Genomic DNA, 57,671 nt, shown 5'->3' on the forward strand with positions numbered 1-57,671 from the left:
CGGATACTTCTTCAGTGCTGGCATGGCCATCATCCTCTCGGGGAATCAGACCCTCCACGAAACCCGGGGCGATTCATAGTGACGAGCGCACTGGATCGGATGGCGGCACAGGCGAATCGTCGACTTGGTACCGTTCTTCGATGGAGTTCCGGTTCGATGTCTGACGTATTGCCTCCCTGCCCTCAGTGCAAGGAGACCTTCACCTATGAGCAAGGCGCGCTTCTCGTGTGCCCGATGTGCGGTCACGAGTGGTCGGCGGATGCCTCCGCTGACGGGGAAGCGGAGGCATCTCGGGTCGTGCGCGACTCGGTCGGCAACGTGCTTGTCGACGGTGACGCCGTGACCATCTCGAAGGACCTCAAGGTCAAGGGCGCCGGCGGCGGCGTCGTCAAAGTCGGCACGAAGGTGCGCGGCATCCGGCTGATCGACGACGGCGTCGGCGATCACGACATCGACGCGACCGTTCCGGGATTCGGCCGCATGCAACTCAAGTCGAGCGTGGTGAAGAAGGTTCTCTGACGGCCGTGCCGGTGACCGCATCTTCGAGACGGACGGGTGCGAAGGCATCGGCGAAGGGGCCCCACTCGATGACCGGGCATCCGGGCGCTGTGCGATCGGGCAGAGAGGTCTAGCGTTGTAGCGAACGTCCTTCAGAGCCGAGGAGCGCCAATGCCGTATGTCGTCGACTTCGAGAACGTCAGCACGGTCGGCCTCGAATCGTCGCCGTTCGCTGACGCGCTGGCCGGTGTTCGCGCGAACGAGGCGCGGTACTACAGGAACAAGTTCGACCACACGTTCACGACCGAACCTGCGAGCGAATCGCCCCAGATCGTCGAGCGCGTCGCGCACGTTCTCAAGCAGGAGCGGGGCATCGAGATCGGGTCGCCGGCGCTGGAGACCTCCGATTTCGAGGTGGACGGCACGAGGATGTCGTACGTCTTCTATGAGTCCGGCCTCTCGATCAATGTCATGTACGGGCTCGAAGATGGGCAGAAGCGCGCCGTTGGGTTCAAGCTCGCCGAGGGCATGGAGGTTCCGGAGGAGCTTGCAGCGTTCAAGTTCGCACGCCAGAAGTCGAAGCTCGCCGGAGTGATTCGCGGGTCGTACTTCGTGATCAAGGGCGAGTACTGACTGTCGAAGCGGGGCGGCATGCGACCGAGAAGGGACGGGTCGCGGGCGGTCAGGAAGGGAGTGAACAGTGGCGAATGGTGATCCTGTGCAGGGCCAACCACTGATGGTCGACTTCATCACTACGCTCGACGGCTACGCGTCGGGGGAGGGATGGCCGGGGTTCTGGGGGCTCGAAGGCCCCGAGTACCTCGAGTGGCTCGCGGGGCAGGACGACGACGAATACATCACGCTCATGGGCGCCAACACCTATCGGCTGATGCTGAACCTGGGCGAGGATGCCGAGGCATCCCCCGATGCGTACTCGGCCGATGAGGCAGCCAGCCTCACCGGGCTCGCTGCGATGCCGAAGGTCGTGTTCTCGTCGACCCTCCAGCCGCCGCTTGCCTGGCCGAACACCCAGCTCGTGAGTCGGGATGCTGTCGAGGCGGTGGCCGAGATGAAGCGCACCGGCGAGAAGCCTCTGCGAACGCTCGGCAGCCTCACGCTCTGCCGCTCGCTCATGGAAGCGGGACTCGTCGACCGGTTCCGCGTGGTCATGTTCCCGGTGATCACGGGCCGCACCGGCGAAGAGCGGATCTACGACGGCTACTCCGACTTTCTGCTCGACATGGTCGAGAGCCGGACGTTCGATGGCCGCCTGCAGCTGGTCGAGTACATTCCGACTCGTCTCGACGGGCCGCTGAAGCGCTAGGCAGAGGGCTCACAAGCCGATCGCGGCCGGATAACTGGCGTCGCGGCAGGTACCGCGCGCGCATACGATGCGGGTATGGCTGATCTGGCGGCGCATCGGCAGGCGCGGGTGCGCATGTCGACCTGCGTCGCACTCGGCCTCATCGCCGCAGCGCTCCTCTGGTGGGCGTTCGGGCCTGCCGTGGCTGTCGTGGGTGGTTGGGGCACCCTCGCGCTCACGAACTCGACCTGGGTGCTCCTCGTGGTCTGGCCGATGGATGCCGCGTCGACGAGCGCGCACGCGACCGCCGAAGACCCGGGACGGCGAGTCGCGCGGCTCATCGCGATCATCGGCAGCCTGGTCAGCCTCGTGGCAGTCGGGGTCGTCGTGCTGCAGGCGCGCGTCGCGGCGCCGATGGAGGGGTACCTGCTCGCGGGGATCGCGGCACTCGGCGTCGCGGCATCCTGGGTGCTCATCCAGGTCGACTACATGCTGCGCTACGCCCGCGAGTACTACACCGAGCCCATCGGAGGGATCTCGTTCAACCAACGTGAAAGCCCTGAGTACACCGACTTCGCCTACTTCGCGGTCGGACTCGGCATGACCTACCAGGTGGCCGACACGAACGTGACGGCCAATCGCATCCGTCGCATCGTCATCGCGCAGACCCTCACCGCCTACCTCTTCGGCGCTGTGATTCTCGCCACCGTCATCAATCTGGTCACCAGTCTGGGGCGCTGATCGAGGCGCTACCGGCCATACGAGCGAGTGATGCTTGAACACTCCGGCCGCTGGCAGAGGTGGCTGGGGAGTCGTCTCCGCCGGACTGCCTTTTTACCGAATTTCGATATATGTTTATTGAATACCGACAAGCTCAGCAGGAGCCCAGTGGAAAAATGACGAACCTCGCAATCGTGCTGGCCAAGGTGTTCATCGCGGTGCTGTTCGTGATCGCGGTGGCAGCTCAAGTCGTCGTCGTGCCGATCGCGGCCGCAGAGGCCGCTGAGGCGGGCGATGGCATCGAGTGGATGCACATGCCCTTCCTGGTGCTCGGCATCCTGTTCGTCGCCTGTGCTGAGGTCGTGCTCTGGTGCATCTGGCGATTGCTGTCGATGGTGCGACGCGATGCGATCTTCAGTGCGCGGGCGTTCAAGTTCGTGGACGCGATCATCGTCGCCCTGCTGCTGGCCGGTGCGCTCATCGCGACGGTGCTGCTGGTGCGCAGATTCACCGGCAACGCCGGCCCTCCCGGGCTCTTCCTGCTCGCGTTCGGGGCTGGGATCGCGTGCGCCGCGCTCGCGCTCGTCGTGTTCGTGCTGCGCGGCCTCCTGCTCAAGGCGGCCGATCAGGCGCAGTACCTAATCGAGGTCGTCTGATGGCGATCGTCGTCGACCTCGACGTCGAGCTCGCGAAACGCAAGATGTCGGTCACAGAACTCGCGGATGCCGTCGGCATCACGATCGCGAACATCTCGGTGCTCAAGAACTCCCGAGCCAAAGCCGTACGCTTCACGACATTGGACGCCATCTGTCGCGTACTCGGGTGCCAGCCGGGCGACATCCTCCGCTGGGTGCCCGACGACGAGCCGGCCGGCTGAGGCGCTGCTCCTGGTGCGCCGTCGATCTCCCGACGTACCGTGGAGCGGTGGACATCGAGGTGCACGCAGCCACCCACGACCGGTTCGACGATCTCGCGTTGATGCTCGGCCCGAAGAAGAACGCCGATGCGTCGGTGTGCTGGTGCTTGAGCCACCGCATCCCCGCGAAACTGAATCACGAGCTTCGCGGCAGTGAGCGCGGCGACTTCGTTCGGCAGCTCACGCGTCAGCCAGTGGCGCCGGGGGTGCTCGCCTACGTCGACGGTGAAGTCGCGGGCTGGGCGGCGGTCGCACCTCGTGCCGACCTGCCCTTTGCACGCTCTACGAAGATCCCTCGCATCGACGACCTTCCCGTCTGGTCGGTGTGGTGCATCCGAGTGCGCCCGGGATTTCGCGGCAGGGACGTCTCTCACGCCGCGCTCGCTGGAGCCGTCGAGTACGCGCGGTCGAATGCAGCGCCGGCCGTCGAGGGCTATCCAGTCGACAATCGCGGCGAGAGGGTCGACTTGACCATGGCCTTCGTCGGCACACGAGCCACGTTCGAGCGGGCGGGCTTCGTCGAAGCGGCGAAGACGGATGCCGTCGCCGGCGGGTTCCCGCGAGTGCTCATGCGCCGCGCGTTCTCGTAGAGCGGGCCCCGAGAAGCAGCTTTGCGCATCGACTAGCCTGGTTGACCGTCCTTCGGCGTACCGAGAGGAGACCATGCCGTTCTCAGGCCTCGACCCGTGGCTCAACACCCTCATCGTGATGTTGATCGCGGTCGTCATCGCTGTCGCAGCAGCCGTCGCGGCGAGAATCGTCGTCGCAGGCGTTGCCAGGCGGCATCCCGCACTGCGCGCCGCCTACCAGCGCGTGAGACCGCGACTGGACCTCTTGCTGCTGCTCATCGCGGTCTGGATCGCGGGCGGCATGACGGCACCGGCGAAGCAGAGTTGGTGGCCGGCGATCTCCCACGCCTTCCTGATCGCGTGCGTGATCACTGGCGCCTGGCTGCTCGCCGGGCTCGTATCGATCGGCCTCGAGCGCCTCACGCATCGCTACACCGCTGTTGTCGGCGCTCAGGGGCGGCGCATGCGCACGCAGCTCACGGTGATCAAGCGGCTCGTCATCGTCATCATCGCTGTGCTCGCGATGGGGGCAGTGCTGTTCAGCTTCCCAGAGGTGCGGGCGATCGGCACGAGCGTGCTCGCATCGGCGGGCATTGTGAGCATCATCGCGGGCCTCGCAGCGCAATCGACCCTCGGCAACCTGATCGCCGGCATCCAACTCGCATTCAGCGACGCAATCCGAGTCGGCGACGTGGTCGTCGTCGAAGACGAATGGGGCACGATCGGCGAGATCACGCTCAGCTATGTCGTCGTGCACGTGTGGGACGAGCGCAGGCTCGTGCTGCCGTGCACCTACTTCACGACCCAACCGTTCGAGTCATGGACGCGACGCTCCGACCTCATCCTCGGCACGATCGAGTTCGACCTCGACTGGCGCGTGCCACTGGAAGCGTTCCGCGAGGAGTTCAACCGCGTGATCGACGCGAGCGAGCTCTGGGATCGCCGCGCCTCGAGCCTCGTGATCACAGACGCGACCGGCGGCCATGTGCGGGTGCGCGCCCTGATCTCGGCCAGGAACTCCGACGAGCAGTGGAGCCTGCGCTGCCTTGTGCGCGAGGCGATGGTCGAATGGGTGCGGCGTGAGCACCCCGAAGCCCTGCCGGTCAGCAGGGTGGAACTCACGGCGACGCCAGCGGTGCGCGCGGAGGAGGCCTCCGCCTGAGAGAGCCCCGACGGTCGGCGGCCGTCGGGTTGCGGTGCTCGCGGCATCCTTCACTCTGGAACCATGACTCGCATCGGGTTCCATGCCTCGCACGAGCAGATCTCCCCGCGCCAGTTGCTGACTGATGTGCAATCAGCAGAACGGGCCGGGTTCGACGCAGCGATGTGCTCCGACCACTTCGCGCCGTGGAGCGAGCGCCAAGGGCACTCGGGCAACGCCTGGGTATGGCTGGCGGCAGCCTTGGCGACGACGTCGTTTCGCATCGGCACGCTCGCGATTCCGGGGGAGCGCTACCACCCCGCGGTGCTCGCGCATCAACTCGCGACCCTCGCTCAGATGTTCCCGGGGCGCACTTGGGCGGCGCTCGGGAGCGGCGAAGCGATGAATGAGCACATCACCGGCAACGGCTGGCCGCCGAAGCAGCAGCGCGAACGGCGCCTTGAGCAATCGGTCGATGTGATCAAGCGCTTGCTCGCGGGCGAGGAGGTCACCCGCGAGGGGACGGATGTCGGCGTGAAGGTCGACCGGGCAAAGCTCTGGGATCTGCCCGACGAGGTTCCCCCGCTCATCGCGCCGGCGATCTCTCCCGAATCAGCTGCCCGGGCCGCATCCTGGGCGGACGGGCTCATCACGGTCAGCCAGCCAGTGGACACGCTGCGGCGAGTCATCGACGCATACCGGGATGCCGGCGGGCGCGGGCCCGTGGCCCTGCAGGTGCATCTGTCGTGGGCGCCGACGCGGCATGAGGCCGAAGCGATCGCGTTCGATCAGTGGCGCAGCAACGTCTTCGCCGAACCGGTTCCGTCGGACACCGATTCGACGGCAGCCTTCGACGCGATGGCGCAGCACGTCGGCATGGGGGCGGTGCATGAAGTGGTGCGCATCTCGGAGTCGACCGGTGAGCATGTGCACTGGCTCGTCGAGTATGCGGAGCTCGGCTTCGACACCCTGTACCTGCATCACGTCGGTCAACAGCAGCAGGCGTTCATCGAGACGTTCGCCGAGCACGTGCTGCCTGCGTTGCAGAGCTGAAGCGGCGCGGCTTTGACTCTGGGCGCTCGCCGACGCCGAGCGCTGAAGTGACGACCCGAACGATCGCGACCCGAACGATCGCGAACCGGACGATTTCGAACCGAACAACGAGGAGACGAGCACCCGACATGCGCGTGACCCAGACCAGCGACCTGTGGTGGAAGAGCGCCATCATCTACTGCCTCGACATCGAGACGTACCTCGACACCAATGGCGATGGCGTCGGCGACCTCGGCGGCCTCGCCCGGCGCATCGACTATCTCGCGGAACTCGGCGTCAACTGCCTGTGGCTCATGCCCTTCTATCCGAGCCCAGATCGCGACGACGGGTACGACGTGATGGATTTCTATGGTGTCGACCAGCGCCTCGGCAACCACGGTGAGTTCGTGGAGGTCGTGCGCACCGCGCATGATCGCGGCATCCGAGTCATCATCGATCTGATCGTCAATCACACGTCTGACCAGCATCCGTGGTTCAAGGAGTCACGGAAGAGCCGCGACAACCCGTACCGCGACTTCTACGTCTGGCGGGCCACTGAGCCGCCTGACACGAGCGAACAGGTCGTCTTCCCAGATCAGGAGGATTCGATCTGGACGAAGGACGATCGCACAGGCGAGTGGTACCTGCACCACTTCTACAGCCACCAGCCGGACCTCAACGTCGCGAACCCAGCTGTTCGAGACGAGATACTCCGCACCATCGGGTTCTGGCTCGAGCTCGGGGTCGACGGGTTCCGCGTCGACGCAGTGCCGTTCTTCACTCACGACATCGAGACCGAGTCAGGCGACACGGTGCCCGCGAACCCGCACGAGTTGCTGAAGGAGGTGCGCTCCTTCCTCGGCCGCCGCAAGGGAGGCGCGATGCTGCTCGGCGAGGTGAATCTGCCGCACGATCAGCAGTACGAGTACTTCGGCAAGGATGCGGGCGACGAGCTCACGATGATGTTCGACTTCATCGGCATGCAGGCCACGTATCTCTCGCTCGCGCGAGGTGAGGCAGCGCCGCTGGTGAACGCGCTGCTCGCCCGCCCCGAGGTGCACCCGACGTGTCAGTGGGCGAACTTCTTGCGGAACCACGACGAGCTGACGCTCGACAAGCTCACCGACGAAGAGCGGCAAGAGGTGTTCGACGCGTTCGGCCCTGATCCCGCGATGCAGGTGTTCGGGCGGGGGCTGAAGCGGCGGCTGCCCACGATGCTCGGCGGCGACCCTCGCCGAATCCGCATGGCCTACAGCCTCATGTTCTCGCTGCCGGGCACCCCGACGATCTATTACGGCGAAGAGATCGGAATGGGAGAGGACCTCGAGGCGGAGGGGCGCATGGCTGTGCGCACTCCGATGCAATGGAGCGCCGGCCCGAACGGTGGCTTCTCGACGGCGCCCTCCCGGAAGCTGATCCAGCGCCCGGTGCCCGACGGCTACGGACCGCCCCACGTGAATGCCGCCGACCAGCGCCACGATCGCGACTCGCTCTGGACATTCATGCGCACGCTCATCGGCGCCCGACGCCGCTGCGCAGAACTCGGCTGGGGCGAGTTCTCGGTGATCGAGCAGCCGAATCCGGCTGTGCTCGCACATCGGTGCGACCTCGATGGGTCGAGCGTGATCGCGGTGCACAACTTCGCGGCCGAACCTGCGGTCGTCACGCTCGAACTCGACGGAGATCCTGAAGCCGAACTGGAGATCTCCGACCTGCTGGAACGCGACGGTCTGACACCGGCAGAGGGCCGACTCGAACTCGCGCTCGAGGGGTACGGCTACAAGTGGCTCCGCGTGCGCCGGGAAGGTGAGCTGGCCGTTCCGTGAGCGCAGCGAACGTCGGGCGAAAGAACGCCTGCGGTCCTCGCTCAGCGGTCAGCGCCAGGCGACCTCAGTCGACCCACTCGATGTCGATATCGGCGACGTCTTGGTTCTCGAGGTTGACCACGATGTTGTCGGGGGTGCGGGTGGTCATCCAGATGAGCTCTTCGCTGTGGCTGAGGTTGCCTTCGATGTGGGGCACGAACGGCGGCACATAGACGAAGTCGCCTTCGCTCATGTAGACGATGTTCTCGTAGCGGTCGCCGAAGCGGATGAACCCATTGCCTTTGAACACGTACCCGCCGGTCTCGGCCTCGCCGTGGTGGTGGGGGTCGGAGATCTCGCCGGGGCCGGTGTAGACCTTGCCGAACCAGAGGTTCTCGACCTCGGTGTTCTCGACGCTGACGCCGGAGATGCGGCGGGCGTTGAGGGTCTGGCCGGGTGCTTCGGGCAGTTGGTCCTTGCGCTGCACCGAGAGCTTCTTGAGTGCTTGCTGTTCAGGCATTGGTGACTCCATTTCTTGGGCGTCCGGGTGGGTTTGCAGGGGGCAGTCAGCGCTCGCCGACGACCGGGTTCGAGAGCACCCCGAGGCCATCGACTTCGACCTCGACGACATCGCCGTGCTTGAGGAACAACTTCGGCTCGCGACCGTCGCCCACACCGCCGGGGGTGCCCGTCGCGATCACGTCGCCGGCGTTCAGTTGCGTCCACTCCGAGCAGTAGGCGATCAGGGCTGCGACGTCGAACACCAGCTGATCGAGTGACGACTGCTGCACCGTCTCGCCATTCACCCGCGTGCTGATTCGGCGGTTGCCGAGTGGTCCTGTCTCGTCTGCGGTGACGATCGCGGGCCCGAGGCTTCCGCTTCGCGGAAAGTTCTTGCCCGGGCCGAACTGGTGAGTGTGGCGCTGATAGTCGCGCATCGAGCCGTCGTTCATCATCGTGTAGCCGAGCACGTGCTGCATTGCGTCTTCGGGCGCGATGTTGCGGCCGCCCTTGCCGATCACAACCGCGAGCTCGCCCTCGTAATCGAACTGGTCGCTGGCTCGGGGTGCGACGAGCGGCGCTCCGCCTCCCACGAGCGAGTCGTTGAATCGGGTGAACACCACGGGCTTCTCGGGCATTGGGCGGTTCATCTCCCGCACGTGGTCCGCGTAGTTCAAGCCGATGCAGATGATCTTCTCGGCATCCGTCACTGGTGGCAGGAAGAGGATCTCACCGACGGCGACGACCGACGCGCCGCGGGCGTCGTCCAGCACGCGCTCAAGGTCGCCCTCACGAAGCACCTGCCCGAGGGTGCGGTCGCGCGCGGCACTCGCGGAGCAGACGAGGCGCACCTCATCGCCCTCGAGCACGCCCCAGCAGGGGCGCCCGTCGTACTCGAACGAGGCGAGCTTCATCGCTTCTCCCTATTACGTGACCCGCCTGATGCGTGCTGGTCGGTGAACAAGACTGCGGGCAGACCCGGTTGAACGTCAGTCTCCAGCCGGTCTCCCGGAACCTGGAAGCACGGGCGGGTATTGTCCCGGTATGAGGGACAACGCGGATGCCGCCACCGCACATGCCTCACGCTTGACCGGCGTCGAGGTCGGTCTGCGGGTATTCGAACTACTCGTCGCCCGCGATCGCATCACCGTGGGAGAGGTGGCGCGCACCCTCGGGATCAGCAGGTCGTCGGCGCACCGCCACCTCGCCACATTGGAGAGCCGAGGCTACGCGTCGCTCTCGTCGACCGGGCGGGGGTACATCGCCGGGCCGGCGCTCTTCGAGCTCGCCGGCATCCGGGGTGTCGATCGCGCCACGAAGGCCCGGTACCGGCCGGTGCTGCAAGACGCGCATGACGCGACCGATGGCGAGGCCGTGCACATCGCAGTGCTCGTCGGCGACCAGGTGCTGGCTGTCGACGGCCGCCGTTCTCAGTTCGAAGACGACATCGGTCCGCGGGTGGGCATGACGGCCACGGCGCATGCGATGGCCGCAGGCAAGCTGCTGCTCGCCGCGTGCAACGATCAGCAAGTCGCCGCGATCCTTCCGAACGACCCATTGCCCACGCGAGCGCCGGCGACGATCCGTTCCAGGCGCGAGCTGTTCGCCGACCTCGAGCGCATCCGCAAGCGCGGCTTCGCGATCACGCATGGAGAGTCGGAGCCCGGCGTGAACTCGGTGGCAGTGCCGCTCGACGGCAGCTCGTGGCGCGATCGTTCGGCGCTGGTCGTCTCCGTACCGCTCACGCGCGGTTCCGAGGAACGCCTGCTCGCCTTGGCGCGAGCCGCGTCCGAAGTGGTGGCGCGACACCGAGACGCAGGCACCGTGCAGCCCTGGCAGTTCCACCGCCCCTGAGTTGGCGTCCCCTGGGCTCGAACTGCTCGCGTGAGAGCCGCGGCCCGTGCGGGCTGGACCGCCTTCGTCTCGGCACCGAGCGTCGATCAGAGCCGAACAAGATCGAGAGCCGCCCCGGCGATGTCTGCGGCGCCGATGCCATGCCATGCGTACACCGAATCGAGATCACCGGACTGTCCGAACTTCGACACCCCGAGATGCCTCGCCTCGCTCTTCGCCACCGAGCCGAGGAACGCAAGGGTGTGCGGATGCCCATCGAGCACCGTCACCAGCGGTGCCGGCACAGCAGCGGGGAACAGTTGCTCGATGATCCAGCTCGGCGCGTCGTCGAGCCCTGCTCGGGCCTGGGCCGCGCGGAACAGCTTGTCGGCGCTGGTCACGACGACGACCTCGGCTCGGATGCCGGACAGCAGCAGCATCGATGCGGCCTCCAGGGCTTCGGGCACCATCGCGCCCATCGCCGCAATGCGCACGTGCGGATCGGCCGCAGGGCGGAGCACATACCCCCCGGCAACCACGTGCTTTCGGCGCTGAGCCCGCCCGGCAGCATCAGTCGGCAGCTCTGCGAGCGCCTGGTCGACGGGGCGGGTCGACAATCTCAGATAGGTGGACGTCCCGTCCTGCCTGCCGAGACGACTGATCGCATCGAGCAGCAGCCATTCGACTTCGATCGCGAACGCCGGCTCGACGCTCACGCATTCCGGCTGCTCGAGCCCGATCGACGGGGTCTTGATCGACTGGTGCGCGCCGCCCTCTGGCGCGAGTGTGACACCTGACGGCGTACCGACGAGGATCGACTGGCCCCCCGCGTAGATGCCGTATGACCAGGGCTCGAGAGCGCGCTCGACGAACGGGTCGTAGATCGTTCCGATCGGAATCAGCGGCTGGCCGTCGCGACTCCATGTCGCGCCGAGCTCTCCGAGCAGGCTCACGAGATTGACTTCAGCGATACCCAGTTCGATGTGCTGCCCCTCCGGCGCCTCGCGCCAGTGCAGCATCGTCTGGCCATCGCCGTCGAACCAGTCCTTCCGAGGGGCGGGGGCCCACACGCCGACCTTGTTGATCCAGCCCGCGAGGTTCGTGCTCGAGCTCACGTCGGGGCTCACGGTCACCACACGACGCGCGAGTTCGGGCGCGCTACGCGACAGGTCGAGCAGCGCGCGCCCGAGCGCCGCCTGGGTCGCGGCGGTGCCTCGTGGAGTGTGGCCGAAGTCGACCGGCGGCTCGAACGGTGTGGCCGCCGCTTCCGGGTCGGTGCGGTGCAACCGGGTCGCGACTTCAGCGCTGAGTCGGCCTGCAGCGCTCGACGTGTCGAATCTCGACCACGGAGAGTCGGCATCCTCGCCGACTTCAACCGCGAACTGCCGGTACTCCTCCTCGGTGAGCAGCGCTGAGTGATTCTGGGGATGACCCGCCGTCGGAAGCAGATAGCCCTTCACGGTGTACGCGAGGATCACCGTCGGAACTGTGTCATCGATCCGCTCGAAGGCTCGGCGGAGTGCGACGAAGTCGTGACCCCCGAGATTGCCGATCGCGCTCGTGAGGGCTGCATCATCGAGACCGTCGATGAGGGCGTGGATAGCCTCAGCATGCGGCCCCATGCCGGGCAGTTTGGCTCGTAGCTCGGTCGCGGGCAGGCGAAGCATCCGCTGGTATTCGGCATTCGACATGGCGATGATCCGTTCGCGCAGGCGCTCGCCGCCCGGTCGTGCGAACAATGCCTCGAGCTCCTTGCCGAACTTCACGGTCAGCACTTGCCAGCCGGCGGCTGCGAACACGCGCTCGAAGCGCTCTGCCGCGCTCTGCGGAACGATGCGGTCGAGCGACTGGCGATTGATGTCGACGATCCAGACCACTTCGCCGAGTTCGCGCACCATCGGATCGAAGACCGCCTCCCACACGGCGCCCTCGTCGAGTTCAGCGTCACCGACGAGCGAGTAATGGCGCACGCGGGCGTGCGAGCCAGTGAAGCGCTCCGTCTGTCGCTTGGCGATCGCTGCCCAGATGGGGGCTGTCGCCCCGATGCCGACCGAGCCGGTTGAGAAGTCGGCCGGCACGGGATCCTTCCGACGGCTGGGGTAGCTCTGCAAGCCACCGAACTGCCGCAGGGTCTCGAGCTGAGGCGCCTCGAGCTGGCCGAGGAGGTAGCTGATGGCGTGCATCACAGGGCTCGCGTGCGGCTTCACAGATACGCGATCGCCGCGTCGGAGGTGCTCGAACCAGAGGGCGGCCATGATCGTCGCGATCGAGGCAGAGGACGCCTGATGGCCACCCACCTTGAGCCCTGAAGGATTGGGACGGCGACGATTGGCGTGGTGGACGATCGAGGTAGCCAGCCAGATCACGCGACGCTCAATGCAGCGCAGGGTCGAGGTGAGTTCGTCGTTCGCCGTCATGGCGGCGGGCGACGCCAGTGTCGCGTGGTCGATCACGGTAGCTCCTTCATTGCAGATTGCGTTGATTGCACTCCAGCGATCAGTCAAAGCGCAAGCTAGGCTCCGATGACTGATCATTTTGCTCATTTCGCTCAGGTGAGGTCGTCCAAGGAGGTAGCAGAATGGTGAGTCCCGACAGCGGGATGAGCGACCGTGCGGATCGGATAGACCGTCGGCTGCTGGCGGCGATGCTCCGTCATCCCTTGGCCTCGCAATCCGGGCTCGCGGATGCCGTCGGCGTCTCGCGGAACACTGTGCGCGCCCGCTTGGAGCGTTACTGGCGAGGCCGCGGTCTTCGTGGTCTCGACCGGGCGGTCGACCCGGCGTTCCTCGGCTTCCCGCTGCGCGCGTTCGTCTTCACCACCGTCGAGCAGCGACGGCTCGCCAGCGTGTCCACGGCGCTCGCCGACATTCCTGAAGTGCTCGAGGTCAACGGCATCTCCGGCGATGTCGACCTCATCGTCGACGTGGTGGCGCGTGATGCCGACGACCTGTATCGGGTCGCCGGTGCGATCCTCGGCATCCCGGGCGTCGAACGCACGAGCACTGCGCTGGTCATGCGCCCGCTGGTGCCGTACCGGGTGAAGCAGTTGCTCGACTAGGGAACTGCCGCGGCATCCCGCACTCCGGGAAGATCAGCACTCAATCCCGATAGGCGGGAGGGCGCATGTAACCTGCTTGCACTCGAACACCCGGCGCTGACGCCGGACCGCGCTATGGAGGCGAAGCTTGACTGAGATCCGAGATGCACTGGTCGTCGGCGTGAGCGGCATCGCGGGAAGCGCGGTGGCGAACCACCTGCACCGCGAGGGGGTACCGGTCGTGGGTCTTTCGCGAGGGCGAGTGCACGGCCTCACGGATGTCGACCAGCGTCGCGCCGATCTCGAAGACCGCGCCTCGATCGCCGAGGCGCTCGGCGATAGGTCGCCCTCGCACGTGTACATCACGGTATGGAAGCGGCACAATACCGAGGCCGAGAACATCCGCGTCAATGGGCTCATGATCCGGAACCTCATGGACGTGCTCGGAGAGCGCGGGGGAGTGGAGCACGTTTCGCTGCTGACCGGTCTCAAGCACTACATCGGGTCGCCGAATCAGCAGGGCGAGATCGCTCCGTCATCCGACACCCCGTTCGACGAGCGCGCGCCGCGCCTGCCAGTCGAGAACTTCTACTATGCGCAAGAGGATGCCGTCTTCGACGCTGCCGAGCGCCAGGGCTTCACCTGGAGCGTCCACCGCTCCCACACCATCGTCGGGGCCTCCGTCGGGAACGCGATGAATATGTTCCTCACCATCGCCGTCTACGCCGCGATCTGCCGGGAGTTGGGCAAGCCCTTCATCTTCCCCGGTTCGGAAGTCCGCTGGAACGCACTCGGCGACGTGACGGACTCGCGGATCCTTGCTGCCCAGATGATCTGGGCGAGCACCACGCCAGCGGCGCGCAACGAGGCCTTCAATACCGTGAACGGCGACTTCTTCCGCTGGCGTACTATGTGGCCGCGCATCGCAGAGATGCTCGGCGTCGAGCCGGAGGGGTTCAACGGTGAAGTCCGGCCGATGCAGACGCTCCTCGCCGACGCGGCCCCGATCTGGAAGCGCATCGCCGAGAAGCACAACCTGATCGAAGACGACCTCGATCGCGTCGCCTCTCCGTGGCACACCGACGGCGACCTCGGGCGCAAGATCGAGATCCACGCCGACTCGGGCAAAGCCCGCGAACTCGGCTTCACAGATTTCGTGCGCAGTGAACGGAGCTTTCGCGATCTGTTCGCGCACTACTCGGCAGCCGGGGTCATCCCCCCGGTTCCGGTGACCGGTAGCCCACTGTGGAGGGAATTCTGATGGCAGCAACTCATGACGCGCCCAGCGGCGGCATCGAGCGGAGGTTCCCCGTCGAGCGGGGGCAGCGGCGAGTGGTCGTCCTCGACTCCTCGACGCATGCCCCGTTCCACGCGAAGGAAGCCGACGCACGGCCCGGCGATGAGATCATCGTGAACGCCTCGTACGCAGGCGTCTATTGCGCGGTGCTCGTGAATGAGGCGAAGCCGCTCGGCGCGATCGGCGTCGACTGCGCCATCGGCAAGGATGGTGCCGGCATCCAAGGCCTGTGGTACTTCGAGGCGCTCGGAGTCCCGGCGGCCGCGGCCGACATCATGACGGTCGAACTCGGCAATGGCGACACGCTCTGGAACGACGGAGTGATCTCGCGCGTCAACGGAGTGGCGACGCAGTTGGGCATCGAGCCCGGTATGACGGTGAAGCGTGCAGCCGAGCTCATGCTCGACAAGCCTGCTGAACTGCCGGCCCCCGACTACATCGCGCGCAAGGTGCACTTCGAGACGCCCGAGGGCAGGCAGATCGTCTCGATGAACTCGATCATCGATGCCCTTCCGGAAGACACCGACCGCAACGTGCTGTGCACGGCCGGTCACACGGGCCGCAGTGTGATCGACTACATCTGCGATCACCGTCCCTACGGCTTCATCTGCTCCGACGGCGGATTCGGTCGGAACGAGTCGGGCACGGCGGCGCTTGAGCCGACCGCCGCTGCTGGCATACCCGGGGCCTCAGTCTCGGTGCAGACCGCCCGCATGGGCGATGGACTGTCGACCTACCAGGATGGCGTCATCAGCGCCGCGAACAAGCTCGCGCTCGAACTCGGTGTGGAGATCGGGATGCCGGCGAAAGAGGCCGCACGCATCCTGGTGGAGCGCTGATGGAGATCGTCTCGGTCGAGCTCGAGGAAGACGTCATCCTCCCACCGGTGACGGGTGTGCGCGCCGACTCGGATGACCTGGCGATCGGCACGCAGGAGTTCGCGCCCGGCCAGACCATGCAGCACCACTATCACCGCACGTACCGTGAAGTCGTGGTGGTGCAGTCAGGTCGCATCACCTTGGAGATCGACGACCAGGCCCTGGTGCTGGGCCCCGGCGACAAGTGCGTGATCGCGATCGGCTCGGTGCACGGCGTGCGCAACGACACCGATGAGCCGGCGGTGCTCACGTACCTCAAGGTGCCCTTCGATCCCTACGACACCATTCCGGTGGAACGATGAGCGGGCAGGCGCGTCGTGTCGCGCTCATCGCGGGCGGCACAGCGGGCATCGGACTCGGCGCTGCTCGTGCGCTCGCGGCGCAGGGCGTCGAGGTCGTCGTCGGCGGACGGGACGCTGAGCGGGCGAACGCCGCGGCTCGAAGCCTTGACGGGCCGGGCGAGGTGGTCGGCACAGTGCTCGACTCGACCGACCAGGCCAGCATCGATGCTGCGGTCCGCCTCGCCGTCGAGCGATTCGGCCGGCTCGACGTGATCGTCCACTCTGTCGGCGCCGCGCCCTCGGGCACGTTCGATGAGTGGGACGACGCGCCTTGGCGAGACGCGTTCGAGCAGAAGGTGCTCGGAGCGAAGCGGCTGATGAGCGCTGCGCTGCCAGAGCTTCGCAAGAGCGACTCGGGCCGCATCGTGCTCGTGGCCGGTTCAGCGGGCAAGGAGCCGGGAGCCTCGATGGCGGTCGCCGGCACCATGAACGGGGCGCTCATCTCGCTCACCCGCGCCGCTGCGACGCAGCTCGCTCCCGAAGGCATCACCGTCAACGCGGTGTCGCCGGGTCCCACCGCGACCGGACGGTGGGAGCGGCTGGTCGAGATGAACGCCGAGCGCACGGCGACGGATGCCGATACCGCGCGCGCCGCGATGTCCGAGGCATTTCCGCAGGGCCGCCCGGCCGACGTCGCGGAGGTGGCCGCCGCGATCGCGTTCCTCGCCTCGCCTGAGGCGTCCTTCGTCACTGGCACGAACATGACGGTCGACGGCGGTCAATCTCGCAGCATCTGACATTTCAGCTCGCAGCAAGGAACGGCGGCTCCATGTGGAGCCGCCGTTCGCGTATGAGCGACCGGACTGCCGGGGTCGTCAAGTCGGCAGCCCGGTCGAGTCTCAGCTGGAGGTGATCGACTTGCCCGCGCGGTACGCCATAGTCATGCCGGGGCCGAGCGTGGCGCCGGCACCCGGGTAGCCGCCGCTCGCGGGATGCGCGCTGGTGTTGCCGACCGCGTACAGGCCCTCGATGACCTGGTTGTTCCAATCGAGCACGCGGGCATCGGCATCCGTCGCCAGGCCGCCGCATGTGCCGAATCCGCCGGGGATCGCCGCGAACGCGAACAACGGGTATTCCGCAAGGGGCGCGAGCGCCGGGTTGGGAAGGCCCCGCGTGCTGTCGCCCCAGTAGCGGTCATAGGCGCTGGCGCCGCGCGAGTAGTCGAGGTCCTCGCCCGTGGCGGCGAACCCGTTGAACCGGTCGAGCGTTGCCTGCAGGGCGTCCGCGGGCATCTCGAGCCGCTCTGCCAGTTCGGCCGCTGAGTCTCCGCTCACAAGCCACTCGGGGAGCGGCTGGTCGAGCCGGTAGTCGAAGAGGCCGTAGCGACGCACGTAGTCGGCGTCGACGATCACCCACGCGGGCAGGTGCGCGGGCGCGTGGTCGCGCGGCTCATAGGCGTGCATGGCGCGCGTGAGGTCGTTGTAGTTCTGCGACTCGTTCACGAACCGGTTGCCCTGCCGGTCGACGATGATCGATCCCGGGCCCTGTCGCTCGAAGCGCAGCAGCGTCGCGTTCGGCGCGCCGTCCATCTTCTCGTGCGGCAGTTGGGCGTAGGGTGCCCACCAGGCCTCATGCATGTTCCGTAGCGTCGCTCCGATGGCGGCACCCGCGCGGATGCCGTCGCCGGTGTTGTGCGGGGGGCTGCACCTCGCGATGAACGGCGCGCCGATGAACTGCTTCAGCATGTCGTCGTTCCACTCGAAACCGCCGGTGGCGAGCACGACCCCATCACGCGCCGAGACTTCGAAGTTTCCCACACGCACGCCGCTCACGCGTTCGCCTTCCCGAAGCAGCGACGAGAACGGCGCTTCCGACACGAGCGTCACCCCGAGGCGGGCGAGAGCGGCCACCAGGGACGAGACCACGGCGAGGCCGCGAGACGTGAGCCCGCGCTCCTTGCGTGCTTTCAACTCGTCCCACGGGAACCGGGTGAACGCGCCCCAGGCCTCGTACTCCTCCATGGTGAAGGGCAACCGGGGGTCGGGGCGCACTGCGGCTCGCAGTTCGCCGAGCGCGGTGCTGTCGAACAGTTGCGGGTCGAGCGAGCGCCCGCCCTTGCTCGAACCGGCGAGATCCTGTCGGTAATCGGGGTAGTTGAGCACCGAGTTGAACTTGAGCCCGTGCTCGGCGACGAACTCGATCATGTCCGGGCCGGTGTCGACCACAGCCTCCAGCAGTTCCTCCGGATGCCTGCCCTTTGTGAGCGCCCGCAGGTACTGCAGTGCGTCGTCACGCGAGTCGGTGCCACCACCGCGCAGCATCGGACCGTTCACAGCGACCCAGAGGGTGCCGCCGGAGATGGCCGATGTCCCTCCGAGGTATTGCGACTTCTCCAGCACGCACACCGACTTGCCGGCCGCCGCAGCGGTCAGGGCCGCGGTCAGGCCGATCGCGCCGGAACCCGCGACGACGACGTCGTATCCTTCGAGCAGTTCTCCGTTCCAGACCCGCACGGCGTCAGGCCCCGGTCACGCGGTCGCTGATGCGGTTGTAGACGATGCTCCATTTCTCGGCCTCGAGATATTCGCTGAGCGCCATACCGCTGCGGGCGTCTGCGAGCTGCATGGCAGCGACGTTCGGGTCGCCTTCGATCTCATACACCGCGACGTAGCCGAACTTCGCGTCCGGTGCCGGCTGATCCCGGTGCAGGGGCACCTCGCCGTTGCGGTGCAGCGTTGCAGCGGTGAAGGCGGGCAGCGCGGTCACATCGCGCAGGTGCGTCTCGATGTACCAGCGCTCGAACTCCTCTTCGTGCCCGGGAGTGCAATTGGTCTGGACCAGCAGGATGGCGTCGTACACGGTGGTTCTCCTTCGAATTTGGCGTGGTCGTGCGAATCGGCGATCGGTGGGGCCGGCTTCAGGCGAGCTCATCGAGCCAGCGGTCGCCGGGCAGCCACTCTTCCCGCACCGGGGGCATGAAGTTGGTGTGCACGGGCTCGCGCTCGCCGACCAGAGGGTCGATGCGCAAACGCGTCATGCGCAGATGGCTGATGCGCCAGCCGGTCTCTGTGAGGGTGTATTCCTCCGAGTAGTGGCCGTAGCCGCGGATGCCGCGCTGGCCCGGCACAGAGACGCCGCGATACGCCAGTGCGTCGGGCTCCCACTCGAGGTAGTCGGTCATCGACCAGATGCCGCGGGCGGTGCTCTCGTCGATCACCTCGATCTCGGGCATGTACCCCGCGTGCACCGTGGGCACCTCGGCGAGGTTCGTGCGGATGCTGGTGATGAACGCGTCGGCACCATCGCCGCCCGCCCAGAGACCCTCGAACGTGCAGTCGGCCGTGAAGCACGAGCGGAGTTTCTCCCACTGCTTCGTATCGATCAGGCGGAAGTACCGCGCTTTGAGGCGCTTGATGTCCTCGACGGCGCGCAGTTCGGCGATCGCGCGGGCGACTTCGTCCATAGGTTCCCCTCCTTGGAAATCCGACGGGATGAGTGTGCCCGCACCATGGGAAGCGAACAACCGATTCCCGTCTTGCGGGATGGCGAGATCAGCGCTGCGGCGGACATCGATCGAGCGCTCGACGCGTCAGTGCAAGAGGGCGCGTTCGATGCTCCGAGCAGACCGGCGCAGCTCCTCGAGCCACGACCGTTCCACCGGAGTCATCTTCGAGTGCGAGAGCGGCGGCATGCGAGTTGTGGGGGCCGTGATGGTGAGGGAGCACAGCACCGGGCCGACCGGTCGGCGAATGGGTACGGCGAGCGCGTAGATGCCGTCTTCGGTCTCATTGATGTTCCGCGCGAACCCCAGGCTGCGCGTCTGGGCGATCACCGACTGCAGCGAGGCCTGAAGCGGGTGCGCCGCGCTCCCAAGTGCTTCGGCGACCGTCGGCTCGAGCGCGTCGAACTCGTGCTGCGGCAACGAGGCGAGCAGCATCTTGCCCGCTGCGGCTGCGCCGGCTGGAACCTGCAAGCCGACACGACTCGACACGCGCACGAGCTTCGTCGACTCCACCGCGGCGACGAACTCCACGAGGCTTCCGCGCAGCGTTGCGATGTGCACCGTCTCAGCCGTGACGCTGCCCAATGCTCGAAGATGAGGTTGCGCGACTTCCACGCAGTGGGCGATGGAGTCGTCGATCGTGCGCTGCTGACCCACGGGCACGCCTGTGAACCCGCGGTCGTCGTCGCGGCTCACGAAGCCCGCCACTTCGAGCGTCGCGAGTATCCGATGCGCTGTGGATGTCGAAAGCTCGTTCGCGCGCGCAATGTCGGACATGGTCGACTGCGGGTGCTCGTAGACGTGACGAAGCACCCGGAGTGCCTGCTGGACTGACTTGATGGTTTCGATCGGCCCAGACTAGCTTCCCACGATGCGGGAAGCAATCGCGATGTTGTCCGTGCCGTGGGAATCTCTTCCGCACAGGATGGCGAGGTGGCCATCCGAAGGGAGCGACACAAGCACATGCAAGACATCGACATCGCCACGCTCGCACCGCTCGTGCGGCGCCCTGACCCGACCGGGAGCGATACCGAGCAGACCGAAGGGCTCCTTCGACTCGAAGGCGTCGGGCCGCGCACGACTCCCGCCAAGAAGCTGTTCTTCCAGACGGCCATCAACGAGCCCGGCACGCGTTCGCTTCCGCATCACCACGGCGAAGCCGAGACGGCGGGCTATGTCGCCGAAGGCCACGGCCGCATCTACTACGGCGAGGGCTACTCGCTCTACGTCGACATGCTCCCTGGCGACTTCGCGTGGATCCCGCCGTACATGCCGCACATCGAGGCGAACATGAGCCCGACCGAGCGCCTCGTATGGATGACCGCCCGAACCCCCGACAACATCGTCGTCAATCTTGACGACGTCGACGACAGCACGCTCGAGGGCTTCGAGCGGGCCTGATCTGCAATCACAAACCAACAAAGACTCGAGGAGGAGTTTTGAGAACACACCGCACTCTCGCCGCAATCGGGGGACTCGTGGCCGCAACGGCCATGCTCGCCGGCTGCACCAGTGGCGCCGGCAACGGCGACGCCAACGGCGACAATGGCTCGACGGGCGAGACCGTCAACCTGCAGCTCGCCACCTATCTCGGTCCTGCAGCTCCGCCCGCGGTCGCCATCCAATGGGCGGCTGACGAGCTGAAGGAGCGCAGCAATGGGGAGATCAATATCGAGATCTTCTTCGCCGAGGCTCTGCTGAAGGGGCCTGACGTCATTCCCGGCGTCGCGCAGAACCGCGCCGACATGGGCGTCGCCACCATGTCGTACAACCCGGGTGAGCTTCCGCTGACCCAGGCGATCTCGGTGCCGTTCCAGAACTCCGACCCCGCAGCCCTCACCGCGGCCATCGACGAGCTCTTCGAGAACAACGAGGACTTCAAGGCGGAGTGGGAGCGCACCCAGACCAAGCAGCTCTCCTTCATCGGCGGCCCCACCGGCATCGTCTCCTCCGACGAGGAGATCCCCGGCGTCGATTGGTTCAAGGGCAAGAACATTCGTGCGACGAGCTACACCGCCAACGCCCTTCAGGCGGTCGGCGCCAACCCGGTCGGCATCACCCTCGGCGAGATCTACGAGGGCATGGAACGCGGCACGATCGACGGCTACGCGTCGATGCTGATGGACACCGTCACCTCGGCGAGCCTTCAGGAGGTGTCGCCCTTCGTAGTCGACACCGGCATCGGCACCTACGCCGGCAACGTCGTCGTGATCAACCCGACCGTGTGGGACGGCCTCTCCGACGAGCACAAGGCGCTGTTCGAAGAGGTCTTCTCGGAGTTCCAGGATGAGTACCTGAGCATCTTCTCGGGAATCGAGGACGAGACCTGCGACGCGCTGATCGCCGAAGGCGGTGGAACGGCGATCTGGCCCGAATCGGAGACCGAGAAGTGGAAGAACGCCGTCGGCGACTCCGTGCTCAACGACTGGAAGCAGAAGAGCGCCGCGGCCGGTGTCGGCGCTGACGCCGTCGACGCCTTCTGGGACCAGTACCAGGACGCCCTCGAGGCGAACCAGAGCGCTGACTCCAAGAACGGCATGGAGCGCTGCGCCGAGCGCTGATCCGTCCTGAGTCGACTGCGGGAAGGCCGAACTGAGCCTTCCCGCAGTCGGCATTGACAAAGGAAAGAACATGCCATTCTTCACCAAGTACGTCACCAACGTGATGGGGTTCGCGGCGGGGATCGTCATCCTCGGGCTCACCTTCATCACCGTCGTGGACGTCACCCTTCGTAAGACCGGCGGCAGCCTGCCCGGTGCCGTCGAGTGGAGCGAGGTGCTCCTCGTCTTCGCAGTGTTCCTCGCGTTCGGCTCCGCCCAGGTGACCGGAGACCACGTCTCCACCTCGGTCCTGACGTCGCGGCTTGGACCGAAGGCACGACGGATGCTGCGCGGCGTGGCGGCCATCATCGGCATCGCCGCGGTGGTCGTCATGATCGTCGTGGCCACTCAATCGGCCATGAATTCGATCGCGGTCGGCGAGTACCGCTTCGGCATCGCGCAAGTGCCGATCTGGCCTGCACGCGTGATCATCGTGGTCGGGCTCGTGGTGTTTCTGTTCGAATACGTCCGCACTACAGTCCGCCAATTCCGCGATCCCATGGACGAGGGCGCGATGAACTCCGAACTGCGCATGGCGGAAGCTGCGCTTGAGGCCGAAGAGGTGAACCGCAATGAGTCCTGAGACCATCACCATCGCGCTGGTCGCGCTGGGCATCCTGCTGATCTTCATCCTCGCCGAGCAGCCGATCTGGATCGGCCTGGCCGCCTCCGGCGCCCTCGGCCTAGTGCTGCTGAACGGCATCGATGTCGCCTCGAACACCATCGGCCTCGCACCATTCACATCAACGGCCGTCTACACGCTCGTGATCATCCCGCTCTTCGTCGCGATGGGGGTGTTCGCGGCGAGAGCCGGGATAGCCGACGACATCTTCATCATCGCCGAGCGAGTCTCCAGACGCATTCCGGGCAACCTGGGTGTCGCGACCATCCTCGCCTGCGGTGGCTTCGCCGCCGTGACCGGCTCATCGGTGGCGACCGCCGCGACCTTCGGGCGCGTGGCGGTCAGCCGCATGGCTGCTCGTGGATACCGACCGGATGCCGCAGCGGCTCTCGTGGCGATGGGCGGCACGCTCGGCGTGCTCATCCCGCCGAGCGTCGTGCTCGTCGTCTACGCGTCGCTGACCGGGTCGTCGATCGGCAAGCTGCTGCTTGCAGCCGTGCTCCCAGGGCTTACCACGATGGCCGTCTACATCATCTTCGTGATCGTGCTCTACAAGCGGGGCTTCTTCGACCCGCAGCGGCTCTCGAAGAAGGTGGCGGCAGCCGAGCGGCGGGCCGTCGCAGTAGGCGCCACTGTCGGTGCAGGGGGAACCGGTGTCACCACTGCCACCCTCGACACGCCCCTGCGCAGCACAGTCCGTCCAGAGAAGCCCGTAGTCACCCGTAAGAACATCGTGGGCGCGTTCTATGTGGCGCTTCTGTTCGCCATCGTCATCGGCGGCATGTACCTCGGCTGGTTCACCGCTACCGAGGCCGGAGCGATCGCAGCCTTCGTCGCGCTGATCATCGTCGTCGTACGGCTCTCGCGCGGCGGATTCAAGGCGACCTTGGTCGGGCTGAAGGACTCCATCATCGAGTCCGCCAGCCTCGGCACGATGATCTTCGCCTTGCTTGCCGGTGGAGGGATCTTCTCGTTCTTCCTGCTCAAGACCGGAATACCGAGCGTGCTCGCCAGGCAGGTGGTCGACTGGGGGCTGCCGGCCTGGGCGATCGTCGTCATCGCGTTGATCGTGATGGTCATCCTCGGGATGTTCCTCGACGGCTTCTCGATCATGATCATCGTGATCCCGCTGCTCTGGCCAGTGCTCGACGCGGTCGGCGTCGATGCCATCTGGTTCGGCATCCTCACGGTCAAGGCGGTGGAGATCGGACTCGTGACCCCGCCGTTCGGACTCAACGTCTACGTGGTGAGTTCGGCTGCGCCCGGCGTGAAGCCCGAACGCGTGTTCGCCGCCATCATGCCCTTCGTTCTCGCGGAGTTCGTCGTGATCACACTGCTCATGCTGTTCCCGCAGATCGTGTCGTTCCTGCCGAGCCTGGCGGCGATCTGACGATGACCTCGACCCAAGCCGCCGCCCCGCCGCCATGGTCGCCTTCGAACCCGTGGGCCGATCTTCAGGGAGCGCTCTGCGTCATCACCGGCGCCGGCGGCGGCCTCGGCCGCGGCATTGTGCGAATGATGGTCGACGTCGGTGCGAGCGTGCTCGCCACCGACGTCGACCCCGCCGCGCTGCAGGAGTTGCGCAGCGAGATCGCGAGCGACCGACTGCACACACAACAAGTTGATGTGACGGATGCCGCGGACTTCGCCGCCTGCGAAGAGCGCGTACGCGCCATCGGCCTGCCGCTCGCGCTGTGGGTCAATAACGCCGGCGTGATACTGCGGAAGCCTGCCGAGGGCGTCACTGACGCCGACTGGGACCGGGTCTTCGACATCAACGCGCGCTCCGTGCTCGTTGGTTCGCAGGCCGCGTACCGTGTGTTCACCCAGCAGGGACGGGGCGGTTCGATCGTGAACCTGGCCTCGGTCGTGGCCTGGAAGACCATGGAGGGCCGGGTGCTCTACGGCACCTCGAAAGCGGCGGTGGTGCAGCTGACCCGTCAACTCGCCGTGGAGTGGGGGAGGCACGGCATCCGAGTGAATGCGATCGCTCCGGGCATCGTGTTGACGCCCATCTCGCACCTCTGGAACGCCAGCGACGACGAGCGTCAGGCGACCATCGATCAGACGCCGCTGCGGCGACTCGGCGAGATCGACGACATCGCCAGGGGAGTGCTGATGCTCGCCAGCGGGCTCACCGGCTACGTCACCGGGCAGACGCTCGTCATCGACGGCGGTCTTACCCTCGGATAGTGCGAGATCAAAGGGGAGTGCATTCGTGAATGGCAAGGCCGGAGGAAGCTTGACGCCCAGCGGCGAGAAGCTCAAAGGCTCGGTGGCCGTGGTCACCGGCGGTGAAGGCGGCATCGGCAGCGCCATAGTCGGTCTGTTCGCGGACTCGGGCGCAACGGTGGTGTCGGTGGACGCCCTGTCAGAACCTCGTGCCGATTCCCCGGTCAGGCGTCACGCCGGGGCGCATTACGAGAACGTCGACATCACCCACGAAGCAGCAGTCGCTCGCCTCTTCCAACAGGTCCGCAGCGCTCACGGTCCCGTCGACATCTTGGTCAATTGTGCGGGGATCGTCGGCCCCGCCAAGCAGGCCCATGAGCTGGACGAGGCGGAGTTCGACTTGCTGTTCCAGGTCAACGTCAAGGGCACGTGGCTCGTCACCAAGCATGCTCTGCCGCAGATGATGGCTCTCGGGCGGGGGAGCATCGTCAACTTCTCATCGATCGCCGGCGTCGTGGGCGGCACCTCGGCGCAAGCGCTCTACCACGCGAGCAAGGGCGCGATCCGAGCGATGAGCAAGGCCGACGCCGTCGCCTACGCACCGCACGGCATTCGAGTGAACGCCGTCTTCCCCGGTTCCATCGACACGCCCATGAGCCGTGAGACAGCGGCCAAGTTCCCAGGGGGCGCCGAAGCGCACTCGGCGGCGATCATCGGCAAGCATCCCCTGGGTCGCCGTGGGACGCCGGCAGAGATCGCGGCAGGGGTGCTGTACCTCGCATCCAGCGACGCGAGCTTCGTGACCGGGGCCGAACTCGCGATCGACGGCGGTTACACCGCGCAGTAGCCCGCCATGTTGCTCTGAGACCGTCCGAGGGTCGCCGCAACACCCCCTCAGTCGCGCGCCGCGAGCACTCCCTCGGCGAATGCGAACACACTCTCCGTGACGAGGTCTTCCACGCGCTCGGCGCTCCACCCCGACGACTTGCGGGTCGCGAACGAGTGGTCGCCGTCGGGAACTTCGATGACGCGGATGCCTTCGACTCCGCGAACCTCCGCAGCCACGAGCTCCGCGCCGCCGAACGTGTCGCGACCGCCCTGCAGCACGAGCACCGGCACCTCGGGCTCGAGCAGCTCGCTGAGGCGCGACTTCTCCGGCGCTCCGGGCGGGTGCAAGGGGAACGCCAGGCACACCACTCCGGCGGCGCCTGTCTGCGCGGCAGTCCGGCAGGCGACTCTTGCCCCTGCGCTGCGCCCGCCGCAGAGCAGCGGCATCCCGTCAGCGAGCTCGGAGACCACCGGCAATGTCTGCAGCCAGGCGGCATCGAGCGCCGCTGGGCGCGACGCGATGCGCTTCCCGGCCACCCTCCAAGGCTGCTCGTACCGCGCCACGGTCACACCTCGCTGAGGAAGGCGACTGGCGAGAGCGGCGAGGTCGCGGGCTTCGATGCCGCCGCCCGCGCCGTGACCGAGCCAGAGCACCGCTCGTTGCTCCGGGGCACTGTCGATCGTGAGGCGCGAGAGGCCATGCTCCGTGGGGATCTCGACGACTGTTCTCTCCCGCCCACCGATCGTTTCACGGGGGTGCGACTCGGCGGCGCGCCCTGCTCGGAGGTCGATGCCGGGCTCTTCGGCGGCTCGTGCCGTCACTTGGCGGTCTCGTCGCGCTGATGGATGCCGAACACATTGCCTTCCGTGTCGAGGTAGTACCCCTGCCAGGCCATGCCGGTGATCGCCTGCTTCGGCAGCGCCACTTCGCCGCCCGCGTCCATGATCCGGCGCTCAGCCGAGTCGTAGTCGTCAACGCCCATGGTCAAGACTGCGCCGTTCACGGCAGCGCCGGGGCCTGCACCAGGAACTCCGCGCTGCAAGATCGCACCGTTGATGCCCGGGCTGCCCTCCTCGCCGGTGATCGCGCCGAGATATGGCACGCCCGCGACGGGGGTCCAGTCCTCGAACGTCCACCCGAACGCCGCTTCATAGAACGCTCGCGCGCGTTGCACGTCGTCGGCATGGATCTCGAAGTGAATCGGTCGGTTCACGCTGCTCTCCTCCGTCGCACTGGTTCACAGACATCCTTCTCACCGACATCCTTCCCACGGACGGCTCCCTCTGCATCCCTCTGGTTGCGCGAATCGCCTGGGAATCCGGCCAGGGGCCCTTGCGGGCGGCCTGCGCGGACCTAGCCTGCAGGTGAGTCCGGTCCCGAAGCCGGGCGCTTTCTCTGGGAGGAGTTCTCATGGCTCGCAACATCGTGAGGTACAACCCGTTCGCAGAGCTCGATGCGCTGCAGCGGCAGTTCTTCGGCGATGACTTCTTCACCGCCGTCCGGGGGAGCAATATTCCGACGACCGACGTCTATATGGAGGGCGATCGACGCCTGGTCGTCGAAGCGCACCTGCCGAACTTCGGCCCCGACGACATCAACATCGATCTCGACGAGGGTGCACTGGTGATCCAGGCCGAGAAGCGGGAGCACGAGGAGGACAAGTCGAAGAAATACATGGTGCGGGAGAGCAGCAGCAGCTTCTACCGCCGCATCATGCTTCCGGAACGCGCCGATCAAGGGTCGATTGACGCGCACTTCGAGAACGGCGTGCTGAAGGTCACCGTGCCATTCAAAGAACTGCCGACGACTCGCAAGATCAGCATCACCACAGGGGGGTCAGCGGGGTCGAGCGGCTCGACGGACGCCGGACAAGGCACTGGCGGATCGTCCGGTGCCAACGCCGGGTCCATGCCGGCCGGTGCGCCGGGCGACGCCGACGAACCGCAGTCCAACATGGGAGGCGCATGAAGTCGTATGCCGCAGCAGACCCCTGAGTAGCCGAGCGGATGCCGCAGCCCGAGAGCGGCGTCCGCTCGCAGTTCCAGCGCCAGGCAGGATCAGCCCGAGTAGTGAACGCGCCTGCCAACACGAGAGCCTGTTCGTCAACAGGCCCAGAGAGCAAGTCCGACATGACAGTCAGCACCGGCATCCTCGCGCCGGGGTCGATGAGCCTCGTGACGACCATCGACGAGCGATTCCAGTCATTCGACATCGCCCTGCCCGAAACGGATGCCGCGGCATCCGCTCCGGGCGCCCCGGCCTCGCGCCCGGCGCCCGCATCCAGAACGGGTGCTCGGAGGCCTCCCCGCGCATCGAGCCGACGTCCGCCATCCGCGAGCGCCGGGATCGCGAACGAACTCGCGGATCGGCGGTTCCGATCGCTCGTGCGGGCGCTCTCGCCGATGGTGCTGCAGGTGAGCGGCCCCTCGGCCGCCCGCGTCTACGTGCCCCGGCACGATGAGTTCCCGCCGAGGCCACCGCAAGGGTTCGATGCCGTCCTGCCTCGGGAGCTGCAGCCTCCAGTGCTCGATTTCGCCGAGTCGATCGGCGCTGACCTCGAGACCATGCAGACACCGCCGATCGGCGATGCCGGGCTGGAATCCGCCGAAGAACTGCTCGATCCGATCGCGTACGTCGATCGCCTCGGAGCGCTCGCGCGAAGCGGTGTGAGCATCGCCGCGCACCACGCGCTCGCGACCCACGACGCGCCGATGCAGGCCAGCCTCATCGACGAGCGCGATCACTCTCCTCGTCCCGCCTATTGGGCGGCGCTCCTCTGGCGCAGGCTCATGGGCACCGCTGTGCTCGATTCGGGCTTGCACACCATCGACCGCCTGCACATCTACGCCCACGCGCTCCGCGGGCTACCCGAAGGCGTGGCCGCGCTCATCGTCAACACCAGCCCGACCATCACACGCCGGCTCGCAGTGCCGATCGATTGCGTGCGGTACACGCTCCGTGCGGATGCCTCCGAGGGAGGAGCTCTGCGCCTCAACGGCCGGTTGCTCAGCGTGAGCAGCGAGGGCTCGCTGCCGAGGCTCACTGGCCTGCCCACTCGCCGGGGTCCACTGACCTTCACGCCGCGCTCGATCACCTTCCTCGCCTGCCCCGATGCCAGACAGGCGCCATCATCGACATGAGCCGACCGCGCGGGACCCCGTGCCGAGCGAGTTCTCGTGTGTGATGCTGAGAGCACGGGGGAGAGTGAATGAAGCCGATCGCGAGGTTTCCCGGCAACCGCAGGGTCATGCGCCTGTTCGTGGCGTTCTTCCGCGCGGGTCTCGGATTCCTCTTCTGCGGGCGTCTGGCGATGGTCGAGCATCGGAGCATGCGGAACGACGAGCTTGTTCATCGCACCGTGCTCGAAGTGATCGGTTCCGACGCCCCGGGCTCCGTTCTGGTGGTCGTCGGCTCGGGAACTGATTCCCGGTGGTGCGAGCACCTCGCCGCTGAGCCGAGATGCCGCATCACTCTGGGCTTCCAGTACCGGCGCGCAGCACGGGCCGAGCTGCTCAGCCACCACGAGAGCCGAGCGCTGCTCGCCGGCCACGCGGCGCGCAGCGCGCACCTCCAGCAGGGCGACCTCGATGCCTCGACCGAGAGCCTTGGCGCCTTCGGCCCTGAACCGCGCGTGGTGCGACTGAGTTGGCAGGCAACGGTCCGAACAGGCGCCCCGGCCATTGCGCCTGTGCTCACACCTGGCGGGTGACCCGCGAGAGTAGTCACGTCGCCGTCGACCCTGGTGATCCCGGTCGATTCCCAGACCTCGCGGCCCCGACGGCGGCCGCGGCCCAAGATTTCTCGCGTTGCGGCTGTACCAGGGCGACAGTGTGCAATATCGTATTGGTACGCTCAGTGAACCAGCTATCCGCTCAGTGAAACAACTAGCGGTCGTTGCGGGGTTCCCGGAGCGCCCCATGCCGGCCCTGCGGGTCGCCGGCCGCGGCTGGTCGACCAGCCACGCAACGACGCGGATTGGAGCAACGGATGACGCGACTGCTGCTGCGCGGAGGCGAAGTGATCACCTCCAACGAACGGTATCTCGCCGACCTGCTCATCGTCGACGGAACCATCGAGGCGATCGGCCGACCCGGCCAATGGGGTGTCGACGATGCCGACGAGACCGTCGACGCCGACGGCTGCCTCCTGCTCCCAGGCGGAGTCGACACGCACACGCACCTCGAGTACGTGGTCGCGAGCGGCAAGACCCGCACCGCCGACGACTTCGAGAGCGGCACGATCGCCGCCGCCTGCGGTGGCACGACCACCATCGTCGACTTCGTGCGTCCCCCGCAGGGCGTCGGGGTGTACGACGCCTTCCAACAGCGCCGAGCAGCGGCGGCGGCATCCTGTGTCGTCGATTTCGGGTTCCACCCGATCGTGCCCGCGAGCGCCGGCGATGACGACTCCTTCGACCAGCTGGTGCGACTCGCGCGCGAGGAAGGTGCGACCAGCTGGAAGTTCTTCATGGCGTATCCCGGCTCGATGGTCGATGACGACGTGCTCATCCGCGGGTTCCGGCTCGCCCGCGAGCACGGTGTGCTGCCGATGGTGCACGCCGAGAACGGGCATATGGTCGCCGATGCGATCGCCTCGCTCATCGAGGACGAGCGCTTCGAAGAGCACAATCACCTGTTCGGGCACCCGGCCTCCGCCGAGCAGGAAGCGGTCAACCGCGCCATCATGCTCGCCGAGCACGCTGAGAGCCCGCTCTTCATCGTGCACGTCTCCGCGTCGGATGCCGCAGAGGAGATCGCGAGGCACCAGGCTCGTGGTGTCGAGGTCATGGCGGAGACCTGCCCCCAGTACCTGGTCACGGGGTACGAGGACTACCGCGATCTCGGCTTCGGGGCGGCGGGCTACATCTGCTCGCCTCCCATCCGCGAGCGCGCCAATCAGGAGCGGCTCTGGCGCGCCGTCGAACAGGGCACGATCGCGACGATCGGCACCGACCACGCGGCGTTCACGCTCGCTCAGCCTGAGGGCCTGCCGCCGCAGAAGGCGGTCGGGCGCGGCCACTTCCCGTCGGTGCCGAACGGCGTGCCAGGCGTCGAGGAACGCCTCATGGTCATGTACGAGACGGGGGTGATGAGCGGTCGACTCTCCATCCACGAGTTCGTCGATCTCACCGCCACACGCCCGGCACAGCTCTTCGGCCTGGCACCGCGCAAGGGTTCGATCGCGCCCGGAGCGGATGCCGACATCGTGGTCTGGGATCCCAAGGCGTCACGCACCCTCGGCGTCGACACGCTGCACAGCCGCTCCGATTACTCGCTCTATGAGGGGATGACGGTCTCCGGCTCGCCGAGACTCGTCTTCTCACGGGGCGAGCTGATCGCTCGTGATGGCGAGCCGGTCGAGCCGCGCCCCGGCCGCGGGGAGTATCTGCCGCGGCAGCGGTTCGGCACTGCCGCAAGCGGATGGCGAGCCGCGCACGCCGCCGGCTGAAACCCCCGCAAGTCTCGCACTCGCAATGAGTGCTCCATCGAACCGCTTCATCGAACACTGCACCATCGCACACGACAAGTTAGGACGCTCCACTCATGCGCATGCCCCTCGGGATCCACCTCGGCGAACGCTTCACCCTCGATGAGACATGGGCGGCCGCCGACATCGCCGAAGAGTACGGTTTCGACTCCCTCTGGGTCGCCGAAGGCCGCCTCACCCGCGATGCGATCGGCATCATGGCGCTGCTCGCCGACCGCACGAAGAATGTGCGCATCGGTTCGGGCGTCGTGAACAACAAGACGCGCAACGCAGCGCTCATGGCAGTGACGTTCAAGACGCTCGACGAGATCGCGCCGGGCCGGATCATCCTCGGACTCGGCGCGTGGTGGGAGCCGCTCGCGACGAAGGTCGGTGAACCGCTGCGCAAGCCCGTCGCGTCGATGCGCGAGTACATCACGGTGCTGCAGTCGTTCTTCCGTAACGAGGAAGTCACGTTCGACGGCGAATTCGTGCACATGGATGGCGTGCGATTCGACCGCATGTACGCCGAGAACGTCGCCGTCGACATCCCGATCTACGCGGGGGCGGTCGGACCGCGGATGCTGGAGCTCGCCGGCGAGATCATGGACGGCGTCTACCTCGACTTCCTCCTGCCGGTGTCATACGTCGACTTCGCCAATGAGGCGATCGGCAAGGGTCTCGCGAAGCGCACCGACGGCAAGAACGCCATCGACATCACGCAGACCATCGCCGTTGCGGTCGACGACGACGACCCGCGCCAGGCCATCGACGCGTGCAAGAACTTCCTCACCATGTACCTCATGCAGCAGCCGCACATCGCGGAGCACGCGGGGGTCGACCCCGAGCTGGTCCAGCGGATCCAAGAGGTGGCGGGCTGGCCCGCGACGCCCGAAGACATCAAGCGCGCCATGGTCCTGCTGCCCGACGAAGCCGTGCACCGGGTGAGCGCGGCGGGTTCGAGCGCGCAGGTCGCGGCGAAGCTCGAGGAGTACCACGCCGCCGGTGTGCGTGTGCCCGTGCTGAACCCGCTCGGCGAGCGCAAGCTCGACACGATCGCGAGCTTGGCTCGCATCTTCAAGTAGTCTCGCCGAAGGAAAGGAGCAGCATCGTGGCAGGCGACCTCGGTCTCGTGCAGAAGACCGTGCACATCGTGCGCATCATCGCGTCGAATGCGCAGGGCATCGGTCTCTCGGATCTCTCGCGCGACTCGGGCATCTCGAAGGCGACCTGCCACCGCATCCTCTCCGCGCTCGAGCGAGAGGGGTGGCTGGTCTCCGACCCAGAGACCCGACGTGTGCGCCTCTCGCTCGACCTGGCCTTCATGATCGACGGGCTGCGCACCGACGGCTCTGTGCTCGAGTACACCAAAGAGGTGCTGCGGGAGCTCACGGAGGCGACTCGCGAGACCTCCGGGCTCGACCGGCTCTCGGGCGCCTCGGTCGTGGTGCTCGCGCAGGTGCCCGGTCCCCACATCATCGGTCACGCGCCGCGCCCGGTACCGCGAACGCTGAACGCCTGGCGCACCTCGACCGGCCGAGCGCTGCTCGCGTGGAACGACGCCGAGCCGCTCAAGGAGACCATCGAAGCCGATCTGAGCACACCGCCCGCGACCCGCTTCCACTCCTTCGACGAGGTGCGCGCCGAACTCGAGCAGGTGCGGATCCGCGGATACGCGTATACGCGCGACGAGCTCGAAGACGGATTGACCGCTGTGGCGGCGCCGGTGCGTGTGGGCGACCAAGTGCCGTACGCGGTCTGGATCAGCGGCCCGAGCTATCGGGTCACCGAGGATGTGCTCCCGGTGGTCGCGGAATCGGTGATGGATGCTGCGAACCGCCTCGGACGACTGTTGTCGACCGGAAGCGGCGTCTCGCTCGGCATGACGAATCCGGTGTTCGCCGGCTGATCGTCAGCCGCCACGCTGTACCGCGGACCACCCGGCGTTCGTGCGCCACGGCACGCCTGTGGGGAGCTCGACCGAGTCCGGCCGTTTCGCACGCTCTCCACAGCCGCTGCTCGGGCTTTCGCGCCAGGGTCTACGACGCCTTGGTGAACGCCTGACGGCACCTGCTGGAACGCGACGGAAATACAAGTTCGAAAAATTTCCGGCCTGCCGTAGACGTATCACTCAATGAACCGCTATTTTACTGAGTGAACCAACACCAATGAAGGATGAGGTTGCAGTGGCGTTGAGAGAATCACTCGCATACGCGGAGACGCCGACCCGCGCAGTCGCCACCAACGCGGCGAAGGCGAAGCAGCGGCAGCCGCGCCGTGTGAGCAGACAGGTCGCCCGCAGCGCTGCGGTCGTCGTCGGAATCCTCGTCGGAGCAGTGGCGCTCTGGGAGGGCTACAAGGCGATGGGCCAGCTCACGGGAGACGTGATCCCGTTCACGAGCATTCCGCTGCCCGTGTCGTCGTCGGACTACGCGATGCCGCACATCTGGGTCATCTTCGATGCGCTCATGCAGCCGGCGAACGCGGGCACCACCCAGTCGCTGCTGGTGTACTACCTCGACCAGACCAGCGTGACGCTCCGCGAAGCGGGCTATGGCCTCGTCATCGGAGCCCTCATCGGCGTGGTGCTCGCGGTCGCGCTGCGCGAGGTGCAGTTCCTCACTCGCGGCGTGCTGCCCTGGCTCGTGATCTCCCAGACCATCCCGCTCGTGGCGCTCGCACCGATCATCGTGGTCTGGGCGGGCAGCGCCGGGATGCCGAGCTGGATCGCCGTCACCGTCATCGCCGCGTACCTCGCGTTCTTCCCGGTGACCGTGAACATGCTCACCGGACTGAACGCCATCGACCCGATCCATGACGAGTTCATGCAGTCGATCAACGCTCCGCGGTGGTTCACGCTGCTGTTCGTCCGGTTCCCAACGGCGCTCCCGAACCTCTTCACCGGGTTGAGGCTCGCCGCGACCGCGTCGGTGATCGGCGCAATCGTCGGTGAGCTCTCCGCAGGCACCGGGCTCGGCATCGGCCGCGCGATCCTCACGGCCGCCTACTACTACTCCAACGCCCCAGAAAACCTATTCGCCGCGGTGCTGATCGCCTCGCTCGCCGGTGTCGTATTCGTGCAGGTGATCACGATCGTCGAGGCGATCGCGCTCAGGAAGAGGACCAACTGATGACTATCAACACCCCGGTCACCGATGCCCGGCCCGCGATCTCCCTGCGGAACGTCACGAAGACCTTCGACGCGGGCGGCGGGCTCGTGCACGCGCTGGACGACATCGATCTCGACATCGCGCCAGGAGCGTTCGTCTCGCTGCTCGGACCGTCGGGCTGCGGAAAGAGCACACTGCTTCGCGTCATCGGCGACCTGGTCAAGCCGACCGAGGGCGTCGTCGAGGTCAACGGGCGAAGCGCGGAAGCCGCGCGAAAGGCCCGCGAGTACGGCATGGCCTTCCAGGCGCCCGGACTCATGGACTGGCGCACCATCCGTCGCAACATCGAGTTGCCCCTGCAGGTGCAGGGCGTGCCGCGCAACGAGCGCCGCGCTCGCGCCGAGGAGATGCTCGAGCTCGTGCGACTCACCGGTTTCGAGAACCACCGGCCCCGTCAGCTCTCGGGCGGCATGCAGCAGCGCGTCGCGATCGCGCGTGCGCTCGCGTTCCAGCCGAAGCTGCTCCTCATGGATGAGCCGCTGGGCGCGCTCGACGAGATGAACCGCGAGTACCTGCAGCGCGAGCTGCTCCGCATCTGGCGCAGCACGGGAACGACCATCGTGTTCGTCACGCACAGCGTGTCGGAGGCGGTGTTCCTCTCGACCGAGGTCGTCGTCATGTCGCCGCGTCCGGGACGCATCGCCGACCGCATCCCGATCGACTTGCCCTACCCGCGCACCGACGAGACCCGCATGACTGAGGAGTTCTACCACGCGGAGTCCCGGGTTCGCACAGCGCTGCACTCCGTGCTCGAACCGGTGCAGGTGGGCTGATGACTCAGCTCAGCGTCGCCGCACCCGTGCGGCTCAGCATCCGCGGCAACGTCGTTCGGGCGGTGTACCCGGCGGTGCTCGTGGGCGCGGTCATCCTGATCGCGTGGGAGCTGGCCGTGCACTTGTTCAACATCCAGCCGTACCTGCTGCCCGCTCCCAGCGCGATCGTCGCGGAGTTCGGGAAGAGCTTCTCCACGATCGCATCCGCAGCGCAGATCACCACGATCGCCGTCATCGGTGGCGCCCTGCTCGGCGCGGCGACAGGGGTCATCGCGGCCTTCATCGTCGCGCTGTTCGAGAAGTTCGCGAACACAGTGCTCGTGCTCGTCGCGATCCTCAGCTGCGCGCCCGTGGTCGCGCTCGCCCCGATCTTCAACGCCTGGTTCGGCGCGACGAGCCTGATGTCGAAGATCGCGGTGGCCGCCATCATGGTGTTCTTCCCCGTCATGGTCGCCACCACCAAGGGCCTGCTCTCGGTGCACCCGCTGCACCGAGAGCTCATGGAATCGCTCTCCGCGAGCCGGTTCCAGCTCATGGTGTGGGTCCGCATTCCCGGCGCGGTGCCGTCGCTCTTCGATGGCATGCGCGTGGGCGCGACGCTCTCGGTGATCGGCATCATCGTCGCCGAGTACTTCGGCGGCACGGCGAACGCACTGGGCGTGCTGATCGCCAACAGCGCCGCGCTGTCGCAGTTCCCCCTCACGTGGGCCGCGGTCGCCGCCGCAAGCCTGCTCGGGCTCGTCGTCTACGGGGCCGTCATGCTCATCGAACGGCTCGTGGCGCCCTGGCGCTTCACGCCCGCCAGCCGATAGCACCGGCATCCGTCGCACGACGAACCCGCCGCAAGTCCCTTCACCCGCAAGTCCCTTCACCCGCAAGTCCCTTCACCCGCAAGTCCCTTCACCCCGCAATACCCTTCACCCCACCAATCAACCCAGGAGAACCAATGCGATTCACCACTCTTGCGAAGCGCGCCGCGGCACTCGCTGTCGGTACGGCGCTCTTCGCATCACTGGCCGCCTGCAGCGGCATGGACAGCAACAACTCGGCTGCACCGGTCAACGAAGACTGTGAGCAGACCGACAAGGTCACCGTTGTACTGCAGTGGGTGACCCAGGCCCAGTTCGCCGGCTATTTCGCGGCGCAGGATCAGGGCTTCTACGCCGACCAGTGCCTCGACGTGACGGTGCAGGAGGGCGGCACCAACGTCGTTCCCCAGCAGGTGCTGGCCTCGGGCAATGCGCAGTTCGCGGTGAGCCACGTCACCAAGAGCATGGCTTCCCGTCAGGAGGGCGCCGACGTCGTGAACATCGGCCAGGTCTTCCAGCGCGGCGCGTACCTGCAGGTCGCCTGGGCCGACTCGGGCATCGAGAGCCTCGAAGACCTCAAGGGCACCACGATGGGCAGCTGGGGCGGCGGCAACGACCTCACCCTGTTCTCGGCGCTTCGCGCATCCGGAGTCGAGCCCACGACCGACCTCAACATCGTGCAGCAGCCGTTCGACATGGCCATGCTGCTGAACCGCGAGGCCGACAGCGTGCAGGCGAAGACCTACAACGAGTTCGCGCAGCTGCTCGAGACGGTCAACCCGGCCACCGGCGAGCTCTACCAGCCTGAGGACTTCAGCGTGCTCAACCTTCAGGACCTGGGCTTCCAGAGCCTCGAAGACGGCATCTACGCCCGTGGCGAGTGGCTCGGCGAAGACGGCAACGAAGACATCGCCACGCGGTTCCTCGCGGCGAGCTACGAGGGCTGGATCTACTGCCGCGACAACGCCGATGCCTGTGTCGACCTGGTCGTGTCGAAGGGATCCGCCCTTGGCAAGAGCCACCAGGCCTGGATGATGAACGAGGTCAACGCGCTCATCTGGCCGAGCCCAGAGGGAATCGGGCACCTCGACGCGGCCGAGTGGGACAAGACCATCGAGATCGCCATGGCCGGCGAGGTGCTGAACTCGGCACCGGATGCCGACGCCTACCGCACCGACCTCAGTGAGGCCGCGCTCGAGATCCTCAACGACAAGGGCCTCGACGTGACCGGTGAGAACTGGAAGCCCGCCAAGGTCGAGCTCAACGAGGGCGGCAAGTAAGCCGCCCTCGGGTGCCCGCCGGTCACGCGGCCGGCGGGCACCCGCCCCAGCCACCCCCTGCGAATCGGAGAGAGACATGACAACGAGCACCGCGTTCACCATCGCGTGTGCCCAGACCGACCCTGTGATCGGCGACCTGGACGCCAATCGCGAAATGACGGTCGCAGCGATTCACGAGGCCGCCGATGGCGGTGCGAAGCTCGTGGTGCTCCCCGAGTGCGCGACGGGCGGCTGGGCCTTCACCGGCATGGACGAGTCGCTCGCGGCCGCCGAGAGCGTCGTCGACGGGCCGACCATCGCCGCATGGAAGGCCGCTGCGCGCGAGCGCGACATCTGGGTCTGCGGCGGCTTCGGGGAGCTGGCCGACGACACGGTCTACAACAGCGCCGTGCTCATCAGCCCCGACGGCGTCGAATCGGTCTACCGCAAGGTGCACCTCTGGAACACCGAGAACAACGCTTTCACCCCCGGCAACCTCGGGTTCCCAGTCGTCGACACCCCGCTCGGCCGAATCGGCATGATCATCTGCTACGACGCCTGGTTCCCCGAGAGCATGCGAAGCTGCGCACTGCAGGGCGCCGATCTCGTGCTGGCGCCGAGCGACTGGGTGCCGAACCCCGGCCAGCAGGACATGCCCTCGCTCGCCAACATGATGACGATCGCCGGCGCCCACTCGAACCAGGTCTACGTCGCCGCCGCGAGCAGGGTCGGCGTCGAGCGCGGCCAGCGCTTCATCGGCGAGAGCGTCATCGCGGGACACGACGGCTGGCTGCTCGCCGGGCCCGCACCGGCGCACGAGGCGATCATCTTTGCGGAGATCGACCCGATCGGGTCGCGCCAGGAGCGCCGCGACAACATCTTCAACCGTCCTCTCGGCGATCGTCGCCCCGAGGCATACGCGCAAGGCTAGTAAGGAGCAGTGCAGTGAGCATCACAGTGCGCAAGATCGTGCGGCATAGGGAAGAGACTGTGCGGGAGATGGGCCAGGACCTCACCTCGACGCACGTCGTGGCGTGGGTGGCCGCCGTCATCGAGAACCCGTACCCGGAGGGGTACGTGCAAGACCTCGTGACCACGGCCGACGAGATCGGTCAGGAGATCGGTGCGCTGCTCGGACCCCCCGTCGTCGAACTGCTCGGCGAGCCCGTAGAGGCATTCGGCAAGGCGGCGCTCGTGGGTCTTGACGGTGAGGTCGAGCACGGCTCGGCGCTCATCCACAACCTCCGCTTCGGCAACGAGTTCCGCAACGCAGCCGAAGGCACTGAACTGCTGCCGGCCGCCGAGAAGGTCGGCCCGACCGGGAGCGCCATCGATGTCCCGCTGAAGCACAAGCTCGACGCGAAGACCCGTTCGCACCACCAGACGATCACCATCGTGATCCCCGACGCGCCCCGTCCGCGCGAGATCGTCGTCGCCTGCGTCGCGAGCAACGCCGGCCGCCCGCTGGCGCGCCTCGCAACGTTCGGCGCCGAGGTCGCAGAGGTCTCGGCATGACCCTCATCGGCGAGCCGGCCACCGCTTCCAGCAACAGCACGTGGGGCACCGAGCGCATCATCGAATCGGATATGCGCTACGTCATCCGCTCGTGGTCGCAGCAGGGCAAGCCCGCTCAGGCCGCCATCGCTCGCGGCGAGGGCAGCTGGTTCTGGGACACGGACGGCAAGAAGTACCTCGACTTCCAGTCGCAGCTCGTGAACATGAACCTCGGCCACCAGCACCCCCGCCTGGTCGAGGCGATCGTGCGCCAGGTTCGTGAGATGGCCTACATGGGCCCCGGGTTCGCCGTTCAGGTGCGCGCCGAGTTGGGCGAGTTGATCGCCGAGATCGCCCCCGGCGACCTGAGCATGAGCTTCTTCACCACAGGCGGCGCCGAGGCGAACGAGAACGCGGTGCGCCTCGCGCAGCACGTCACCGGGCGCCCGAAGGTCATGGCGCGGTATCGCTCGTACCACGGTGCGACGGCCGGGGCGCTCAGCCTCACCGGCGACCCGAGGCACCACCACAACGGGCCCGGCGTGCCCGGTGTCGTGCGGTTCCACGACCCGTACACCTACCGCACGCCCTCTGGCCAGGAGCCCGAGAACTGCCCGGTGTGCCAGGGAGCGCCACACCTCGAAGAGGTGCTGCAGTACGAGGACCCGAACACGATCGCGGCGATCATCGTCGAGACCGTGACCGGCACCAACGGCCTCATCGTGCCGCCCGACGGCTACCTGCAGTCCGTGCGTGAGGTCGCCGACAAGTACGGCATCTTCCTGATCACCGACGAGGTCATGGCCGGCTACGGTCGCACCGGCGAATGGTTCGCGTTCAACCACTGGGGCATCGTTCCCGACATAGTGACGAGCGCCAAGGGCCTCAACTCGGGATACGTGCCGCTCGGCGCGATGACCGTCGGCGATCGCGCCCGTCAGTGGCTCAACCAGAACAAGTTCTGGGGCGGCCAGACCTACGCCGGTCACCCGCTCGCCTGCGCGAGCGCGCTCGAGTCGCTCAAGATCATGCAGGACGAGCACATCCTCGAGAACGTGCGCACGCAGGGCGCCCGCCTCGACGCGGGTCTCCGCAAGCTCGCCGAGCGCTACCAGATCATGGGCGATGTCAGAGGCAAGGGTCTCTTCTACGGTGTCGAGTTCGTCACCGACCGCGCGACCCGCGAACCTCTCGTGCCGTTCGGCGCTGCCGGAGCGGCCGCGGCGCCGATGCAGCGCATGGTCGCCGAGGCCTGGGAGAAGGGCCTCTATCTGAGTGCGAACAACAATGTGCTGCGGTTGACCCCGCCCCTGATCATCACCGAAGACGAGATCGACTTCGCTCTCGAGATTCTCGATGATGTCATCGGTGCGGCGAACGCGCGAGTGCACGGTCCCGCATCGCAGTGAGTGAAAGGAATGCTGTGAAAGCCGCAGCCGTACAACTGACCGTCGGCCATACCCGTGAGGAGGCCATCGACCTCGCTGAGGAACTGATCCGCGAGGCCGCCGGCCAAGGCGCGAGCCTCGTGGTGCTGCCGGAACTCTTCGCTGTGCCCTTCGTGCAGCCCGAGCCCGACCCCGAGTACTTCGTCTACGCGGAAGGCCTCGAGGACGGCCCCTCGAACTCGATGGTGCGCCGGGTCTCGGAGGAACTCGGCATCACGATCGTCTCCTCGATCTTCGAGGGCCGCTCGACGCCAGGCGTGTACGGAAACACGGCCGCCACGTATGTCAAGGGCGAGCTCAAGCAGGTGTACCGCAAGTCGCACCTGCCGTTCTCGAACGGCTTCCCGGAGAAGTACTACTTCCGCCCTGGTGATGAAGCCCCGTCGGCGGTCGACACCACGGTCGGACGGGTGGGCACCATCATCTGCTACGAGCGCCACTTCCCAGAGCTCGGTCGCGCGGTCGCCCTCGACGGCGGCATCGTGCTGAGCGTCCCGGTCGCCTGCGCGAGCGCACCCATGAAAGAGGTGTTCCAGCTCGAACTGCGCGCCCAAGCGGTCGCGAACGGGTTCTACGTCGTGTGCGCGAACCGCTCCGGGCTCGAGATCGTGAAGGACTACTTCGGCACCAGTGCCGTGTACGGGCCGAACGGCGAAGTGCTCGACCAGATCGACGACGGCGCCGGCATCGCCATCGCCGAGATCGATCCCGAACTGGTGGCGCGCACGCGCCGCACTCGTCCCTTCCTGCGCGATCGGCGACCGGACATGTACCCGTCGCTCGTGCTCGACGCGGCGAGCTGAACCGCGCCGGCCGGCTTCGCGACCAACGGAGAGGCCGGTGCATATCGACGGGCGGATGCCGCAGACACGACTCTGCGGCATCCGCCCGCTCTCTCGCTAGGCTGTGCGCGAGTCCCATCGACGGGACGGAGCAGGAGCCGCTATGTCCGAGCTGTCTCGCAGCCCGCTGCACGCGCTGCACGAGGCCGCCGGTGCGCAGTTCACCGAGTTCGCCGGGTGGAGCATGCCCCTCCGTTTCGGCTCTGAGCTCGCCGAGCATCGGGCGGTGCGCGAGACGGCCGGCATCTTCGACCTCTCTCACATGGGCCAACTGCGAGCGGTCGGTCCGGATGCCGGGCGCATGCTCGATCACGCACTCGCCGGCCGCATCTCGCAGCTCGAGCCCGGCAGAGCGAAGTACACGCTGCTGCTCGCACCTGACGGCGGCATCCTCGACGATCTCATCGTCTATGCCCAGGCCGCTGATGACTTTCTCATCGTCGCGAACGCGTCAAACCGCGGCACCGTCTCTGCCGAGCTGTCCCAACGCGCGCGAGACTTCGAAGTCGTCGTCCGCGACGAGTCCGACGACGCCGCCCTCATCGCCGTGCAGGGGCCGGCTTCACGCGCCGTGCTCGGAGCCGTGACCGGGCTCGATGCGGCGCGGCTCGACGACCTGCGCTCGTACCGGGCGGCATCCATTCCGTTCGGCGATGGCGAGCTCTTCGCGGCTCGCACGGGCTACACGGGCGAAGACGGCTTCGAACTGTACATGCCGGCCGAAGACGCCGAGAGAGTCTGGACGGCCATCACGGATGCCGGTGAACCGCTCGGGCTGGTGCGCTGCGGTCTCGCGGCCCGCGACAGCCTGCGCCTTGAGGCGGGGATGCCGCTTTACGGGCACGAGCTCACTCGCGAGGTGCTGCCGCAGCAGGCCGGGCTCGATCGAGTCGTCGCACTCGACAAGCCCGGGGGATTCGTGGGCGACGAGGCCGTGCGCAAGGGGCCGCCGGAAGGCGCTCGCGTGCTCGTGGGGCTGCACGTCGAGGGGCGGCGGGCCGCCCGTGCCGGTTCCCCGGTGCGCCACGGCGACCGCGAGATCGGAGAAGTCACCTCCGGAATGCTCTCGCCGACGCTCGGCATGGCGATCGCGCTCGCCTATGTCGACCCGCGGTTCGCGGTGACAGGCACGAACCTTGAAGTCGGCATTCGCTCCTCGCTCGCCGCAGCCTCCGTGTGCGAGCTCCCGTTCTACCTCAGAAAGGCCGCAGCATGAGCAACCCCGATGACCTGCGCTACACCGCTCAGCACGAGTGGCTCCGCATCGAGGGCGACGAGGTGACGATCGGCATCACTGACTACGCCGCCGAGCAACTGGGCGATGTCGTCTTCGTCGAGCTTCCCGAGATCGGCGCACGCGTCGAGCGCGGGGCGGTCGTCGCCGAGGTCGAGTCGACGAAGTCGGTGGGCGAGGTGTACGCCCCGGCCGCGGGCGAGGTCGTCGCCCGTCATGATGACGTCGTCGACGCGCCTGAGAGCATCAACGGCGACGCGTTCGAGGCGTGGCTCTTCAGATTGCGAGTGGACGATCCTGCCTCGCTCGAAGGCTCCGGGCTGCTTGACCGAGACCAGTACCTCGCGCAATTGGGCGGCTGAACGCATGGCGGTGCCCTTCGAAGACCGTCACATCGGCATCGACCCCGACGCCGAACGCCGGATGCTGCACGCCGTCGGCTATGACTCGGTGCAGGCGCTCATGGACGCGGCGGTGCCTGCTTCGATTCGAAGCGCACCGTCCCGGTCGCACATCCCAGCGGGCACCGAGAGCGAGGTGCTCGCCGAGCTGCGGCTGCTCGCCGAGCACAACACCGTGCGACGCTCGCTCATCGGCCTCGGCTACTACGGCACTGTCACCCCTGCCGTGATCCAGCGCAACGTGCTCGAGAACCCCTCCTGGTACACCGCCTACACGCCCTACCAGCCCGAGATCTCCCAGGGCCGCCTCGAGGCGCTGCTGAACTTCCAGACCATGGTCGCCGACCTCACGGGCCTCGCGATCGCGAACGCCTCCATGCTCGATGAGGCCACCGCAGTCGCCGAGGGCATGCTGCTCGCGCGCCGTGCCTCGAAGACGGCGAGCGATGTCTTCGTGGTGGATGCCGACGCGCTGCCGCAGACGAGGGCCGTGCTGAAGACGAGGGCAGCGCCGGTCGGCATCCGGCTGGTCGAACTCGACCTCGCCGCGACCGACGCCGACGACCTGCCCGAGGCGTTCGGAGTGTTCGTGCAATACCCCGGCGCATCCGGGCGAGTGTGGAACCCCGCCGACATCATCGCGAACGTGCAGTCCCGAGGCGGGCTCGCGGTCGTTGCGGCCGACCTGCTCGCGCTGACGATGCTCACATCGCCGGGAGAGCTCGGTGCCGACGTCGCCGTCGGCACGACGCAGCGCTTCGGCGTGCCGATGGGGTTCGGCGGTCCGCACGCCGGCTACATGGCCGTGCGAGCCGGGCTCGAGCGTCAGCTGCCCGGCCGCCTGGTCGGCGTATCGCGCGACGCCGACGGCGACCCCGCCTATCGACTCAGCCTGCAGGTGCGCGAGCAGCACATCCGACGCGAGAAGGCCACCTCGAACATCTGCACCTCGCAAGTGCTGCTCGCCGTCATGGCATCGTCATACGCGGTGTATCACGGTCCTGACGGCCTGCGAGGCATCGCCGAGGCGGTGCATCGGCAGGCGACAGGGATCGCCGCGAGGCTCGCAAAGGCCGGGCACGAGGTGGTGCACGACGCGTTCTTCGACACGCTGCGCGTCCGAGTGCCCGGCCGTGCCCGCGCGATCACGGCGGCAGCGTTGGAGCGAGACCTGCTGCTGCTCGAGGTCGACGACGACACGGTCGGCATGAGCTTCGACGAACACACCCTCGAACGGTTGCCAGGCAGCGATGTCGAGGCGGCGCTCGCCGAGGTGTTCGACCTCGACGAAGGCTGGGCCATCGCGCTCGACAGCGCGATCCCCGAGGGTCTGCGCCGCACGAGCGAGTACCTCACGCATCCCGTCTTCTCATCGCATCGGAGCGAGACCGCGCTCATGCGCTATCTCAAGCGGCTTGCCGATAAGGACTACGCGCTCGACCGGGGCATGATTCCGCTCGGCTCCTGCACCATGAAGCTCAACGCCGCCACCGAGATGGCAGCGATCAGCTGGCCCGAGTTCGCCGGCCTGCACCCGTTCGCGCCTGTCGCCGACGTCGAAGGCTCGCTCATCCTCACCAGCCACCTCGAGCAATGGCTTGCGATGCTGACCGGCTACGACACCGTGTCGCTGCAGCCCAATGCCGGCAGTCAGGGCGAGCTGGCCGGGTTGCTCGCGATCCGGGGCTACCACCGCTCGCACGGCGATGAGCAGCGCGACGTGTGCCTCATCCCGTCGAGCGCCCACGGCACCAACGCCGCCTCAGCGGTGCTGGCCGGCATGCGCGTGGTGGTCGTCGCGTGCGATGAGCTCGGCAACGTCGACCTCGCCGACGTGCGGGCGAAGATCGCCGAGCATGGCGAGCGCCTCGCAGTGCTCATGGTGACCTACCCCTCCACGCACGGGGTGTACGAGCACGACATCAGGGAGATCGCGGATGCCGTGCACGAAGCGGGCGGGCAGGTGTACGTCGACGGGGCGAACCTCAACGCGCTGCTCGGCCATGCGCGCTTCGGCGACTTCGGCGGCGATGTCTCGCACCTCAACCTGCACAAGACGTTCTGCATCCCGCACGGGGGTGGGGGCCCTGGAGTGGGCCCGGTCGCTGCGAAGGCGCACCTTGCGCCCTTCTTGCCGGGGCACCCTCTGGCGCAGAGCGCACAGCATCCGGCCTTCGACATGCGCACCGGAACGGTCGGCGCGTTCCGGCACGGAGCGGGGCCCGTGTCGGCCGCCCCCTACGGGAGCCCTTCGATACTGCCGATCAGCTGGGCGTATGTGCGATTGATGGGCACCGAGGGCCTCGCCCGGGCGACCGGCGCAGCCGTGCTCGCAGCGAACTACATCGCCTCGCGACTGCGCCATGAGTATCCGATCCTCTACACCGGCGAGCACGGCCTCGTCGCGCACGAGTGCATCCTCGACCTTCGGCCGCTGCGGGCGGCGACGGGCATCACCAACGACGATGTGGCGAAGCGGCTGATCGACTACGGCTTCCACGCTCCGACCATGTCGTTCCCGGTCGCCGGAACGCTCATGGTCGAGCCGACCGAAAGCGAAGACCTCGCGGAGCTCGACCGCTTCATCGACGCGATGCTCCGCATCAAGCGGGAGGCTGAGCGCGTGGGTTCGGGGGAGTGGCCGCGCGACGACAACCCGCTGGTGAACGCGCCCCACACGGCATCCGCTCTGCTCCGCGAAGACTGGCGGCACCCGTACTCGCGCGAAGAGGCCGCGTACCCGGCCCAGTTCGACCGCAGCGGGGGAGTGCGAGCGAACGCTGTGCAGTCGAAGTACTGGCCCCCGGTGCGTCGGGTCGACCAGGCGTGGGGCGACCGCAACCTCCAGTGCGCCTGTCCGCCGCCAGAAGCGTTCGCCTGAGGCGTTCGCTCCCGCAGTCAGGGAAGGACTCGCAGACGCCTGAAACGGCGATGCGTCAGGAAGGAAGACCGAACAGGTCGGGGAAGGTCGCGGCGGCCCACGGATAGCCGATGAAGATCGCGGCATCGAGCAGCACATGGGCGATCACGAACGGCAGCAGCCGCCCGGTGCGCTGGTAGAGCCACCCGAAGAGCAGTCCCATGGCGAAGTTGCCGATGAAGGCGCCGAAGCCCTGGTACACGTGGTACGTCGCCCTGAGCGTCGCGCTCGTGAACACGATCGCCCACGAGCCCCAGCCGAGATCCCGCAATCGGGCGAAGAGGTACCCGATCGCGATCACCTCCTCGACCACGCCCGCCTTCACAGCGGCAAGCACCAGCACCGGCACCGTCCACCAGTGCTGATCCAGCGCGGTGGGAACCACGGTCGTCGTGAGCCCGAGCGCCTTGCCGCCCAGATACACGAACAATCCCGGCACGCCGATGGCGAGTGCGAGCCCCGCACCGCTGATGGAGTCCCGCATCGGATGGCGCGGATCGATGCCCAGTCGGCCGAGCCGCGGTCGCGTCGATGACCAGAGCAGCAGCACGACGAGCGCGACCGGCACGAGGTCGAAGACGATGCCGAGCACCTGGTAGATGAGGTCGAAGACTTCGCGATCGCTCAGCGAGCGGTTGATCGTGGCCGTCTGCCCCGACAGCGGTGTCGGCAGCGTGAGCCGGTAGGCGATCGACACCACGGCATATACCGCCGAGGCGCCGAGTGAGAGGCCCAGCACGATCAGCAGCTCGGCCCAGATCCGTCGTCGGCTGGATGCTGTGGTGTCGGCCGCGAAAGCGCGGATGCCGTGCCGCGAGCGTTCTTTCATCGCTTTGATGCTACGGGGCCGCGACGTGATGCTTCCATGCGCCATTGGTAATGGTTCTGCACGATTCGTGCAGAACTCGGCGATTCTCACAGGGATTCGCGGTGGCAGCGCACAAAATTCCTGAATCGGTTTCCACTCCATAACGTTTGAGTCATACGGTGTGGCGTTGGTGGTCCGATCTGTCTAGGGTCGGAGCCGAGCACGCAGCGGCGCGATAGTGCAATGCGCGTGCATACCTGCACAGGAGGAAAATTGAGATTCACGCGCATCGCGACGGCGGGGGTCGTCGTCGCCGCTGGAGCTCTCGTCCTCAGCGGCTGCACGCAGCCGTATGAGTCCGAGGTCGTCGAAGGCACCGAGATCACCATCGCCTACAACGAGAGCTTCTTCCACTTCAACGATGACAGTGGCGCCGGCAACAACACCGCGAACGGCAACGTCAAGTACATGGTCGACACCATGTTCTACTACTACGACGACGAGCCGAAGGTCGTCCGGAACACCGATTTCGGAACGTACGAGAAGACCAGCGATGACCCGCTGACCGTCGAGTACGAGATCAACGAAGGCGTGGTCTGGTCCGACGGCGTTCCCGTGAGCGGTGCCGACCTCCTGCTGCAGTGGGCGGCGATGTCGGGCAATGTCGAATCGGATGTCGCATTCGCGCCCGCCACCACCTCCGGACTGAGCCTGGTGACGGAGATCCCGGAGATCTCCGATCGTGGCATCACCCTCGTCTATGACGAGCCCTTCGTCGACTGGGAGCTCGCCTTCGATGTCGGCGTCTCTGCGCACGGCACCTACGCGCTCGCCTTCCCGGAGGAGTACGCCGACGTCCAGTCCGCTTGGGACGCCTACTCGGCATCCGGCGAGGAAGACGACTTCAAGTCGTACAGCGACGCCGCCAAGGCATTCGCCGAGGACGCCACGGATGCCGTCGTGACCGCGATCCAGGACGGCGACACCGCGACGATCGGTGCCCTCGCCAAGGCTTGGAACGAGGACTACGCCTACACGACGATGCCCGACAACCCGGCGAAGTTCCTGTCGAACGGTCCCTACGTGATCGACGAGATCGCTGAGGACGACTACATCACCCTCGCCGCGAACCCCCTGTTCACCTGGGGCCCGTCGCCGCACTTCGAGAAGATCACGATCCGCACGATCGCCGACTCGACCGCGGCTCTGCAGGCGCTGCAGAACGGTGAGCTCGATGTGTGGACCGGTCAGCCGACCGCTGACACCCTCGAGATCGCCAAGGGCATCGACGGCGCGCAGATCGAGCAGCGCCAGGAGGCCTCGTACGAGCACCTCGACCTGACCTTCAACAACGGCGGTCCCTTCGACCCGGCTACGTACGGCGGCGACAAGGACAAGGCCCAGAAGGTGCGCGAGGCGTTCCTGCTGACCGTGCCGCGTCAGGAAATCGTCGACAAGATCATCAAGCCGCTCGACCCTGAGGCCGAGGTCCGCAACTCGCAGATGATCATCCCGGGTGTCGAGGGCTACGACAAGATGGTCGAGGAGAACGGCTCCGCGACCTACGCCGAGGTCGACATCGAGAAGGCCAAGTCGCTGCTCGCAGAGGCCGGCGTCACCACGCCGATCGACGTGAAGTTCTGGTACCCGGAGGGCAACGTCCGCCGTGGCCAGGAGTTCGAGCTCATCGCAGCATCGGCTGCCCTCGCGGGCTTCAACGTCATCGACGACAGTGAGCCGAACTGGGAGTTCACCGACCCGTCGATCCACGCGATCAACCCGCACGACGTCGCGATCTTCGCGTGGCAGTCGGAGAGCCTGGCGATCTCCGGATCCGACCAGATCTTCGGCACCTACACCGACCCGCTGCTCAAGGGCGGCAACTACAACGGGTACTCGAACCCGGCGGTCGATGAGGGGCTCAAGGAGCTCGAGACGCTCACCGAGCCCGAGGACCAGCTCGCGGCGCAGATCAAGATCGAGCAGGCGCTGTGGGGCGACGCCTACGGCCTGACGATCTTCCAGTTCCCGGGTCTGCTCGTGTGGAGCGCCAACGTCGAGGGCGTATCGGCTATGCCGCTGAGCCCGACGTACCTGTGGAACTTCTGGGAGTGGACGCCGACCAAGGCCGGCGAGTAACCCCAGGCGCACGGGGCGCCCGCCCCGTGCGTTCCACCCGCGGGGGTTCCGGAATCGATTCCGGGACCCCCGCGTGCGTGAGCGTCGACGTGTGATTCCGTCGACGCGACGCTGACCCGGCGCGGCGCGGACGCTCCTGCAGCCGGGCCCTTGATACTCTGCGGCGACAACGAGGTTCGCCGAACGACCGAGAGGTGTCGTGTGCTGTCATTCGTGGTGAGGCGGCTGCTGGCCACCGTGCTGGTGCTCGTAGCGGCGTCATTCGTGGTGTACAACCTGACGGCCAACTACGGCGATCCGCTTGCCGATCTGAAGGGCAGCAAAGCGCCGAACCGGCAGGAGCTGATCGATCAGCGCATCGAGATGCTGAACCTGAACGAGCCGTCGATCGTGCGGTACGTGTACTGGCTCGGCGGGGCAGCGAAGTGCCTCATCGGCCAGTGCGACCTCGGCCAGTCGTACATCAGGGGCAACCAGCCGGTCACCGAGGCGCTCGCCTCGGCCGCCGGCTCCACCATTCAGCTGATCACTGTCTCGACGATCGTCGCGATCGTGTTCGGCGTGGCGGTCGGCATGATCACCGCGCTCCGCCAGTACAGCGGATTCGACTACACGGTCACGTTCTTCACCTTCGTGCTCTACTCGCTCCCCGTGTTCTGGGTCGCCGTGCTCCTCAAGGAGTTCGGCGCCATACGGTTCAACGACTTCATGGCGAATCCCGCGATTCCATGGTGGGGCTACGCCATCGTGGGTCTCATATTCGGCGTCACCCTCATGAGCATCGTGGGCGGCCCCTCGCGAACGCGGCTGCTCTCGTTCGGCATCGGCGCGGTGGCGAGCGTCGGCATCCTGCTGGTCCTCGTGCTCACCGGATGGTTCCAACGACCGACCGTCGGGATCATCGGCATCCTCATCACGGGCGCCGCCATCACCGTGGTGGTGAGCCTGCTGTCGACCGGTCTGAAGAATCGTCGCGCGCTCATGGCGGCGGGCGCCACCGTGGTCGTCTGGGCTGCGCTCTGGCAGCCGCTGCAGTTCCTCTTCTTCTACGTGCCGCAGTACTGGGTGCTCCTGGTGCTCGCGATCGTCGCGATCGGCATCGGCGTGCTCTCGGGCATGGTCTTCGGTCGCGACGACAAGCGCGAGCTCGCGCGCACGGCCGCGATCGTCTCAGTGCTGACCTACCTCGTCGTTGTGGTCGACCGGGTGCTGCTCGTGTTCCCCGACTACACGCAGCGCATCCCCCTCAAGAACGGCATCATCGCCACGATCGGCGCGACCACGCCGGGTCTGCGCGGCGACATCTGGTTCCAGATGCTCGACAGCTTCGCGCACCTCCTGCTGCCGACCATCGCGCTGACGCTCATCTCGTTCGCGGCCTACACGCGGTACGCCCGTTCGAGCCTGCTCGAGGTCATGAACCTCGACTATGTGCGCACGGCGCGCGCCAAGGGGCTCACCGAGCGCACGGTGATCATGCGCCACGCATTCCGCAACGCGATGATCCCCATCGCGACCATCGTCGCGCTCGACATCGGAGCGCTCATCGGCGGCGCGGTCATCACCGAAGAGGTCTTCGCGTGGCAGGGCATGGGGCAGCTCTTCGTCCAAGGGCTCGACCACACCGACGTGAACCTGGTGATGGGCTTCTTCCTGCTCACCGGCGTGGTCGCCGTCATCTTCAACATCCTCGCCGACATCGTGTATGCGGCCCTCGACCCACGGATCCGGGTGAGCTGACATGGCCAGAACCGACCGCACGCAAACCCCTCTCGGCGCAGGAACGGGCGCGACCGGCGCCATGCCGGGCGAACTCGGCGTCGAGGAGCGCGAACTCACCATCGAGCAGCGCCAGACCGCCGGCCTCAGCCAGGGCGCCATCATCCGCCGCCGCTTCTTCCGCCACCGCGCGGCCATGATCGCGCTCGCGGTGCTGATCATCCTGATCGTGTTCTCGTTCAGCTCCGTCGGCACCGTCATCGGCGGCACAGGGCGGCTCGCCGTCAACGCAGAAGGCATCCTCGCGCCCAATGGCTGGCGCGTGCCGGGCTGGTGGGACAAGGACTGGTACACGACCTACGGGCAGCTGAACCCGGGCGGTGCCCCGACCTGGGTGCTGCCATTCAACTTCGGCGAGTTCCCCTTCGGGCAGGACACCCTCGGGAAAGACATCTTCGCCCGCGTGATGCGCGGCATGCAGCAATCGCTCACGGTGATGTTCATCGTCGGCATCGTGTCGACGGTCTTCGGCATCGTGATCGGAGCCGTCTCGGGCTTCTTCCGCGGGTGGGTCGACTCGATCCTGATGCGCTTCACCGACGTGGTCATCATCGTGCCGATCATCGTGCTCGGCGCGATCCTGGGGCGCATCTTCGGCGGCAACGCCATCGTCCTGGGGCTGTTCCTCGGCATCATCTCGTGGCCCGGCATGGCCAGGCTCGTGCGAGGCGAGTTCCTCGGACTCCGCGAGCGCGAGTTCGTCGACGCCGCGCGGGTGGCGGGGGCGAGTTCGACCCGCATCATCTTCAAGCACATCCTCCCGAACGCGGTCGGCGTCATCATCGTCAACGCCACGCTCCTGATGAGTGCCGCGATCCTCATCGAGACGTCGCTCAGCTACCTCGGATTCGGCATCCAAGCGCCCGATGTCTCGCTCGGGCAGATCATCTCCGAGTACAAGGAGGCCTTCCGCACGAGGCCTTGGCTCTTCTGGTGGCCGGGCCTCTTCATCGTGGTGATCGCCCTGTGCATCAACTTCGTCGGCGACGGACTGCGCGACGCGTTCGACCCGCGTCAGAAGCGCATCCCGCGCCGCAACCGCCGGCGGTTCTTCGGCCTGGGCCGCACCAGCATCGCGGGCGGCACCGGCACGGCGGTCGGTACCAGCATCACCGACAAGCCGGTCGCCGATCCGGTGACCCGACCCAAGAAAGACACGCAGTGACGCCCGCCTCGGCGACGCAATGGCGGCTAGAGCGCAAGCACGATGACGCTCGCGATCAGAAGCACGACCAGCGCCACCGCCGTTCCGGCGTGCCAACGAGTGGAGTGCTCGGTGAGAGCGGTCGAGTCGCGGATGCCGTCGGCATCCGTCTCGAGCAGTCGCTCCCAGCGGCGGCGGACCACGAGCGCGGCGTGCCCCGAATCGGAGCGCGGTGCGTCGGCAGGTCGCACCGAGTCGCCGCGGTAGCTCGACTTCGGCAGGTGGCGGAGCTCGCCGCGGTTGGTGCTGATCGCCCCGAGCAGGCCCGGCGCGGGAGCCGACCACACGCTCACGCGCCGTTCGGCAGTCACGAGCGTGAGCGCGTATTGCGTCTCGACATCCGTGAGCGCACCCCACGGCACGACCTCCGTGCGCAGTACATTGCGCACCGTCAGCCCCTGATCGTCGACCGTGATGCTCGGGGCCCAGAACGCCGCCCAGGCGAGCACTCCGAGGAACGCCAACGGCACGATGTTCCACAGTTCCTCGCCGCTGCCGATCACGATGCCCACCGCGCCGACCGCGACCAACGCGATGACCGCGATCGCGATCACCCGCCCCACGCGCGAGACGATCGTGACGCGATCCCCGTCCGTTCGCCCCTGCTGCATGCCTCCATGCTCCCACGCGACGGCAGCGGGCGGCATCCGGAACAGGCGAAGGCAACCCCCATGGCTGAAGGGCGAAAGACGACGTGAACGCAACCGCGGTGACGAGCGACACACCGATCCTCGAGGTGCGCGACCTCGACGTCGAGTTCTGGGTCGATGGGCAGTGGATCCCGGCGGCCGAAGACATCACGTACACGCTGAACCCCGGCGAAGTGCTTGCGATCGTCGGTGAATCGGGCTCCGGCAAGTCGACCAGCTCGATGGCGCTGCTCGGCCTGCTGCCAGACAACGGGCGGGCCAGCGGCAGCGTCAAGCTCGAGGGCGAAGAGCTGATCGGAGCACCAGCGCCGCGCCTTCGGAAGATCCGGGGCGACAAGATCGCCGTCATCTTCCAGGAGCCCATGACGGCCCTGAACCCGGTGTATCGGGTCGGGTACCAGATCGTGGAGGCACTGCAGACCCACAACCCGGGCATGACCAAGGCGCAGGCCCGCACGCGCGCGCTCGAACTGCTGGGTCTCGTCGAGATGCCCGACCCGCAGAAGGCCTACGACTCCTACCCGCATCAGCTCTCGGGCGGTCAGCGACAGCGCGCCATGATCGCGCAGTCGATCTCCTGCGACCCAACGCTGCTCGTCGCCGATGAGCCGACCACCGCACTCGACGTCACGGTCCAGGCCGAGATCCTCGACCTGCTGCGCAACCTCCATCGCAGGTTGAACAGCGCCATCATCCTCATCACCCACGACATGGGCGTCGTGGCAGACCTCGCCGACCGGGTGATCGTCATGAAGGACGGGAAGACGGTCGAGCGCGGCGACATCGTCGAGGTGTTCCGCAACCCGCAGCATCCGTACACCCAGCAGTTGCTCGCCTCGGTGCCGCATCTGGGCCAGGGGGCGATTGGCGCGAGCGCGGGCGCCGGCACAGCCGAAGCGCTCACCGCGCCTGGTACGGGTGCCGCCACTGCCGCCGGCATGGCAGTCAGCGTCGAGGAGGTCTCCGGCGGCGCGGCAGCCCCCGCGCAGGTGAGCGAACTCGGCGACGCGCCCGTGCTCGAAGCAGCGAGGCGCAGGCCGGAGCCGTTCCTGGTCGCCCAGAACATCTCTATCGAATACCCCAAGCTCGGCCGGGTGCCTGCGTTCCGTGCGGTCGATGATGTGAGCTTCGAGATGCGACCCCGAGAGGTGCTCGGGGTCGTGGGGGAGTCTGGCTCAGGCAAGACCACCATCGGACGGGCGCTCGTGGGGCTGCTCCCGATCGTGGAGGGGACGCTGACGATCGGCGGCCAGAGCATGACCGGCGCCACCGCGAAGCAGTTGCGCGCCGTGCGCCGCTCGATCGGCATCGTGTTCCAAGACCCTGGCTCGTCGCTCAACCCGCGGTTCCCGATCGGTGAGAGCATCGCCGAACCGCTCCTGCTCAGCGGAGAGTTCTCACGCGCCCAGATGAGCGCGAGGGTCGAAGAGCTGCTCGACCAGGTCGAGCTGCCGAGGTCGTTCCGCAACCGGTACCCGCACGAGCTGTCGGGCGGGCAGCGTCAGCGGGTCGGCATCGCACGCGGGCTGGCGCTGCATCCGGCGCTGCTCGTGGCCGACGAACCGACGTCCGCGCTCGATGTATCCGTGCAGGCGCGAGTGCTGGAGCTCTTGCAGGAGCTGCAGCAGGAACTCGGCTTCGCCTGCCTCTTCATCAGTCACGACCTCGGGGTCGTCGACCTGCTGGCTGACAGGATCCTCGTCATGCACCGTGGCAAGATTGTGGAGCAGGGCACCAAGGACCAGATTCTTCGGAGCCCTCGCGAGGACTACACGCGCCGGCTCATCTCCGCGGTACCGCTGCCCGACCCGATCGAGCAGCGGAAGCGGCGCGAGGAGCGCGCCGCGGGCTGAGCGCGCTGAGCGGGCTGAGCGCGCTGAGCCCCGGGCCGGTCCCTGCAGGGCCGGCAGACGGCGGCGATGACGGCAAGCGATCGACGGAGCATCAAGGAATGACGCAGCGACGAACCGGCGCCGCTCGTCGGGCGGCCGCCGGGGCGGCTTCATTCTTGATCGCGGTGGCCGCGCTGGTGGGATGCACGCCGCAGGAGCGTCTCGTCGACGGCTCGACGGTCGTGGTCGAGCTGCCCGACAGGCTCAGCTCCGTCAACGCCGGCACCGGGCACGGGTCCACGCCCGCGAACCTCGCGGTCGCAGCGGCCACCGGCGGTGCCTTCGCCATCGCGCTGCCCGACGGGACGATCGAGCGGGACGAGTCGTTCGGCCGGATGGAGATCGTCTCCGATGACCCCTTCGCCGTGCGCTACGTGCTCGATGAGCGGGCGACATGGTCCGATGGCGTTCCAGTGACCGCCGCCGACCTTCTGCTCGAGTGGGCCGCCAACTCCGGTGCGGTCAACGAGCGGGGCCTCGACCGTGCCGACGCCATCGATTCCGAGAGCGGCGAGCCACTGCCCGGCCTCGAGGATGACGCGGTGTTCTTCGATCCAGCGCCGAACTCGCCGCTGCGGCAGGCCTCGCGCACTCCGCAACTGGTCGACGACGATGACAGGGCGTTCACCCTCATCTGGGACGAGCCCTTCGCCGATTGGGAGTTCGCTCTCGCGCCGAGCGTTCCGGCGCACGTGGTCGCGCACCTTGCGCTCGATGCCGAGATCGCGACGACGGATGCCGCTGCAGCGGCCGCGCAGCGCGTGGCAGACGCGATCCTCGCCGTCGCTGCGCCCGCTGTCGCCGAGCCGCCCGCCGATGACTCCGACGCGTCCGGCGCGTCCGACGCATCCGACGCATCCGACGATGACGTCGCGGGGGAGCGCGGTACCGACGACGCCTCCGCGGAGCTCGCCTCCATCGCGCGCGCCTGGAACACCGGGTTCGATCTGCGCGGCGATGGCGGCACCTCGGATGCGGATCCGATCTTCGTCTCGAGCGGCCCGTATCGCGTGTCGTCGGTTTCCGGCGGCGTGGCGACCCTGGTGGCGAATCGCGAGTACCGGGGTGACCGTCGCCCCGGTGTCGAGACCATCGAATTGCGCGCCGCGGGCGATCCGCTCGAATCGGTGCACGCGCTCGGCGCCGGCGAGGTCGACGTCATCGCCCCAGCCCCGAGCCGCGAGATCCTCGACGCGCTCGACGCCCTCGACGGCGTGGAGGTCGTGACGGGGCTCGATGGAATGTTCGAGCACCTCGACTTCCGATTCGCCAAGAGCCGCAACGGTGACATCGAGCGTCCCGAACTGCGGCGCGCGATCCTGTCGCTGTTGTCGTCGAAATCCTTGCTCGACGCGAAGGACTCCGGTGCGCCACCGGGCGCCGTGCATCGCGACTCGTTCGTGCTCGCGCCGGGTCAGCGAGGATACGACGCCGCTGTGGACGGCACCGCAGAGGCGCGTCCAGAGCCCCAGAAGGCCTCCCGGGTGAAGCGCGAACTCGCGGATGCCGGCATCGTCGACCCGGAGCTGTGCGTGCTGTTCGACCCTGCGAACCCGCGCCGATCAGCGGAGTTCGAGCATGTGCGTGCGACGCTGTCGCCGGCCGGCATCCGAGTCACCGACTGCTCCGACCCTGACTGGATCGAGGTGATCGGCGACCCGGGCGTGTGGGATGCGGCGCTCTTCGGCTGGCGTGCGACGAACCCCGGCGTCACCGGGCTCAGCACGCGATTGCATTCCACCGAGGGCGCCAGCAACTTCTCGTACTACGCCGACGACGAGGTCGACCGCCTGCTCGGGGAACTGCATGCGGCGACCGACGACGGCGACCGGCGCGACCTGCTGGTAGCCATCGACGAGCGCCTCTGGGACGACGCCTACGGTGTGCCGCTCTACCAGTATCCGGCGCTGGTCGCGCAGACGGATGCCGTGAGTGGCGTGACGCCCTCGCCGCTGCCGCAGGGGCTGCTCTGGAACGCCTGGCAGTGGATGCCCGGCTCGGCACGATAAAATCGCAGATCGCGGGCATCCCCGCCGCTTTCCCCGATCTTGAGGACACCCTCGCATGGCAATCGCCACCCGCTCAGATCTGCGCAATGTCGCGATCGTCGCCCACGTCGACCACGGCAAGACGACCCTTGTCGACGCAATGCTCCGGCAGACCAACTCATTCGACGCTCACGCCGCTGTCGACGATCGGGTGATGGACTCGGGCGACCTCGAGCGCGAGAAGGGCATCACCATCCTCGCCAAGAACACGGCGATCACCTACCGCGGCGAGCACTCGGGCGGCGATCCGATCACCATCAACGTGATCGACACGCCGGGCCACGCCGACTTCGGCGGTGAGGTCGAGCGAGGCCTCAGCATGGTCGACGGCGTCGTGCTGCTCGTCGACTCCAGCGAGGGACCGCTGCCCCAGACCCGTTTCGTGCTGCGCAAGGCGCTCGAGGCGAAGCTGCCCGTGATCCTCGTCGTCAACAAGACCGACCGCCCCGACGCGCGCATCGACGCGGTCGTCGGTGAGGCCACCGACCTGCTCCTCGGCCTCGCGAGCGACATCGCCGAAGACCACCCCGACCTCGACCTCGATGCGGTGCTCGACGTGCCCGTGGTCTACGCCTCGGGCAAGGCAGGGCGGGCGAGCACCGAGCGGCCCGCAGACGGGTCGCTGCCGGCGAGCGACGATCTCGAACCGCTGTTCGGCGCCATCCTCGAGCACATCCCTGCGCCCACCTACGACGATGAGCACCCGCTGCAAGCCTGGGTGACGAACCTCGACTCCTCGCCGTTCCTCGGCCGCCTCGCCCTGCTGCGGGTGTTCAATGGCACCATCCGCAAGGGCCAGACCGTCGCGTGGGTGCGGCACAACGGCGACGTCGCGAACGTTCGCATCACCGAACTGCTGAAGACGCAGGCGCTCGACCGCTACCCCGCCGAGAGCGCGGGCCCGGGCGAGATCGTCGCCGTGGCCGGTATCGAGGACATCACCATCGGCGAGACCCTCGCGGACGCCGACGACGTGCGGCCCCTGCCGAGCATCACGGTCGATGACCCCGCCATCTCGATGACGATCGGCACGAACACCTCGCCCCTCATGGGCAAGGTGAAGGGTCACAAGCTCACCGCGCGCATGGTGAAGGACCGTCTCGACCGTGAGCTCATCGGCAACGTGTCGCTCCGCATCGTCGACGTCGGCCGGCCGGATGCCTGGGAGGTGCAGGGCCGCGGGGAACTCGCGCTCGCGATCCTCGTCGAGCAGATGCGGCGCGAGGGCTTCGAGCTCACGGTCGGCAAGCCCCAGGTCGTGACGAAGACCGTCGACGGCCGGGTGCACGAGCCCTTCGAGCACCTCACGATCGATGCCCCCGAAGAGCACCTCGGGGCGATCACCCAGCTGCTGGCGGCCCGCAAGGGCCGGATGGAGGGCATGGCCAACCATGGCACCGGTTGGGTGCGCATGGAGTTCATCGTGCCCTCGCGAGGCCTGATCGGCTTCCGTAGCGAATTCATGACCATCACCCGGGGAACCGGTATCGCGAACGCCATCTCGCACGGCTACGGTCCATGGGCGGGCACGATCACGACGCGCAACAACGGCTCGATCGTGGCCGACCGCGCCGGCGTGGCGACACCGTTCGCGATGATGGCGCTGCAGGAGCGCATGACCTTCTTCGTGAACCCCACCGAGGAGGTCTACGAGGGCATGGTCGTCGGCGAGAACTCGCGCGGCGAAGACATGGACGTCAACATCACCAAGGAGAAGAAGCTCACCAACATGCGCTCGTCGACCGCTGACGAGCTCGAGAAGCTCACGCCTCCGCGCCAGCTCTCGCTCGAGGAATGCC

Annotated in this window: 56 protein-coding genes (1 of these 56 running past the window's edge); 45 read left to right on the top strand and 11 right to left on the bottom strand. The window is 67.1% G+C overall.

What is annotated here, in order from left to right; all coding sequences use genetic code 11:
* Positions 1-156 precede the first annotated feature (156 nt).
* From QF206_RS11535 to QF206_RS11580, 10 genes are all read left to right on the top strand, one after another.
* The gene (locus QF206_RS11535; protein WP_281489391.1) at positions 157-519 is read left to right on the top strand and encodes a zinc ribbon domain-containing protein YjdM; all 363 of its coding nucleotides are present in this window, start codon (positions 157-159) and stop codon (positions 517-519) included.
* 150 nt (positions 520-669) lie between these two features.
* Positions 670-1,131 (top strand): phage tail protein, encoded by a 462-nt coding sequence (locus QF206_RS11540; RefSeq protein WP_281489392.1) that lies wholly within the window; start codon positions 670-672, stop codon positions 1,129-1,131.
* A 103-nt stretch (positions 1,132-1,234) separates the two neighbouring features.
* Entirely contained in the window at positions 1,235-1,822 is a 588-nt protein-coding gene (locus QF206_RS11545) for a dihydrofolate reductase family protein (protein ID WP_281489471.1), read from the top strand.
* Positions 1,823-1,897: 75 nt separating this feature from the next.
* Complete coding sequence (locus QF206_RS11550) at positions 1,898-2,542, top strand: DUF1345 domain-containing protein (protein ID WP_281489393.1); 645 nt, start codon at positions 1,898-1,900, stop codon at positions 2,540-2,542.
* Between the two features lie 155 nt (positions 2,543-2,697).
* Positions 2,698-3,177 carry a DUF2975 domain-containing protein gene (locus QF206_RS11555; RefSeq protein ID WP_281489394.1) on the top strand — a complete coding sequence of 160 codons (480 nt, stop codon included), beginning with the start codon at positions 2,698-2,700 and terminating at the stop codon, positions 3,175-3,177.
* Entirely contained in the window at positions 3,177-3,398 is a 222-nt protein-coding gene (locus tag QF206_RS11560; protein WP_281489395.1) for a helix-turn-helix domain-containing protein, read from the top strand. Before QF206_RS11555 ends, QF206_RS11560 begins: the two co-directional genes overlap by 1 nt.
* A gap of 47 nt (positions 3,399-3,445) precedes the next feature.
* Positions 3,446-4,027 carry a GNAT family N-acetyltransferase gene (locus QF206_RS11565; protein WP_281489396.1) on the top strand — a complete coding sequence of 194 codons (582 nt, stop codon included), beginning with the start codon at positions 3,446-3,448 and terminating at the stop codon, positions 4,025-4,027.
* A gap of 73 nt (positions 4,028-4,100) precedes the next feature.
* On the top strand, positions 4,101-5,168 hold the full coding sequence (locus tag QF206_RS11570; RefSeq protein WP_281489397.1) for a mechanosensitive ion channel family protein: 1,068 nt from the start codon (positions 4,101-4,103) through the stop codon (positions 5,166-5,168).
* Between the two features lie 63 nt (positions 5,169-5,231).
* A complete protein-coding gene (locus QF206_RS11575) occupies positions 5,232-6,200 on the top strand; it encodes a TIGR03885 family FMN-dependent LLM class oxidoreductase (RefSeq protein WP_281489398.1) in 969 nt (322 codons plus the stop codon).
* A 128-nt stretch (positions 6,201-6,328) separates the two neighbouring features.
* On the top strand, positions 6,329-8,005 hold the full coding sequence (locus tag QF206_RS11580) for an alpha-amylase family protein (protein WP_281489399.1): 1,677 nt from the start codon (positions 6,329-6,331) through the stop codon (positions 8,003-8,005).
* A 64-nt stretch (positions 8,006-8,069) separates the two neighbouring features.
* Here QF206_RS11580 and QF206_RS11585 read toward each other — a convergent pair whose 3' ends face one another.
* Together QF206_RS11585 and QF206_RS11590 are read right to left on the bottom strand one after the other, a co-directional pair.
* Complete coding sequence (locus QF206_RS11585) at positions 8,070-8,504, bottom strand: cupin domain-containing protein (RefSeq protein ID WP_281489400.1); 435 nt, start codon at positions 8,502-8,504, stop codon at positions 8,070-8,072.
* Positions 8,505-8,550: 46 nt separating this feature from the next.
* Positions 8,551-9,399: a fumarylacetoacetate hydrolase family protein gene (locus tag QF206_RS11590; RefSeq protein ID WP_281489401.1), complete on the bottom strand. Its 849-nt coding sequence runs from the start codon at positions 9,397-9,399 to the stop codon at positions 8,551-8,553.
* A gap of 130 nt (positions 9,400-9,529) precedes the next feature.
* On the opposite strand from QF206_RS11590, the gene QF206_RS11595 reads away from it, so the two are divergent.
* Positions 9,530-10,339: an IclR family transcriptional regulator gene (locus QF206_RS11595; RefSeq protein ID WP_281489402.1), complete on the top strand. Its 810-nt coding sequence runs from the start codon at positions 9,530-9,532 to the stop codon at positions 10,337-10,339.
* Between the two features lie 86 nt (positions 10,340-10,425).
* On the opposite strand, the gene QF206_RS11600 is transcribed toward QF206_RS11595, so the two are convergent.
* Positions 10,426-12,735 (bottom strand): transketolase-like TK C-terminal-containing protein, encoded by a 2,310-nt coding sequence (locus QF206_RS11600; protein ID WP_281489472.1) that lies wholly within the window; start codon positions 12,733-12,735, stop codon positions 10,426-10,428.
* A gap of 161 nt (positions 12,736-12,896) precedes the next feature.
* Between QF206_RS11600 and QF206_RS11605 the strand changes: the two genes are divergently transcribed.
* The 5 genes from QF206_RS11605 (at position 12,897) to QF206_RS11625 (ending at position 16,608) form a co-directional block, all read left to right on the top strand.
* Positions 12,897-13,376 carry an Lrp/AsnC family transcriptional regulator gene (locus tag QF206_RS11605; protein WP_281489403.1) on the top strand — a complete coding sequence of 160 codons (480 nt, stop codon included), beginning with the start codon at positions 12,897-12,899 and terminating at the stop codon, positions 13,374-13,376.
* A 127-nt stretch (positions 13,377-13,503) separates the two neighbouring features.
* Positions 13,504-14,616, top strand: coding sequence for an SDR family oxidoreductase (locus QF206_RS11610; RefSeq protein ID WP_281489404.1), 1,113 nt, complete (start codon positions 13,504-13,506; stop codon positions 14,614-14,616).
* Positions 14,616-15,491, top strand: a complete 876-nt coding sequence (locus QF206_RS11615; RefSeq protein WP_281489405.1) for a hypothetical protein — start codon at positions 14,616-14,618, stop codon at positions 15,489-15,491. Before QF206_RS11610 ends, QF206_RS11615 begins: the two co-directional genes overlap by 1 nt.
* Positions 15,491-15,832, top strand: a complete 342-nt coding sequence (locus QF206_RS11620) for a cupin domain-containing protein (RefSeq protein ID WP_281489406.1) — start codon at positions 15,491-15,493, stop codon at positions 15,830-15,832. Before QF206_RS11615 ends, QF206_RS11620 begins: the two co-directional genes overlap by 1 nt.
* On the top strand, positions 15,829-16,608 hold the full coding sequence (locus QF206_RS11625) for an SDR family NAD(P)-dependent oxidoreductase (protein WP_281489407.1): 780 nt from the start codon (positions 15,829-15,831) through the stop codon (positions 16,606-16,608). Before QF206_RS11620 ends, QF206_RS11625 begins: the two co-directional genes overlap by 4 nt.
* A gap of 102 nt (positions 16,609-16,710) precedes the next feature.
* Here the strand turns inward: QF206_RS11625 and QF206_RS11630 are convergent, their stop codons facing one another.
* The 4 genes from QF206_RS11630 to QF206_RS11645 all read right to left on the bottom strand — a co-directional run bounded on the left by QF206_RS11630 (position 16,711) and on the right by QF206_RS11645 (position 20,162).
* Positions 16,711-18,324 (bottom strand): FAD-dependent oxidoreductase, encoded by a 1,614-nt coding sequence (locus QF206_RS11630; RefSeq protein ID WP_281489408.1) that lies wholly within the window; start codon positions 18,322-18,324, stop codon positions 16,711-16,713.
* 4 nt (positions 18,325-18,328) lie between these two features.
* Positions 18,329-18,670 carry a DUF4286 family protein gene (locus QF206_RS11635; RefSeq protein ID WP_281489409.1) on the bottom strand — a complete coding sequence of 114 codons (342 nt, stop codon included), beginning with the start codon at positions 18,668-18,670 and terminating at the stop codon, positions 18,329-18,331.
* Positions 18,671-18,728: 58 nt separating this feature from the next.
* Positions 18,729-19,274, bottom strand: coding sequence for a nuclear transport factor 2 family protein (locus QF206_RS11640; RefSeq protein WP_281489410.1), 546 nt, complete (start codon positions 19,272-19,274; stop codon positions 18,729-18,731).
* A gap of 126 nt (positions 19,275-19,400) precedes the next feature.
* A complete protein-coding gene (locus QF206_RS11645) occupies positions 19,401-20,162 on the bottom strand; it encodes an IclR family transcriptional regulator (RefSeq protein ID WP_340309601.1) in 762 nt (253 codons plus the stop codon).
* An 84-nt stretch (positions 20,163-20,246) separates the two neighbouring features.
* Here QF206_RS11645 and QF206_RS11650 point away from each other — a divergent pair, with 84 nt between their 5' ends.
* From QF206_RS11650 to QF206_RS11675, 6 genes are all read left to right on the top strand, one after another.
* On the top strand, positions 20,247-20,714 hold the full coding sequence (locus tag QF206_RS11650; RefSeq protein WP_281489411.1) for a cupin domain-containing protein: 468 nt from the start codon (positions 20,247-20,249) through the stop codon (positions 20,712-20,714).
* 38 nt (positions 20,715-20,752) lie between these two features.
* Entirely contained in the window at positions 20,753-21,874 is a 1,122-nt protein-coding gene (gene dctP / locus QF206_RS11655; protein ID WP_281489412.1) for a TRAP transporter substrate-binding protein DctP, read from the top strand.
* 70 nt (positions 21,875-21,944) lie between these two features.
* A complete protein-coding gene (locus QF206_RS11660; protein WP_281489413.1) occupies positions 21,945-22,496 on the top strand; it encodes a TRAP transporter small permease in 552 nt (183 codons plus the stop codon).
* Positions 22,486-23,925, top strand: a complete 1,440-nt coding sequence (locus QF206_RS11665) for a TRAP transporter large permease (RefSeq protein WP_281489414.1) — start codon at positions 22,486-22,488, stop codon at positions 23,923-23,925. The genes QF206_RS11660 and QF206_RS11665 overlap by 11 nt, the downstream gene beginning before the upstream one ends.
* A 2-nt stretch (positions 23,926-23,927) precedes the next feature.
* Positions 23,928-24,728, top strand: coding sequence for an SDR family NAD(P)-dependent oxidoreductase (locus QF206_RS11670; protein WP_281489415.1), 801 nt, complete (start codon positions 23,928-23,930; stop codon positions 24,726-24,728).
* Positions 24,729-24,777: 49 nt separating this feature from the next.
* A complete protein-coding gene (locus QF206_RS11675) occupies positions 24,778-25,554 on the top strand; it encodes an SDR family NAD(P)-dependent oxidoreductase (protein WP_281489416.1) in 777 nt (258 codons plus the stop codon).
* A 47-nt stretch (positions 25,555-25,601) separates the two neighbouring features.
* Here the strand turns inward: QF206_RS11675 and QF206_RS11680 are convergent, their stop codons facing one another.
* Both QF206_RS11680 and QF206_RS11685 read right to left on the bottom strand, forming a co-directional pair.
* Complete coding sequence (locus QF206_RS11680) at positions 25,602-26,357, bottom strand: alpha/beta hydrolase family protein (protein ID WP_281489417.1); 756 nt, start codon at positions 26,355-26,357, stop codon at positions 25,602-25,604.
* The gene (locus QF206_RS11685) at positions 26,354-26,749 is read right to left on the bottom strand and encodes a VOC family protein (protein WP_281489418.1); all 396 of its coding nucleotides are present in this window, start codon (positions 26,747-26,749) and stop codon (positions 26,354-26,356) included. The genes QF206_RS11680 and QF206_RS11685 overlap by 4 nt, the downstream gene beginning before the upstream one ends.
* Before the next feature lie 197 nt (positions 26,750-26,946).
* On the opposite strand from QF206_RS11685, the gene QF206_RS11690 reads away from it, so the two are divergent.
* The 17 genes from QF206_RS11690 (at position 26,947) to gcvP (ending at position 45,313) form a co-directional block, all read left to right on the top strand.
* A complete protein-coding gene (locus QF206_RS11690; protein ID WP_281489419.1) occupies positions 26,947-27,504 on the top strand; it encodes an Hsp20/alpha crystallin family protein in 558 nt (185 codons plus the stop codon).
* 161 nt (positions 27,505-27,665) lie between these two features.
* Complete coding sequence (locus QF206_RS11695) at positions 27,666-28,676, top strand: hypothetical protein (RefSeq protein ID WP_281489420.1); 1,011 nt, start codon at positions 27,666-27,668, stop codon at positions 28,674-28,676.
* 68 nt (positions 28,677-28,744) lie between these two features.
* Positions 28,745-29,245, top strand: a complete 501-nt coding sequence (locus QF206_RS11700; RefSeq protein WP_281489421.1) for a hypothetical protein — start codon at positions 28,745-28,747, stop codon at positions 29,243-29,245.
* 278 nt (positions 29,246-29,523) lie between these two features.
* Positions 29,524-30,984, top strand: a complete 1,461-nt coding sequence (gene hydA / locus QF206_RS11705) for a dihydropyrimidinase (protein WP_281489422.1) — start codon at positions 29,524-29,526, stop codon at positions 30,982-30,984.
* A gap of 101 nt (positions 30,985-31,085) precedes the next feature.
* A complete protein-coding gene (locus tag QF206_RS11710) occupies positions 31,086-32,087 on the top strand; it encodes an LLM class flavin-dependent oxidoreductase (protein WP_281489423.1) in 1,002 nt (333 codons plus the stop codon).
* A gap of 26 nt (positions 32,088-32,113) precedes the next feature.
* Positions 32,114-32,911, top strand: a complete 798-nt coding sequence (locus QF206_RS11715; protein ID WP_281489424.1) for an IclR family transcriptional regulator — start codon at positions 32,114-32,116, stop codon at positions 32,909-32,911.
* A 277-nt stretch (positions 32,912-33,188) separates the two neighbouring features.
* Complete coding sequence (locus QF206_RS11720) at positions 33,189-34,133, top strand: ABC transporter permease (RefSeq protein ID WP_281489425.1); 945 nt, start codon at positions 33,189-33,191, stop codon at positions 34,131-34,133.
* Entirely contained in the window at positions 34,133-34,945 is an 813-nt protein-coding gene (locus QF206_RS11725) for an ABC transporter ATP-binding protein (RefSeq protein ID WP_281489426.1), read from the top strand. The genes QF206_RS11720 and QF206_RS11725 overlap by 1 nt, the downstream gene beginning before the upstream one ends.
* Positions 34,945-35,757, top strand: a complete 813-nt coding sequence (locus tag QF206_RS11730; RefSeq protein ID WP_281489427.1) for an ABC transporter permease — start codon at positions 34,945-34,947, stop codon at positions 35,755-35,757. The genes QF206_RS11725 and QF206_RS11730 overlap by 1 nt, the downstream gene beginning before the upstream one ends.
* A 134-nt stretch (positions 35,758-35,891) precedes the next feature.
* Positions 35,892-37,034, top strand: coding sequence for an ABC transporter substrate-binding protein (locus QF206_RS11735; RefSeq protein WP_281489428.1), 1,143 nt, complete (start codon positions 35,892-35,894; stop codon positions 37,032-37,034).
* Positions 37,035-37,110: 76 nt separating this feature from the next.
* Positions 37,111-37,944 (top strand): nitrilase family protein, encoded by an 834-nt coding sequence (locus QF206_RS11740; RefSeq protein WP_281489429.1) that lies wholly within the window; start codon positions 37,111-37,113, stop codon positions 37,942-37,944.
* Between the two features lie 14 nt (positions 37,945-37,958).
* Entirely contained in the window at positions 37,959-38,528 is a 570-nt protein-coding gene (locus tag QF206_RS11745) for an amino acid synthesis family protein (RefSeq protein ID WP_281489430.1), read from the top strand.
* Positions 38,525-39,916 carry an aminotransferase class III-fold pyridoxal phosphate-dependent enzyme gene (locus tag QF206_RS11750; RefSeq protein WP_281489431.1) on the top strand — a complete coding sequence of 464 codons (1,392 nt, stop codon included), beginning with the start codon at positions 38,525-38,527 and terminating at the stop codon, positions 39,914-39,916. The genes QF206_RS11745 and QF206_RS11750 overlap by 4 nt, the downstream gene beginning before the upstream one ends.
* A 14-nt stretch (positions 39,917-39,930) precedes the next feature.
* Positions 39,931-40,758 (top strand): nitrilase-related carbon-nitrogen hydrolase, encoded by an 828-nt coding sequence (locus tag QF206_RS11755; RefSeq protein WP_281489432.1) that lies wholly within the window; start codon positions 39,931-39,933, stop codon positions 40,756-40,758.
* 142 nt (positions 40,759-40,900) lie between these two features.
* On the top strand, positions 40,901-42,013 hold the full coding sequence (gcvT, locus tag QF206_RS11760) for a glycine cleavage system aminomethyltransferase GcvT (RefSeq protein ID WP_281489433.1): 1,113 nt from the start codon (positions 40,901-40,903) through the stop codon (positions 42,011-42,013).
* Positions 42,010-42,393: a glycine cleavage system protein GcvH gene (gcvH, locus tag QF206_RS11765; RefSeq protein WP_281489434.1), complete on the top strand. Its 384-nt coding sequence runs from the start codon at positions 42,010-42,012 to the stop codon at positions 42,391-42,393. The genes gcvT and gcvH overlap by 4 nt, the downstream gene beginning before the upstream one ends.
* A gap of 4 nt (positions 42,394-42,397) precedes the next feature.
* Positions 42,398-45,313: an aminomethyl-transferring glycine dehydrogenase gene (gcvP, locus tag QF206_RS11770; RefSeq protein WP_281489474.1), complete on the top strand. Its 2,916-nt coding sequence runs from the start codon at positions 42,398-42,400 to the stop codon at positions 45,311-45,313.
* A 55-nt stretch (positions 45,314-45,368) separates the two neighbouring features.
* Here the strand turns inward: gcvP and QF206_RS11775 are convergent, their stop codons facing one another.
* Entirely contained in the window at positions 45,369-46,181 is an 813-nt protein-coding gene (locus QF206_RS11775; protein ID WP_281489435.1) for a CPBP family intramembrane glutamic endopeptidase, read from the bottom strand.
* 252 nt (positions 46,182-46,433) lie between these two features.
* Here QF206_RS11775 and QF206_RS11780 point away from each other — a divergent pair, with 252 nt between their 5' ends.
* The 3 genes from QF206_RS11780 to QF206_RS11790 all read left to right on the top strand — a co-directional run bounded on the left by QF206_RS11780 (position 46,434) and on the right by QF206_RS11790 (position 51,243).
* The gene (locus tag QF206_RS11780) at positions 46,434-48,299 is read left to right on the top strand and encodes an ABC transporter family substrate-binding protein (RefSeq protein WP_281489436.1); all 1,866 of its coding nucleotides are present in this window, start codon (positions 46,434-46,436) and stop codon (positions 48,297-48,299) included.
* A 201-nt stretch (positions 48,300-48,500) separates the two neighbouring features.
* Positions 48,501-50,039, top strand: a complete 1,539-nt coding sequence (locus QF206_RS11785; RefSeq protein ID WP_281489437.1) for an ABC transporter permease — start codon at positions 48,501-48,503, stop codon at positions 50,037-50,039.
* Between the two features lie 61 nt (positions 50,040-50,100).
* Entirely contained in the window at positions 50,101-51,243 is a 1,143-nt protein-coding gene (locus QF206_RS11790) for an ABC transporter permease (RefSeq protein ID WP_281489475.1), read from the top strand.
* Between the two features lie 26 nt (positions 51,244-51,269).
* Here the strand turns inward: QF206_RS11790 and QF206_RS11795 are convergent, their stop codons facing one another.
* Entirely contained in the window at positions 51,270-51,929 is a 660-nt protein-coding gene (locus tag QF206_RS11795; protein WP_281489438.1) for a PH domain-containing protein, read from the bottom strand.
* Positions 51,930-51,976: 47 nt separating this feature from the next.
* On the opposite strand from QF206_RS11795, the gene QF206_RS11800 reads away from it, so the two are divergent.
* From QF206_RS11800 to typA, 3 genes are all read left to right on the top strand, one after another.
* Positions 51,977-53,785 carry a dipeptide ABC transporter ATP-binding protein gene (locus QF206_RS11800; protein WP_281489439.1) on the top strand — a complete coding sequence of 603 codons (1,809 nt, stop codon included), beginning with the start codon at positions 51,977-51,979 and terminating at the stop codon, positions 53,783-53,785.
* A 98-nt stretch (positions 53,786-53,883) separates the two neighbouring features.
* The gene (locus QF206_RS11805) at positions 53,884-55,833 is read left to right on the top strand and encodes an ABC transporter substrate-binding protein (protein ID WP_281489440.1); all 1,950 of its coding nucleotides are present in this window, start codon (positions 53,884-53,886) and stop codon (positions 55,831-55,833) included.
* A 55-nt stretch (positions 55,834-55,888) separates the two neighbouring features.
* A protein-coding gene (gene typA, locus QF206_RS11810) for a translational GTPase TypA (RefSeq protein ID WP_281489441.1) crosses the window boundary here: on the top strand, positions 55,889-57,671 show its 5' portion. Its footprint extends 125 nt past the window's final position; the window shows 1,783 of its 1,908 coding nt (coding positions 1-1,783); it begins with the start codon at positions 55,889-55,891; its stop codon lies off the right edge, out of view.

It is taken from the genome of Ruicaihuangia caeni (genome assembly GCF_029952955.1).
GTDB classification, from domain to species: domain Bacteria; phylum Actinomycetota; class Actinomycetes; order Actinomycetales; family Microbacteriaceae; genus Ruicaihuangia; species Ruicaihuangia caeni.

Bases quoted from the DNA above. Each gene is read 5' to 3' on its own strand.
- QF206_RS11570 (WP_281489397.1), top strand. From the start codon at position 4,101: ATGCCGTTCTCAGGCCTCGACCCGTGGCTCAACACCCTCATCGTGATG.
- QF206_RS11710 (WP_281489423.1), top strand. From the start codon at position 31,086: ATGCCCCTCGGGATCCACCTCGGCGAACGCTTCACCCTCGATGAGACA.
- QF206_RS11550 (WP_281489393.1), top strand. From the start codon at position 1,898: ATGGCTGATCTGGCGGCGCATCGGCAGGCGCGGGTGCGCATGTCGACC.
- gcvT (WP_281489433.1), top strand. From the start codon at position 40,901: ATGTCCGAGCTGTCTCGCAGCCCGCTGCACGCGCTGCACGAGGCCGCC.
- QF206_RS11725 (WP_281489426.1), top strand. From the start codon at position 34,133: ATGACTATCAACACCCCGGTCACCGATGCCCGGCCCGCGATCTCCCTG.
- QF206_RS11590 (WP_281489401.1), bottom strand. From the start codon at position 9,399: ATGAAGCTCGCCTCGTTCGAGTACGACGGGCGCCCCTGCTGGGGCGTG.
- QF206_RS11620 (WP_281489406.1), top strand. From the start codon at position 15,491: ATGGAGATCGTCTCGGTCGAGCTCGAGGAAGACGTCATCCTCCCACCG.
- QF206_RS11665 (WP_281489414.1), top strand. From the start codon at position 22,486: ATGAGTCCTGAGACCATCACCATCGCGCTGGTCGCGCTGGGCATCCTG.
- gcvP (WP_281489474.1), top strand. From the start codon at position 42,398: ATGGCGGTGCCCTTCGAAGACCGTCACATCGGCATCGACCCCGACGCC.
- QF206_RS11535 (WP_281489391.1), top strand. From the start codon at position 157: ATGTCTGACGTATTGCCTCCCTGCCCTCAGTGCAAGGAGACCTTCACC.
- QF206_RS11790 (WP_281489475.1), top strand. From the start codon at position 50,101: ATGCCGGGCGAACTCGGCGTCGAGGAGCGCGAACTCACCATCGAGCAG.
- QF206_RS11625 (WP_281489407.1), top strand. From the start codon at position 15,829: ATGAGCGGGCAGGCGCGTCGTGTCGCGCTCATCGCGGGCGGCACAGCG.
- QF206_RS11585 (WP_281489400.1), bottom strand. From the start codon at position 8,504: ATGCCTGAACAGCAAGCACTCAAGAAGCTCTCGGTGCAGCGCAAGGAC.
- QF206_RS11795 (WP_281489438.1), bottom strand. From the start codon at position 51,929: ATGCCGCCCGCTGCCGTCGCGTGGGAGCATGGAGGCATGCAGCAGGGG.
- QF206_RS11735 (WP_281489428.1), top strand. From the start codon at position 35,892: ATGCGATTCACCACTCTTGCGAAGCGCGCCGCGGCACTCGCTGTCGGT.
- QF206_RS11640 (WP_281489410.1), bottom strand. From the start codon at position 19,274: ATGGACGAAGTCGCCCGCGCGATCGCCGAACTGCGCGCCGTCGAGGAC.
- QF206_RS11595 (WP_281489402.1), top strand. From the start codon at position 9,530: ATGAGGGACAACGCGGATGCCGCCACCGCACATGCCTCACGCTTGACC.
- QF206_RS11660 (WP_281489413.1), top strand. From the start codon at position 21,945: ATGCCATTCTTCACCAAGTACGTCACCAACGTGATGGGGTTCGCGGCG.
- QF206_RS11545 (WP_281489471.1), top strand. From the start codon at position 1,235: ATGGTCGACTTCATCACTACGCTCGACGGCTACGCGTCGGGGGAGGGA.
- QF206_RS11580 (WP_281489399.1), top strand. From the start codon at position 6,329: ATGCGCGTGACCCAGACCAGCGACCTGTGGTGGAAGAGCGCCATCATC.
- QF206_RS11540 (WP_281489392.1), top strand. From the start codon at position 670: ATGCCGTATGTCGTCGACTTCGAGAACGTCAGCACGGTCGGCCTCGAA.
- QF206_RS11805 (WP_281489440.1), top strand. From the start codon at position 53,884: ATGACGCAGCGACGAACCGGCGCCGCTCGTCGGGCGGCCGCCGGGGCG.
- gcvH (WP_281489434.1), top strand. From the start codon at position 42,010: ATGAGCAACCCCGATGACCTGCGCTACACCGCTCAGCACGAGTGGCTC.
- QF206_RS11740 (WP_281489429.1), top strand. From the start codon at position 37,111: ATGACAACGAGCACCGCGTTCACCATCGCGTGTGCCCAGACCGACCCT.
- QF206_RS11730 (WP_281489427.1), top strand. From the start codon at position 34,945: ATGACTCAGCTCAGCGTCGCCGCACCCGTGCGGCTCAGCATCCGCGGC.
- QF206_RS11690 (WP_281489419.1), top strand. From the start codon at position 26,947: ATGGCTCGCAACATCGTGAGGTACAACCCGTTCGCAGAGCTCGATGCG.
- QF206_RS11605 (WP_281489403.1), top strand. From the start codon at position 12,897: ATGGTGAGTCCCGACAGCGGGATGAGCGACCGTGCGGATCGGATAGAC.
- hydA (WP_281489422.1), top strand. From the start codon at position 29,524: ATGACGCGACTGCTGCTGCGCGGAGGCGAAGTGATCACCTCCAACGAA.
- QF206_RS11555 (WP_281489394.1), top strand. From the start codon at position 2,698: ATGACGAACCTCGCAATCGTGCTGGCCAAGGTGTTCATCGCGGTGCTG.
- QF206_RS11775 (WP_281489435.1), bottom strand. From the start codon at position 46,181: ATGAAAGAACGCTCGCGGCACGGCATCCGCGCTTTCGCGGCCGACACC.
- QF206_RS11575 (WP_281489398.1), top strand. From the start codon at position 5,232: ATGACTCGCATCGGGTTCCATGCCTCGCACGAGCAGATCTCCCCGCGC.
- QF206_RS11600 (WP_281489472.1), bottom strand. From the start codon at position 12,735: ATGACGGCGAACGACGAACTCACCTCGACCCTGCGCTGCATTGAGCGT.
- QF206_RS11695 (WP_281489420.1), top strand. From the start codon at position 27,666: ATGACAGTCAGCACCGGCATCCTCGCGCCGGGGTCGATGAGCCTCGTG.
- QF206_RS11615 (WP_281489405.1), top strand. From the start codon at position 14,616: ATGGCAGCAACTCATGACGCGCCCAGCGGCGGCATCGAGCGGAGGTTC.
- QF206_RS11750 (WP_281489431.1), top strand. From the start codon at position 38,525: ATGACCCTCATCGGCGAGCCGGCCACCGCTTCCAGCAACAGCACGTGG.
- QF206_RS11560 (WP_281489395.1), top strand. From the start codon at position 3,177: ATGGCGATCGTCGTCGACCTCGACGTCGAGCTCGCGAAACGCAAGATG.
- QF206_RS11670 (WP_281489415.1), top strand. From the start codon at position 23,928: ATGACCTCGACCCAAGCCGCCGCCCCGCCGCCATGGTCGCCTTCGAAC.
- QF206_RS11700 (WP_281489421.1), top strand. From the start codon at position 28,745: ATGAAGCCGATCGCGAGGTTTCCCGGCAACCGCAGGGTCATGCGCCTG.